The 57,671-nt window shown below is 39.5% G+C and carries 49 protein-coding genes and 1 rRNA gene (1 of these 50 running past the window's edge); 13 read left to right on the forward strand and 37 right to left on the reverse strand.

Translation table 11 applies throughout. The features are described 5' to 3' along the window. Nucleotides 1-169: 169 nt before the first annotated feature. The 6 genes from rrf to AC1D0K_RS00030 all read left to right on the forward strand — a co-directional run bounded on the left by rrf (nt 170) and on the right by AC1D0K_RS00030 (nt 8,544). Nucleotides 170-281: ribosomal RNA gene (gene rrf / locus AC1D0K_RS00005) — 5S ribosomal RNA — on the forward strand. Nucleotides 282-851: 570 nt separating this feature from the next. Next, nucleotides 852-1,544: a response regulator transcription factor gene (locus AC1D0K_RS00010; RefSeq protein ID WP_477399283.1), complete on the forward strand. Its 693-nt coding sequence runs from the start codon at nt 852-854 to the stop codon at nt 1,542-1,544. Beyond that, the gene (locus AC1D0K_RS00015; protein ID WP_477399281.1) at nt 1,541-2,905 is read left to right on the forward strand and encodes a sensor histidine kinase; all 1,365 of its coding nucleotides are present in this window, start codon (nt 1,541-1,543) and stop codon (nt 2,903-2,905) included. Before AC1D0K_RS00010 ends, AC1D0K_RS00015 begins: the two co-directional genes overlap by 4 nt. A 69-nt stretch (nt 2,906-2,974) precedes the next feature. Continuing rightward, entirely contained in the window at nt 2,975-4,270 is a 1,296-nt protein-coding gene (locus tag AC1D0K_RS00020; protein ID WP_477399279.1) for a TolC family protein, read from the forward strand. 13 nt (nt 4,271-4,283) lie between these two features. After that, nucleotides 4,284-5,381: an efflux RND transporter periplasmic adaptor subunit gene (locus AC1D0K_RS00025; RefSeq protein ID WP_477399277.1), complete on the forward strand. Its 1,098-nt coding sequence runs from the start codon at nt 4,284-4,286 to the stop codon at nt 5,379-5,381. Nucleotides 5,382-5,415: 34 nt separating this feature from the next. Next, the gene (locus tag AC1D0K_RS00030) at nt 5,416-8,544 is read left to right on the forward strand and encodes an efflux RND transporter permease subunit (protein ID WP_477443024.1); all 3,129 of its coding nucleotides are present in this window, start codon (nt 5,416-5,418) and stop codon (nt 8,542-8,544) included. Nucleotides 8,545-8,727: 183 nt separating this feature from the next. On the opposite strand, the gene AC1D0K_RS00035 is transcribed toward AC1D0K_RS00030, so the two are convergent. From AC1D0K_RS00035 to AC1D0K_RS00200, 34 genes are all read right to left on the reverse strand, one after another. Then, on the reverse strand, nt 8,728-10,299 hold the full coding sequence (locus AC1D0K_RS00035; protein ID WP_477399760.1) for a hypothetical protein: 1,572 nt from the start codon (nt 10,297-10,299) through the stop codon (nt 8,728-8,730). A gap of 14 nt (nt 10,300-10,313) precedes the next feature. Then, on the reverse strand, nt 10,314-10,868 hold the full coding sequence (locus tag AC1D0K_RS00040) for a WcaF family extracellular polysaccharide biosynthesis acetyltransferase (protein ID WP_477399758.1): 555 nt from the start codon (nt 10,866-10,868) through the stop codon (nt 10,314-10,316). Then, nucleotides 10,861-12,276, reverse strand: coding sequence for an exosortase Y (gene xrtY / locus AC1D0K_RS00045; protein ID WP_477443026.1), 1,416 nt, complete (start codon nt 12,274-12,276; stop codon nt 10,861-10,863). The genes AC1D0K_RS00040 and xrtY overlap by 8 nt, the downstream gene beginning before the upstream one ends. Then, nucleotides 12,273-13,412, reverse strand: coding sequence for an XrtY-associated glycosyltransferase XYAG1 (locus tag AC1D0K_RS00050; protein WP_477443028.1), 1,140 nt, complete (start codon nt 13,410-13,412; stop codon nt 12,273-12,275). The genes xrtY and AC1D0K_RS00050 overlap by 4 nt, the downstream gene beginning before the upstream one ends. Beyond that, nucleotides 13,409-14,821 carry an exosortase Y-associated Wzy-like protein gene (locus AC1D0K_RS00055; RefSeq protein ID WP_477398205.1) on the reverse strand — a complete coding sequence of 471 codons (1,413 nt, stop codon included), beginning with the start codon at nt 14,819-14,821 and terminating at the stop codon, nt 13,409-13,411. The genes AC1D0K_RS00050 and AC1D0K_RS00055 overlap by 4 nt, the downstream gene beginning before the upstream one ends. After that, a complete protein-coding gene (locus tag AC1D0K_RS00060; protein WP_477398207.1) occupies nt 14,811-15,971 on the reverse strand; it encodes a glycosyltransferase family 4 protein in 1,161 nt (386 codons plus the stop codon). The genes AC1D0K_RS00055 and AC1D0K_RS00060 overlap by 11 nt, the downstream gene beginning before the upstream one ends. Before the next feature lies 1 nt (nt 15,972). Next, nucleotides 15,973-16,866, reverse strand: coding sequence for an FkbM family methyltransferase (locus AC1D0K_RS00065; RefSeq protein WP_477398209.1), 894 nt, complete (start codon nt 16,864-16,866; stop codon nt 15,973-15,975). After that, the gene (locus AC1D0K_RS00070) at nt 16,853-18,133 is read right to left on the reverse strand and encodes a glycosyltransferase (RefSeq protein WP_477398211.1); all 1,281 of its coding nucleotides are present in this window, start codon (nt 18,131-18,133) and stop codon (nt 16,853-16,855) included. The genes AC1D0K_RS00065 and AC1D0K_RS00070 overlap by 14 nt, the downstream gene beginning before the upstream one ends. Then, nucleotides 18,130-19,362, reverse strand: coding sequence for a glycosyltransferase family protein (locus AC1D0K_RS00075; RefSeq protein WP_477398213.1), 1,233 nt, complete (start codon nt 19,360-19,362; stop codon nt 18,130-18,132). The genes AC1D0K_RS00070 and AC1D0K_RS00075 overlap by 4 nt, the downstream gene beginning before the upstream one ends. Further along, nucleotides 19,359-20,384 (reverse strand): glycosyltransferase family 4 protein, encoded by a 1,026-nt coding sequence (locus AC1D0K_RS00080; protein ID WP_477398215.1) that lies wholly within the window; start codon nt 20,382-20,384, stop codon nt 19,359-19,361. The genes AC1D0K_RS00075 and AC1D0K_RS00080 overlap by 4 nt, the downstream gene beginning before the upstream one ends. 25 nt (nt 20,385-20,409) lie before the next feature. Further along, nucleotides 20,410-21,366, reverse strand: a complete 957-nt coding sequence (locus AC1D0K_RS00085) for a glycosyltransferase family 2 protein (RefSeq protein WP_477398217.1) — start codon at nt 21,364-21,366, stop codon at nt 20,410-20,412. Next, a complete protein-coding gene (locus AC1D0K_RS00090) occupies nt 21,348-22,211 on the reverse strand; it encodes a hypothetical protein (RefSeq protein ID WP_477398219.1) in 864 nt (287 codons plus the stop codon). Before AC1D0K_RS00090 ends, AC1D0K_RS00085 begins: the two co-directional genes overlap by 19 nt. A gap of 57 nt (nt 22,212-22,268) precedes the next feature. After that, a complete protein-coding gene (locus AC1D0K_RS00095; protein WP_477398221.1) occupies nt 22,269-23,291 on the reverse strand; it encodes an acyltransferase family protein in 1,023 nt (340 codons plus the stop codon). After that, nucleotides 23,278-24,207, reverse strand: coding sequence for a glycosyltransferase (locus AC1D0K_RS00100; RefSeq protein WP_477398223.1), 930 nt, complete (start codon nt 24,205-24,207; stop codon nt 23,278-23,280). Before AC1D0K_RS00100 ends, AC1D0K_RS00095 begins: the two co-directional genes overlap by 14 nt. Next, entirely contained in the window at nt 24,200-24,736 is a 537-nt protein-coding gene (locus AC1D0K_RS00105; RefSeq protein WP_477398225.1) for an acyltransferase, read from the reverse strand. Before AC1D0K_RS00105 ends, AC1D0K_RS00100 begins: the two co-directional genes overlap by 8 nt. After that, nucleotides 24,730-25,848, reverse strand: a complete 1,119-nt coding sequence (locus AC1D0K_RS00110; protein WP_477398227.1) for a glycosyltransferase family 61 protein — start codon at nt 25,846-25,848, stop codon at nt 24,730-24,732. Before AC1D0K_RS00110 ends, AC1D0K_RS00105 begins: the two co-directional genes overlap by 7 nt. A 119-nt stretch (nt 25,849-25,967) precedes the next feature. Next, complete coding sequence (locus tag AC1D0K_RS00115; protein ID WP_477398229.1) at nt 25,968-26,888, reverse strand: glycosyltransferase family 2 protein; 921 nt, start codon at nt 26,886-26,888, stop codon at nt 25,968-25,970. A gap of 71 nt (nt 26,889-26,959) precedes the next feature. Continuing rightward, nucleotides 26,960-27,799, reverse strand: a complete 840-nt coding sequence (locus AC1D0K_RS00120; protein WP_477443503.1) for an alpha-1,2-fucosyltransferase — start codon at nt 27,797-27,799, stop codon at nt 26,960-26,962. A gap of 40 nt (nt 27,800-27,839) precedes the next feature. Next, nucleotides 27,840-28,772: a glycosyltransferase family 2 protein gene (locus AC1D0K_RS00125; protein ID WP_477399653.1), complete on the reverse strand. Its 933-nt coding sequence runs from the start codon at nt 28,770-28,772 to the stop codon at nt 27,840-27,842. Between the two features lie 3 nt (nt 28,773-28,775). Then, nucleotides 28,776-29,561 (reverse strand): DUF5672 family protein, encoded by a 786-nt coding sequence (locus AC1D0K_RS00130; protein ID WP_477443501.1) that lies wholly within the window; start codon nt 29,559-29,561, stop codon nt 28,776-28,778. Then, nucleotides 29,551-30,504 carry a nucleotide-diphospho-sugar transferase gene (locus AC1D0K_RS00135; RefSeq protein WP_477399649.1) on the reverse strand — a complete coding sequence of 318 codons (954 nt, stop codon included), beginning with the start codon at nt 30,502-30,504 and terminating at the stop codon, nt 29,551-29,553. Before AC1D0K_RS00135 ends, AC1D0K_RS00130 begins: the two co-directional genes overlap by 11 nt. Beyond that, entirely contained in the window at nt 30,501-31,514 is a 1,014-nt protein-coding gene (locus AC1D0K_RS00140; RefSeq protein ID WP_477399647.1) for a glycosyltransferase family 2 protein, read from the reverse strand. Before AC1D0K_RS00140 ends, AC1D0K_RS00135 begins: the two co-directional genes overlap by 4 nt. 27 nt (nt 31,515-31,541) lie before the next feature. Then, nucleotides 31,542-32,672: a glycosyltransferase family 4 protein gene (locus tag AC1D0K_RS00145; RefSeq protein WP_477443499.1), complete on the reverse strand. Its 1,131-nt coding sequence runs from the start codon at nt 32,670-32,672 to the stop codon at nt 31,542-31,544. Continuing rightward, nucleotides 32,672-33,721, reverse strand: a complete 1,050-nt coding sequence (locus tag AC1D0K_RS00150) for a glycosyltransferase family 2 protein (protein WP_477399948.1) — start codon at nt 33,719-33,721, stop codon at nt 32,672-32,674. Before AC1D0K_RS00150 ends, AC1D0K_RS00145 begins: the two co-directional genes overlap by 1 nt. After that, nucleotides 33,706-34,575 (reverse strand): alpha-1,2-fucosyltransferase, encoded by an 870-nt coding sequence (locus AC1D0K_RS00155; protein WP_477443442.1) that lies wholly within the window; start codon nt 34,573-34,575, stop codon nt 33,706-33,708. Before AC1D0K_RS00155 ends, AC1D0K_RS00150 begins: the two co-directional genes overlap by 16 nt. Then, a complete protein-coding gene (locus AC1D0K_RS00160) occupies nt 34,562-35,023 on the reverse strand; it encodes a CatB-related O-acetyltransferase (protein ID WP_477398533.1) in 462 nt (153 codons plus the stop codon). The genes AC1D0K_RS00155 and AC1D0K_RS00160 overlap by 14 nt, the downstream gene beginning before the upstream one ends. A gap of 163 nt (nt 35,024-35,186) precedes the next feature. Then, complete coding sequence (locus AC1D0K_RS00165) at nt 35,187-35,795, reverse strand: CatB-related O-acetyltransferase (protein WP_477443440.1); 609 nt, start codon at nt 35,793-35,795, stop codon at nt 35,187-35,189. A gap of 33 nt (nt 35,796-35,828) precedes the next feature. Then, entirely contained in the window at nt 35,829-37,121 is a 1,293-nt protein-coding gene (locus AC1D0K_RS00170; RefSeq protein WP_477398529.1) for an ABC transporter ATP-binding protein, read from the reverse strand. 3 nt (nt 37,122-37,124) lie between these two features. After that, entirely contained in the window at nt 37,125-37,982 is an 858-nt protein-coding gene (locus tag AC1D0K_RS00175) for an ABC transporter permease (RefSeq protein WP_477398527.1), read from the reverse strand. Between the two features lie 2 nt (nt 37,983-37,984). After that, nucleotides 37,985-39,103: a glycosyltransferase family 4 protein gene (locus AC1D0K_RS00180; protein ID WP_477398525.1), complete on the reverse strand. Its 1,119-nt coding sequence runs from the start codon at nt 39,101-39,103 to the stop codon at nt 37,985-37,987. Continuing rightward, a complete protein-coding gene (gene asnB, locus AC1D0K_RS00185; protein ID WP_477398523.1) occupies nt 39,096-40,883 on the reverse strand; it encodes an asparagine synthase (glutamine-hydrolyzing) in 1,788 nt (595 codons plus the stop codon). Before asnB ends, AC1D0K_RS00180 begins: the two co-directional genes overlap by 8 nt. Nucleotides 40,884-41,045: 162 nt before the next feature. Beyond that, the gene (locus AC1D0K_RS00190; protein ID WP_295720307.1) at nt 41,046-41,561 is read right to left on the reverse strand and encodes a UpxY family transcription antiterminator; all 516 of its coding nucleotides are present in this window, start codon (nt 41,559-41,561) and stop codon (nt 41,046-41,048) included. Between the two features lie 18 nt (nt 41,562-41,579). Then, complete coding sequence (locus tag AC1D0K_RS00195) at nt 41,580-44,003, reverse strand: GumC family protein (RefSeq protein ID WP_477443436.1); 2,424 nt, start codon at nt 44,001-44,003, stop codon at nt 41,580-41,582. Then, nucleotides 44,003-44,845: a polysaccharide biosynthesis/export family protein gene (locus tag AC1D0K_RS00200; RefSeq protein ID WP_477462971.1), complete on the reverse strand. Its 843-nt coding sequence runs from the start codon at nt 44,843-44,845 to the stop codon at nt 44,003-44,005. The genes AC1D0K_RS00195 and AC1D0K_RS00200 overlap by 1 nt, the downstream gene beginning before the upstream one ends. A 45-nt stretch (nt 44,846-44,890) precedes the next feature. Here AC1D0K_RS00200 and AC1D0K_RS00205 point away from each other — a divergent pair, with 45 nt between their 5' ends. The 6 genes from AC1D0K_RS00205 to AC1D0K_RS00230 all read left to right on the forward strand — a co-directional run bounded on the left by AC1D0K_RS00205 (nt 44,891) and on the right by AC1D0K_RS00230 (nt 52,465). Beyond that, complete coding sequence (locus tag AC1D0K_RS00205) at nt 44,891-45,628, forward strand: glycosyltransferase family 2 protein (protein ID WP_477443434.1); 738 nt, start codon at nt 44,891-44,893, stop codon at nt 45,626-45,628. A gap of 116 nt (nt 45,629-45,744) precedes the next feature. Next, a complete protein-coding gene (locus tag AC1D0K_RS00210; protein WP_295720316.1) occupies nt 45,745-45,966 on the forward strand; it encodes a DUF6965 family protein in 222 nt (73 codons plus the stop codon). 588 nt (nt 45,967-46,554) lie between these two features. Continuing rightward, the gene (locus AC1D0K_RS00215; protein WP_477462972.1) at nt 46,555-49,740 is read left to right on the forward strand and encodes a SusC/RagA family TonB-linked outer membrane protein; all 3,186 of its coding nucleotides are present in this window, start codon (nt 46,555-46,557) and stop codon (nt 49,738-49,740) included. Between the two features lie 13 nt (nt 49,741-49,753). Further along, nucleotides 49,754-51,244 (forward strand): SusD/RagB family nutrient-binding outer membrane lipoprotein, encoded by a 1,491-nt coding sequence (locus tag AC1D0K_RS00220; protein WP_477442079.1) that lies wholly within the window; start codon nt 49,754-49,756, stop codon nt 51,242-51,244. Between the two features lie 396 nt (nt 51,245-51,640). Further along, nucleotides 51,641-52,033, forward strand: a complete 393-nt coding sequence (locus AC1D0K_RS00225; RefSeq protein WP_295720321.1) for a response regulator transcription factor — start codon at nt 51,641-51,643, stop codon at nt 52,031-52,033. A 255-nt stretch (nt 52,034-52,288) separates the two neighbouring features. After that, the gene (locus AC1D0K_RS00230) at nt 52,289-52,465 is read left to right on the forward strand and encodes a hypothetical protein (RefSeq protein WP_477396465.1); all 177 of its coding nucleotides are present in this window, start codon (nt 52,289-52,291) and stop codon (nt 52,463-52,465) included. 140 nt (nt 52,466-52,605) lie between these two features. Here the strand turns inward: AC1D0K_RS00230 and AC1D0K_RS00235 are convergent, their stop codons facing one another. Beyond that, nucleotides 52,606-52,848 carry a helix-turn-helix domain-containing protein gene (locus tag AC1D0K_RS00235; RefSeq protein ID WP_477396470.1) on the reverse strand — a complete coding sequence of 81 codons (243 nt, stop codon included), beginning with the start codon at nt 52,846-52,848 and terminating at the stop codon, nt 52,606-52,608. Between the two features lie 322 nt (nt 52,849-53,170). Between AC1D0K_RS00235 and AC1D0K_RS00240 the strand changes: the two genes are divergently transcribed. After that, a complete protein-coding gene (locus AC1D0K_RS00240; RefSeq protein WP_477396463.1) occupies nt 53,171-54,034 on the forward strand; it encodes a universal stress protein in 864 nt (287 codons plus the stop codon). 14 nt (nt 54,035-54,048) lie between these two features. Here AC1D0K_RS00240 and AC1D0K_RS00245 read toward each other — a convergent pair whose 3' ends face one another. Beyond that, nucleotides 54,049-55,509, reverse strand: a complete 1,461-nt coding sequence (locus AC1D0K_RS00245) for a sensor histidine kinase (RefSeq protein WP_477442081.1) — start codon at nt 55,507-55,509, stop codon at nt 54,049-54,051. 431 nt (nt 55,510-55,940) lie between these two features. After that, nucleotides 55,941-57,671, reverse strand: partial view of an error-prone DNA polymerase gene (locus tag AC1D0K_RS00250; protein ID WP_477396459.1) — the 3' portion only. Its footprint extends 1,467 nt past the window's final position; the window shows 1,731 of its 3,198 coding nt (coding positions 1,468-3,198); its start codon lies off the right edge, out of view; its stop codon occupies nt 55,941-55,943.

The following is a 57,671-nucleotide window of genomic DNA, read 5'->3' on the forward strand; positions in this document are numbered from 1 at the left end:
GAACAAAAACTAATACTGTTGTTTTCTTTGATCAAGAACTTCTTTCAATAATATGTCATTGTTTAGCTGAGAGCTAAAGGCGTAAAGCCGAAAGCGGAGCAGCAAACAAATAATGAATTGGCAAAAAAGCTTTATGCTTTTAGCCTTGAGCTTTTAGCTCAAAAGAAATTCAGGTGCCTATATCGGCGGTGTCTACCTCTTCCCATTCCGAACAGAGAAGTCAAGCCCGCCAGAGCCGATGGTACTGCGGTAAAACGTGGGAGAGTAGGTCGGTGCCCAATCTTAAAAGCCCCAAAAGGCTGAATCGTGAAACCCTTCATCTATCTGATGAGGGGTTTTTGCGTTTACAATATCTTCCCCATCCCAAACAGGTGTTCGCTTTTCGCGAAGCACCCACATTAACCTGTACTTTCTAAAAATCAACAAGTTGAAGTCCAGTACTTTATCTGTTCGCCATATTTCCACCCAAAAATAAACCCTGCTGTAAACCAATAACTTAACTTTTCACTAAACCCCAGCCCGAACACCTGCATCCCGCTGACCCGAACACCCGGGAAAGTCAGCAAATGGAACAGGGTTTTAAATATCAATAGTTGCGCAATAAGGTGCCAAAAACGGGGGAGTTTATGGAATATTCCTATTGAATAATGCGCGGAAAAGTGAAGGTTTTTACAAGTTGCTTTTTTGCATCTTTATTTCAGAAGGTAAGGCCTTTAATTACAGTTGATTTAATCTTCGCGGGTTTGTGCCTCTTTTATAACATGATTCAAAGGTTGGCACCTTTTTTAAAATTATGCGCAAGTAGCTTAATATTTCTTTTATTTGTAACTCATTCAATTCCCTGAAAAATTATGAATCATATATGCCTCGTGGAGGATGAGGAAAAAGTGGCGGCCTTTATTTCAAAAGGATTACAGGAACATGATTTCCTGGTAACCCATGCTGGGGATGGCTTATCTGCCATTGATCTGATAAGTGCGCAATCATTTGACCTCATTATCCTCGATCTGATGCTGCCCGATATCAACGGTGTTGACCTTTGCCGGCAGATTAGGAGGGGCAACAGCCAAGTGCCGATATTAATGCTTACCGCACTTGATCGCGTAGATGATAAAGTAAACGGCTTGCAGGCCGGGGCGGATGATTACCTGGTGAAACCTTTTCATTTTAGCGAACTACTGGCCCGCATTGGCGCATTATTAAGACGATTTAAGCCCGAAAATCAAAAGGAGGAGGGCTTATTGACATTTAGCGATCTGAAGTTGAACATATTCACCAAAACTGCCGAGCGTGCCAACACCGAAATTGTGCTTACAACCAAAGAGTATCACCTGCTTGAATTATTTATGCGTAACCCAAACAAAACCTTATCACGGGATTATATTGCCGAGAAGGTGTGGGACATTCAGTTTGATACAGGTACCAATTTTATTGATGTGTACGTGAACTATCTCCGAAAAAAAATTGAAAAGGGCTCGCAGGCCAAGCTGATTCACACCGTAATAGGCATGGGTTATATTTTAAAGGAAAACAAGGCAGTATGAAAATAAAGAACCGGTTGGCCCTTAATTTTACTTTGCTTAGCTCGGCTTTGTTGCTGGTTATAATGGGGATCATGTACCTGGCTTTTGCTGATTTCTTCAGAACAGATTTTTATGGACATTTAAAAGACAGGGCAAAAGTAGCCGCCCAATTATACCTCGAAGCCGACGAAATATCCTCAGACTCGCTAAACCACGTCAGGGAGCGAATGTTGGAAAAACTGCCCGATGAAGTGATACGTGTTTATAACGCCCACAATATCGCCTCGTTTATTAAAGATAGGGAGCAATACTGGAGCATTAATACCATTGAACAGGTGCGCAACAAAAAAACTATCAGTTTTAGGGAGGGTGAAAGGCAAACCATAGGTATTTATTACCCTGATAACCAGGGTAATTTTGTTATCCTGGCATCAGCTTATGACCAGCAGGCCAAAATTCGTTTATCCGGTATCATCAGGATCATGATCATCATATTAATTGTGGTGAATTGTTTTTTGTTTTTTATAGGTCGCTGGTTTGCTGAACGGTCATTATTGCCTATAGATGGTGTTATCAGGCAAATGAAATTGATGAATGCCAGTAGCTTACATTTAAGGGTAGATGAGGGAAAGGGTAAAGATGAAATAAGCGCGTTGGCTATTAATTTTAATCGTTTATTAAGCCATTTGCAAAATTCATTTGAGCTACAACAAACTTTCGTGGCCAATGCTTCGCACGAGTTACGTACGCCTGTAACCAGTATTATAGGTGAAATTGAGGTTGCGCTGCATAAACAACGCAGCAGTGCAGAATATGAACAGCTATTAAATTCGGTATTATTTGAGGCAGAACGGTTGGGAGAAACCATTGGCAGCCTTATGGAATTGGCCCAAACCGATATGGAATATACACGCGCAATGCTTGAGCCGGTGCAGATAGATGAACAGATCTGGGAAATACAGCATCATTGGGCAATGTCGCCGGGGCATCCGCAGCTTCAGGTACAAATTGATCATCTACCAGAGGAACAGCAGGCACTGTTCATTAACGCCAACAAAACGCTATTGAAAATTGCCCTCAATAATATTATTGGCAATGCCTTTAAATTTTCGGGCAACAAGCCTGTAATCTGCCGTTTATATGCAGATGAGCGGTCTGTAGTAATTACCATAGTGGATAAAGGTATTGGTATCCCGGTTGATGACCGGGAAAAAATATTTACGCCATTTTATCGTAGTGCAAACGGGCGGGTATTTGATGGAAACGGGGTGGGGCTTTATGTTGCCTATAAAATTATACAATTATTTAATGGCACTATTACCATGAATTCTGTTATTAACCAAGGCACAACTTTTACCATCAGCTTTGTGCCTATATTCTAATCTCTTTCTAATCTCGCTTTAATGTGCCTCTAATTTGGGTGGTATAGCTTTGTCCCAAACAAATATACTATGCACCACAAATTTGTTATCGTTCTTTTTTCAATTCAACTATGGTGTATGGCTGTGGGGGGTACTGTTTTCGGACAAACCCCCAACAGCGATACATTAAGTGTGACATTGAAAGAGACGGAATCGCAGTTTTTAAAGAATAACCTTGATCTCATTATTCAGCATTATAGTATTGACCAGGCCCAGGCGCAAATAATAACTGCCCGTTTGTTCAATAATCCCGACTTTAGCTTTGCCAACGTTTTATATAACCCTAAAACCAAAAGGTTTTTTGATACAAGTCATGATGGGGGCGAATACTCTGCACAGTTATCGCAACTTATCCAAACTGCAGGCAAACGCAATAAAAGTATTCAGCTGGCACAGATAAGTGCGCAACAGGCACAATATCAATTATTTGATCTGCTCCGCACGCTTAAGTTTACCCTCAGAAATGATTTCTACAAGATCTATTTCCAGGAACAGTCTGCACGGGTATACCAGGAGGAGATAAATTCACTGGCCAAAACGCTTAAAGTTTTCCAGGAACAATATAGTAAGGGGAATATCGCCCAAAAAGAAGTACTCAGGATTCAGTCGCAGCTTTACTCATTGCAATCGGAGCTGAACGACCTGATGGATAGCATTGACGATACGCAAAGCGAGTTAAAACTGATGATCAGGGCCAAACCTTCGGCTTATATTGTTCCACAGGTTGATATTAACCTTGAAGGGAAATCAGTAGTGGCAGAAGTACCCTACCAGCATTTGATTGATTCGGCCTATGCCAACCGGTATGATCTGAAAGTAGCGCGGTCTGTTGTTGATTACAATAACATCAACCTAAAACTTCAAAAGGCAACGGCTGTACCAGATGTTACCTTTTCATTAGCTTATGATAAGCAGGGCAGTTACATCCGCGATTATTCCAGTGCTGGGATCGCTTTTTCTCTGCCATTTTTTAACCGCAACCAGGGTGGTATAAAACAAGCCCGTATAGCAGTTGATGCCAGCAAAGTGCAATTACAAAGTCAGCAAGATCAACTGGAAAGTGAACTTGCCAATGACTATAAAGGAGCCTTACGTCTTGAAAATCTGTACAATAGCTTCGACCCGAAGTTTAAGCAGGATTTTAACCACCTGATACAGGAAGTATTTAAAAATTACCAGAAGCACAACATCAGCCTGCTGGAGTTTCTTGATTTTTATGATTCTTACAAAACCAACACCCTACAGTTAAATAACCTGCAGCTTAACCGCATCAGCTCGCTCGAGCAGTTAAATTTTGCTACAGGTACTCCATTTTTTAATCAATAATTACTTAGATATCATGTATCGCCCCTATAAAATAATTGCTTTTGGTGTCATTCCAGCCGTTATATTATCCATATCAGCCTGCTCCCATCATGACGATGCCGAAACGGCAAAGGATGCCCATTTCCAGGTAACCGATAGTTTATTACACAGTTTGGTGATTGATACAGTAAAGGCCGAAAACGCGTTATCGGAAATTACGCTTACCGGCAGTATCGCGCCAGACGAAACTAAAATGGTTAAAATTTTCCCGATGGTAAGCGGTATTGCACAGGCAGTGCATGTACAATTGGGTGATGTGGTTAAAAAAGGCCAGGTGCTTACTACGATGCGCAGCGCCGAAATAGCAGGCTTTAGCCGTGATATGATCGCGGCCGGGGCCGATTTGCGTAACACCCGCCGGCAACTGGAAACCACACAGGATTTGTACAAAAGTGGCCTGGCATCTGAAAAGGACCTGGAACAGGCCAAATCTGATTACCAAAAAGCAACTGCCGAGAATAGCCGGGCAAACTCCATAATGTCTATCAACAAAAGTAACGGTAAGGGGTATGAAATACAGGCCCCGCTGGGTGGTTACATCATCGAAAAAAATGTTACGGAAAATATGATGGTAAGAGCTGATAATAATCAGAACCTGTTTACTATTGCAGATTTGTCATCTGTGTATGTGCTCATCAATATGTATGAGTCTGATATTGCCAGTGTGAAGGTTGGCGATGAAGTACAGATATCTACGCTTGCCTATCCCGATAAAGTATTTACCGGTAAAATTGATAAACTGTTTGATGTGCTTGATCCCGATAACAAGGTAATGCGTGCCAGGGTAATGATCAGGAATCCCGATAATATGTTGAAGCCCGGCATGTTTACCAATGTCAAGATCCGGGCAAAATCAGGCATGAATTTACCGGCCATCAACACCAACGCTATTGTGTTTGATAATGATAAAAACTACGTAGTTGTGGTGGATGGGCCAGCAAAGGTACATATACAACCTATTGAAATAGCCAAACGTGTAGAGGATGTAGCCTACATCAGCAAAGGATTGAAACCGGGGCAACGTATAGTAGCATCGCGGCAAGTTTACCTGTATGAGTCTTTAAAAGATTAATACGGATCCCTATCATTTTATTAAAGCAACTTAGATGAACAAGTTCATAAAAGGAGTGCTGTCTTTTGCACTTAAAAACAAGGTTTTTATATTTTTTGTTACGCTGCTGATGGCTGTTGCAGGTTATATCAGCTTCAAAACCATCGCTATAGATGCTTTTCCGGATGTAACCAATACATCGGTAACCATTATAACCCAGTGGCCCGGCCGTAGTGCCGAGGAGGTTGAGAAATTTGTAACCCGGCCAATAGAACTGGCCATGAACCCGGCAGAGAAAAAGACAAGTGTACGCTCGTCATCGCTGTTTGGTTTATCGGTAGTAAAAATCACCTTTGATGATGATGTAGATTACGCATTTGCCCGTTTGCAGATCAATAATCATATTGACGAGGCCAATTTACCCGATGGCATCACGCCGGAGATTGAGCCGCCTTATGGCCCAACAGGTGAAATTTACAGGTACACACTTACCAGCAATAAACGCTCTGTACGCGAATTAAAGACCATACAGGATTGGGTAGTAAGTCGCGAGATAAGGGCAGTACCCGGCGTGGCCGATGTAAATAGCTTTGGCGGCGAGGTGAAAACATACCAGATAACAATTAACCCGCAAAAGGCGGTGCAATATGATATAACGCCGCTGCAATTGTTTGATGCGGTATCAAAAAGCAATGTGAATGTTGGCGGTGACGTGATACAGCAAAGTGGGCAGGCCTATGTAGTTAGAGGCATTGGCTTGCTGAACAATATCAGCGAGATAAAAAATATTGTGGTTAATAACATAAAGGGTACGCCCATCTATGTAAAAACCATAGCCGAAGTAACGGAATCAGCCTTGCCCCGCTTAGGACAGGTAGGAAGGGATGTAGACCCGGATGTTGTAGAAGGTATTGTTGTTATGCGTAAAGGAGAAAACCCCAGCGTTGTGATTGCAGGCCTGAAGGATAAGATAAAGGAGCTGAACGGCAATATATTGCCCGAGGATGTAAAGATCAACACTTTTTATGACCGCGAAACGCTGGTTGATTTCGCCACCCATACCGTATTGCACAATATGGCCGAGGGGATTGTATTTGTAACGGTTATTGTACTGCTTTTCATGGCCGACTGGCGCACCACGGTAATAGTTGCCATTGTTATTCCGCTCGCGTTGTTGTTTGCTTTCATGTGCCTTAAACTAAAGGGGATGTCTGCCAATTTGTTATCCATGGGGGCCATTGATTTCGGGATCATCATAGATGGGGCCGTGGTGATGGTAGAGGGGATATTTGTGTTGCTTGATCATAAGGCAAAGGAAGTTGGAATGGAAAATTTCAACAAGCTAAGCAAGCTAGGATTGATACGCCAGGCATGTTTGGTAAATGGTAAAGGCATATTTTTTGCAAAGGCTATTATCATAACCGGGCTGTTACCTATATTCAGTTTCCAAAAAGTAGAAGGGAAAATGTTTTCGCCCCTGGCCTGGACATTGAGCTTTGCCCTTTTAGGCGCTTTGTTATTAACCTTTACCCTGGTACCTGCACTGTGCAGCATCCTGTTAAAGAAAAACGTGCGCGAACGCCATAACGTTTTTGTGGAGTTTATTACAAAGCATGCGCTTAGTTTTTATAACCTGTGTTTTAAACGCCGCAAAATAGTTTTCCCGATAGCGCTTATTGCTTTAGTGATTAGCCTGGGTTGCTTTACTTTATTGGGAACCGAGTTTTTACCAGAGCTTAATGAGGGATCTATATATGTAAGAGCTACAGGGCCTTTGAGTACATCACTTGAAGAATCTGTTAAGCTATCAAATGAGATGCGCAAGATATTCCTGAGCTTTGATGAGGTTAAACAAGTGATATCGCAAACGGGCAGGCCCAATGATGGTACGGATGCCACTGGCTTTTATAACATAGAGTTTCACGTTGATATTTATCCGCAGGGCGAATGGAAACGAAAAGAAACGAAGGAAGAATTGATAGCGCGGATGCAGGACAAACTGAAGTTTTATCCCGGAGTAGATTTGAACTTTTCGCAGCCGATATCTGATAACGTTGAAGAAGCAGTTTCGGGAGTAAAGGGATCTATAGTGGTTAAAATGTTTGGCGATAACTACCCATATATTGAGGGTAAAGAAGAACAGATATACAAAATATTAAAGGGAGTACGTGGTATTGAGGATTTGGGTATTTTACGTAACATGGGGCAGCCTGAATTACAGATTAACCTTAACCAGGATAAAATGGCCCAGTATGGTGTTACCGCCGCCGATGCTAATGCAGTGATAGAAACCGCCATTGGCGGTCGTGCAGCAACACAGATCTATGAGGGCGAAAGAAAATTTGATCTGAGGATCCGTTACCCGGAGGACTTCAGGAACAATGCCTCTGCCATTGGTGATTTGCGCGTACCAACACTTAACGGGGGCCGCGTACCCTTACGGGAGATAGCCGATATCGGGAAAATTACGGGTATCAGTATGATCTATCGCGATAAAAACAGCCGTTATGGTGCTATCAAGTTCTCTATAAGGGGCCGCGATATGGGCAGCACCATTGCCGAGGCGCAAGCTAAAGTAAACGCGCAAATTAAACTGCCTAAGGATTACCGCTTAGAATGGGCAGGTGATTTTGAGAACCAGCAAAGGGCAACCCAAAGATTATCACAGGCTGTACCCGTGAGTTTGCTTATCATCTTTTTTATCCTGTTTATCTTGTTCGGTAATTTCAGAGACTCATTGCTGGTATTGAATAATGTGCCGTTCGCCATTATGGGTGGGATACTTGCCTTGTTGATCACCGGCGTTAATTTTAACATATCCGCAGGTATCGGTTTTATCGCTTTATTTGGTATTTGTGTTCAAAATGGGGTTATCCTGATCTCGAAATTCAAATCAAACATCAAAGATCTGCGTCATCACCAGTTTACCAACTTTGCCGATGCTTTGAAAAGTGGAGTTGCCGATAGGATGCGCCCGGTTATTATGACTGCTATGATGGCGGCTATCGGTTTACTACCGGCTGCATTATCGGCAGGTATAGGATCCGAAGCATCAAAACCACTGGCCATAGTAGTTATTGGCGGACTAATTACCAATACCATATTCAACCTGTTTGTGTTCCCCATCGTGTTTTACTGGACTTACCTTAAAAGGGTAGAGAACGGCGACACCGGAAGGATTTAACAGGAACTGAAAACTATGTTAGGTGATTAATGGAGGCGGAAAGCCATTAATTGAAGAGGAGAGTTCGCCGGTATATGTTTTCTTCGGCGGCTGGCAGTAATTGATGGGAAATCGGGAGGATTTAGATCAGGACAAATAATTGCTGAGCAATTATTACGCGCTTATTTTTCCTGCATTGGGCTTTTATTTGGCCGAATACAGGACGTAATTATTGCTCAGCATATCCATATGGAAACCGGTGTAGCCGGGGAAACACTTACGTATAATGTTTGATTTTGGGCCCATATAGCTTGCCGGGAGCATGATAAAGATGGGGCCGGCATGGCCATAATGTACATAGCTATCGAAATTAATTTTGACATCAGCGTCGATAGGATCTAAAATAACATAACGGTTATGGTTAATTTCAAGACTGATATCGGGGCTAATAAATACGAAGAGCGCATTTTTTGTTTTCCGGTCTAAATCCATAATATAATTCAGCGACGGCTGATCAATGAACGGTAGTGCTACACCAGATGCCCCGTGGGCGTTTACTGTTTTATTTTGATGATAGCTGGGTACAAAATACCGGATACTTAAAAAGGCTATAAACAAGCATACCAGTCCGAAAGCTATTTTAAAAGGCGGTTTCCATCGGCTCACCAGGTAAACTACTCCGGGAGTTACCAGTAAACCAATGATCCTGAAATGCCTTGCTTCGTATGAAATATTTGCCTGCCGTAAAAAACTATAGCCAAAAAATAGTACCGATAACACGTAAAAAATACTGAGCAATAGGGTGTAGTTCTTATTAGGAACTGAACGGTTGATACTTACGATAATCACGACGCTTAATGCAGCCGCTAATAATAAAATAATCAATAACCACTGAGGGCTAAGCGACCATTCATTATTGTGAAATAATACCCCGTTTAATATATCATCTAACGAAAAACCTGCTAAAATTGGGGAAGCCAGCGGAAAGCTAAAGGTTTCCCAACTGAATAGTAACCCTGATGAATCTGATGCAGGGTTTGCGCCCTTAGATAAGTAAAAAACGTATATAGCGGCCAACGATAACGCTGATGGAATGGCAATCCAGATGCCGTTTTTAACCCAATCCATTAAATTTAATTGCTTTTGGGATAATTTGATCCAGATATACAGGCACCCGGCAGCATACATCCACAAAAAGGATGATTTGCAGAAAAAGCCTATCCAACCGGAAAGCAGCAGGAATACAGTAAACTTCCAATCTGCTTTATCAAAGCTTACACAACCATACAGAAACCATCCAATAAAGCCGAAAAGCAAGACTTCGCCACCGTTATAAAAAACATAAGGGATAAAGAATCCTTGTTGAATTGCTATTACCAATACACTAACTGCTGCCAACGTTGGCGTAAATCCTGCTTTTTTAAAAAAAACATACAATCCGCCTAATCCAAGAAGGCTAAATAAAGTAACTGTAATTGCCGATGCCTGCCCCGTATTGATGCCAAAAACGGATTTAAAAAAGTAAGGAACTAAATACTGCCCGGGCGACCACCATGATAAAAATTCCCCGTAATCTTTGCTGATATCTGCCGGACTGGGTTTGGTGGCTATATTGAACGCGCCACCAGCCTGCATTTTTTGCATCACCTGGAAACCCCAGCTGGGATCAGGGAAGAGGGCGGTAGGCGCAATAAATATCATCGTACCCATAATTAATACCATGATGCCTAAAGCCAACAGGATAATTTTATGGGGTTGTGATTTTTGTAATATCATAGTGTTAGATATATTTATAGTTCAATCTCGCGATCGCGGATCTTTATAGCCGGGTTGCCCTGGTAAACGCTGTAAGCCTGTAGGTTTTTTGTTGCTACAGAACCGCTGGTAAGCACCGAATGACTTGCTGCGGTAATACCAAGATTTACAATGGCTCCTGCACCTATCCAAACGCCATCTTCTAAAATCACCTCTTTGGTTATGAGATTGAATGATGTTTTTTTATAGTTATGGCTTCCGGTAAGCAGCACCGCACCCTGCGAAAGGCATACGTTAGCACCGATGCTAATCATAACCAGGCTATCTATCCATACATTTTCGCCTATCCAGCTTTCATCACCAATTTGCAAAAACCAGGGATATTTGATATTTACACATGGCTTAATCGTTACGTTTTTTCCAATCCTGGCGCCAAACATCCTCAGTAAAAATACTTTAAAGGCGCTGGATGGAATAATGCTTGTTTTGAAAAGTACAGCGTTTGTATAAAACCATAAAAGTCTTTTTATAGCATTGCCGCCGGGATGGAATGGATGATTATTATAGGTGGCCAGGTTGGTTTTAAGCATGTTTATTGATTGCTTTGTCGTTTTGCTTTACCCAATAATATAAGCTTATCATAATGATAATGTACAAAATGATATTGAAAATGGTATGATGATCAATTATCCGGTTTGCTTTTTTGTCCCAAAATAAAGCTAAAACTACAAAACGGATAATATTTAAAAGCTCGATTCCTATAATTCCGGCTATTAAAAAGATCATTTTTTGTTTCAGCCTTTTGGGATAAGCTATTACAAACGCCGAAAAGAAACTGATTAAGCCCAGTCCTAAACACGAATACACTAACACAATGGCGCCTTTGCCCGCCACCAATAATTCTGTGTTATTGTGTACGGATGAAAAGCCAAACCAGCTAAGTACCACGGCGCTGCTTTGTAACAGGAACATTCGCAAACCATTTATATAATTTAAATGCTCAGCTAAAAATGGATAGTAGTGGTTGCCGGGGCTGGTAATACCAAAAAACAAAATATTGAAGTAATAAAACAGCAGGAATAAGAAGAGGAATGTAAATACAAATTTAAAGGGAGAGATATTGGTTTGATTTACCCGCGCCGGTTTTTGTTGACTTTTGAGGATTTCATCAATTTTAACATCAACAATCAACCTGAACCAAAAGCCTTGTAAAAAGTGGAATATTACACCAATACGCCCCTCCAGGATGCCCAATTGAAATATCATACGGTAAATAAAATAAAGCATTGGCCTTACATATCGCGGCAGTTGCCACCACAGTTGTTTTAGCCAGGCAGTACGCTCATCTGGCGAGCCAAACAGCGATGGCTTAAGAGTTTGCGTTCGCATTTTTTGCATGCGTTCAACCTCCTCATGGGCCAACAGATCGCTATACCGGTTATGTTTGGCTATCCAGAAACTGATATTGTTTTCCTTGAGATTTTCTTCCAGGATATGGCCATCTTTCCATACTTCGGTTTTGCCGGGTACTATAAAACGATGATCCATATTTTCGTTCAGGTCTGAGTAGCCAACCCCGTACCTGATCATTTTAAGCAGATAAAAAGGATAGTAGCCACCATGTTTTATCCATCGACCTTTAAAAAAGTTTTTGCGGTTAAAATAGATGCCATCAATATCCCGGTGCTCCTCTTCTTTAAAATTGATCAGTTTTTCCTTCAATTCCGGCGTAACCACCTGGTCGGCATCCAAACAAATGATCCAGGGAGTTTTGATGTCGAAGTTTTTAAGGGCGAAATCCCATTGTTGCGGATGATTCACGAAATGGTTTTGCAAAATTACTGCGTTTGCCTTTTGAGCTATGTTGATCGTATTATCATCACTGCCCGAATCCAAAATAAAGACTGGTGCATTCAACTCTTTGATAGATGCCAGTAAACGGGGCAGGTGCTGCTCTTCGTTATAGGTGAGGATGATAAATGAATATACGGGGATCAATGCTGTTTGCTTATTTTATTGTACAAACCTATGTATTTTTCAACTAAGCTATCGGCGCCAAAATCACTGTAAATAATATCCGGGGCCTGCGCCCTGATAGTAGTAAAATCGGTTTGCCTGCCGGCTATCTGATTAATGGCTTCTGCCACAGATGCCGCGCTTGTTTTACAGAGCCAACCCAAATGGTTTTTACTTACATAATCAGCCAATCCAACTTCCTCGCTTATCAGTACAGCCGTGCCCACACTCAAGCTTTCAATAACGGCGTTGCCAAAGTTTTCATCATGTGATGGTAATATGAACAGATCATGCTGTTGTAACACCTTAAATTTATCATCGTTGATGAAACCGGCCCAGGTGATTTTATCGGCAATGCCATTAGTTACAGCTAATGACTTTAAACCAGCTATATACAATTTATTGCCATCGCCTGCAATGGTAAGGTGAAAAGGAATATTTACCATCGCGAGCGCATTAAGCAGGATATCCAATCCTTTTTTTTCTTCAATCCTGGAGAAGAAAATTAACTTAATTGGAGAGGTAATTATATTTGGTACCTGCGGACGATATACAGGAAGTTTTACAAAATTGGGTATTGTAGTGTTGCTTTTTGGTTTGATGATACAGTTTACCGCATCGCTTTCTCTTTGAGATGTTGCGTGGATGTGGCAATGCTTTAATATCGGTTTACCCAATAAATTATGGATGATTGCTTTAATACCCTGGTTTTTATTTTGAAACGAATAAGGGCTTAAGGTACCCCGGGCCGAAACTAAAACAGGCACCCCACGCATAACAGCGACAAGGCAGGAAAGGACAGAAACCAAATTCCACCACGCATGAACGTGCACCACATCATAAGCTTTGGCATTTTTCCAAACGGCATTTAATAAAGCAGGGGATAAGTGACTGTGGTCTTTAGTAATGCGTTTAAAATAGGTAACCTCAACACCATCAACCACCACCGTTTGGTTTGGGACTACATCAAGTTCGTGCGGGCCGTTGGCTGTGGTGGTATATACACTAATTTGGCAACCCGCATTTACCAGTTGCTCGCAAAGCATCGCTACAGACATAGTTGGCCCACCATAAATATAGGCTGGTTTATAGGCTGCCGAGATCTGTAATATTTTCAACCTTCTTTTAAGATATTAGATACGGTAAGTATTTTATGTACCACAAACATGCTGATGAAACTCCAGAATACGGTGTTGACGAGAAATTCAAAACTAAGGCCACGCCACATGATCTGGAAAAGGCCGCTAAAAACAAGCGCCGTTCCTAAAATATATCCGCCAAAAAGATTTTCAGCTTTGGTGGATATCAGCTGTGCAACTGCTCCGTAAATAAACATGGATAAAAAAACGCCAAGTGCTCCATCGGTAAGGTAGGCGTCAACAATAAAGGCAGGCTTTGCCGATACCGATGATGCTCTGTTTACCACACCTGCATCATAAACGCGTTCCATGATCAGGTCTTCGGTGCTTGGTTTGTCCGGCCAGAAAGCACGTGGGATAATGGCCATTCCGGATTGTTTGATCAGTTTGGTGCCGTAAAAATCAACATTTTTAGGTGTTGATTGAGTGAACTTAATAAACATATCAATCTCACTTAACCTGTACACCAGGAATCCCCAGTTGGAATCGTCTTCATCGCCGGAGTCAACACTATTCAACGCGGCATTTAATGCCAGTTCTGTCGCTTCATCGGTAGAAGCATTTTCAGACCATGCATTTTGCCTGAAGATTCTGTTATAGGTAGGCAGAAACATGAATAGAAGCAATAGGATGGGAATGAAAATACCAGCCACCAGTTTTTTATAATTAGGGTACAGAAATATTCCCAACACCAAAACACTAATAATAATGGGTTCTTTAAAACCAGAAATGAGTGCCTGGTAAAAGTTGAAAAAGTAAAAGCAAATACAAATGAGGGTATTGCCAATTTTTTTTAGCGGAATGGCAAAGGCAAGCGCCAAAGTACCGGCAATAAAACTTAAGGAGCTGAATTGATTTGCAAATTGCGATAAACCGGGAATTTTAATGAAAAGTATGGAGGCAGGGAAACTAAACACTGCAAACATCATCAGCAGGTTGGCCAGTTTATCTTGTGAAATATGGTATTTGGATTTAGCCGAATAATCCATAAAGATTAAGATACCAGTAACAAAAGCGGCGTGCCCTAAACAATAATACCGTTGGCATTGCGCCGTAAATTGAAGTCGGTCCTGGTCAATTAGGGTAGTACCTACTTTTTCAAAGTTTTGATACCCCAATACATCCAGGAAATAGAATATAGAGGTGCAGGCCATATACCCCGCAAAAATTATCTGGACCAAAAAAATTGGCCGCATGAGTTGTTCGGCAATGCTCCTGTCATTGGGGAGGGGTTTAACCCAACCGGTTAACGTCAAGAAAAATATGAGGAAGGATCCAAGCCAGGCGATTATGTACGATAATTCATAATCGCTTTTCAGTAAAGCGGCCAGCGCCCATGGAATGAACAATATTAAAAAACGCTCTAATGGAACTTGTTTACCTTGCATTGCTATTTCTTAGTATGTTTAAAATGGCATCTGCCTGATTTGTAAAACTCCATGCACCTATTTTGTTTTTAGCATTCTGGCCCAAAAACTTCAGCGTTGTTTTATTAAAAATAAGTTTGTTCAGTTTGGTACTGATGTCGGTTAAGTTTCCTGCTTCAAATATTTCGCCGGTAATGCCAGGTACCACCAAATCGGCGGCGCAACCGCATTTATCAGATACCAGCACGGGCTTTCCGGCGGCCATGGCCTCATTTACCGCAAGCCCCCATGATTCCCCCGGACCTTTTGAGGGCAGGCAAAACAAATCACAGGCCTGGTATGCTACCGGCATTAATGATTGATTATAAAAATCAATAAAGTGCACATTGTTTTTTTTGCCCGCATTGGTTTTTAATGAAACTTCTAAATTACCGTTACCAACAAATAATAAATGGGTGTTTGGCATGTTCAAAGTTAAAAAAGCATCCAGCAATAATTGGGGTGATTTTTTTTCTTCCAGCTTACCTGCAAATAATATCAATGTTTCGGCTGCGTTAATGCCTAGGCTTTGCCTTAATTTATCGGCTTCATCGGTCCTCTGCACACCAAACCGATCATTATCTATGGCGTGTGGGGCAAAACTAAGTTGCCCGGTGTTTAAACCATATTTCTCGAAGTAAGCTTTGTTATTACTCCCCACGTAAAAGGCATGAGTAATATGATGATACACCCATTTTAAAAAAGTGGACCGTAATAACGCTTTAAATCCTTCCTGAGCATCAAGCAGCGTTGAATCGCCACGGAAATAAATTGGTAATTTGTTTTTAAAATGCCGGATAACTTTTAAATGGCTATCATATGCCCAGCCATAAACCAGTATGGCATCAGCCTGCCAGGTTTTAATCTGGGTGATTAATCCGGGGTTCACTATGCCCTTAAAATGATGCGAACCCGGATCTGTTGATGTGTTTTCAACCCATTCGTATGGATAACCATCTGTTAATGGCATGTCCCAGGATATAGTTTTCCCAAAACCGGGATCGAATTTCTCCTGTGCGCTTTCTCCCCAGGTATAAAATACTTTAATATCAACCTGTTGCTTTTCATGCAATAGTTTAAAAACCGGTGCATAATATTGTATAGGATGTGTAGTTATAATGGCCAGGCGCATATCAGATGGTTTCTCCCGTTATATTAAATCCTTTGGCGGTTTTTAACCGATGATTAATAAAATCAGCATCGCGGCAGTAAATTGTATTATAACTACCGAAGGAGAGCATCAAATTTAAATTTCTGTTGAAGGGATCATACTGGTAAGGTTTAAATCCATCGGCCATCAGTAGCTGATGAATATCTTCCTCATTAAATCCATAACGGATACCACTGCCATTTAGCTCGATGATAATAGCTTTAAGCGATTCCAGCTCCAATGTATTGTGCATCCCTTTCAACACTTCGGTTTCAAAACCTTCTACGTCAATTTTTATCAACGCGGGGTTATCATTTACAGAAATGGAATCTATCGTGATCACCTTTACTGTTTCAACGTCGGTATTTTGTGTTTCATCCGGGCTGATGATATGATTGGTGGTATCCTCATTTTTTGAAAATGTTAGTACACCAGCTTCAGCCCCCGCTGCGGCATTAATCAAAGTGGCGTTATCCTGAAGTTTGTTTAAGCCGATGTTTTTATTGGTGATGGCCGCGGTATTTGCTGATGCTTCAATGGCGATGGTTTTGGCCTGGCATACTCCGGATGCCAGCAAAGTGTAAGAACCCACATTGGCGCCAATATCAAAAAAAACATCGACCGGCCTTAAAAAGTGCAGTAAAAAGGCCATATCATTAAACTCATGCAGGCCGGTATAAATATTGCCGGTGATGCCGGTTAAGCCTTTACGGGCATGAAATTTTACTCCTGACAGGTAAGGTTTTACAATAAACTGGGATGGACGAAGGCTGCATTGAATTTGCCACCATACGAACCTAATGAGCGCCTTAATAGGGTGCCTTTTACCCAAGGGGTGATTAAATATAAAGCCAAACGTTCTTTTAATTTTTTCCACTAATAACGCTATCAAAAAGTTTGCATTGGTTAAAGGCCATTTGCCTGGCCGAATATTTATTTACAACAGCGTCATTATACCTCGGCTGTTGGTGATTGCCGTTAAGCAATGCTACCAGGAATAAGTTAATATCCGAATCGCTTATGGTATCGTAATCAAAAGCATCGGTCACGCCATATTCCTTCATGATATTTATAGCTGAACTTGCCGCGTTAAAAATTGCCAATATTGGTTTTTGAGTTAGGAGATATGGATATATTTTTGAAGCGGTGTATTTAGGATCGTCAGACCCCGGAATAAAAAGCGCGTCAGCCTGTTGCAAAGTGGCCAATGTATGATAATAGCTAATCCGATCGGTAATTTCAACTACCTGGCCGCCTACACCAAACTGTTTGGCAAGTGGCATTACAGTTGGATTGCCCTTGCCATTTGGAGCATAACTTGTACCGATAAAATAAAACATGAATGATTTTAAAGCCTCATTTCCGTTTTGTAATCCAGTCTTAAGCGTTTTAAATAAAGGCGTTATTGCTTTATGCATGTCAGCGCCACCACGGCCGATATAAACTACGTTGATTGATCCTTTCTCAAGCAGCTTGTTAAATAATTTTTCATTTTTTTCGGCTATCTGCATATCAGGATCAAATGCTCCAAATGTTATGGTTGCAGAAGGTATGTTTTTTATTGCCGGATACCTGTTTTTCAAGTCGCTGATGTAATCATCAGATACACTGATCAAGCCATCTACACTTTTCATGGCTAATGGCTCAAGGTATTTGTTGAGGCGATACGAGAACCAATATTTGGGCGGCCTTTGAGCTTTAGGTTTATCCTGATAATAATCAGAAAACCACGGATCCTGCATATCTATTACATAGGGTATCCCAAAACGTTTTTTCCAGTAGGCGCCCAGGATGCAAACCGGAAACTGCGTGGTGGAAAAATAGATAAGATCATATTTTTGATCTTTTAAAAGTTTATTGACCTTTTGCTTGTAGAACCAAAGGGAACGCAGGGAAATGCTGCCCAACCCTAATTTGGAAGTAATGTGCTTTTTTAAGGCCCGTACCTTATGGGTCTTTATTTGCGCCGGTACACTTTGCAGCAACAACTCATCGGTAGCCATATCCGCGTATTTTTCATCAACCATTACTACTTCTGCATCCCAGTCATTACCGGCAAAATAGGGGAGGCTCATACGTACCCGTTGCATATCAGCCGCATTTACAGGAGGGAAATAAGGAGAAATGATGAGCAAGCGTTTCAATTTTCCTGGAGGGTTTTATCCACTATGGCTATAAATTTTTTAGATTCGGTTTCCCAATTCAACTCATTTTGACCAAGCGTGTAATTATGCTGCCGGGTTTCATCAAGGAGCTGTGGGTTTTCGGCATACTCCTTTATGCAGTTTGCCATGGATATGGCATCATTTTTTTTATATAATTTACCCACACCCGGGTATTGTTCAAGCAACATACTTTGGGCTTTGGTATCACTCGCAATTATGGCCAAACCGGATTGAATGTAGGTGAAGATCTTATTGCTTAAGGCGATGTCATTATTTAAGCAATAAGCCGTTTCCGTAGCTAAGCCAATATCAAACCGGCTGGCAAAACTTTCAATTTCTGCAGATGAAACGGGCGGATGGATATGAATTTTTACAGGTGCCTGGTTTTCAATAAATACCTTAAAGTTTCCATCGGGTAAATTACCTAACAGGTGCAGTTCCAAAGTGATATTATTCAACAACATACCATTGTTTAAAAGATGCATAGCGTTTACTACATCTTCAATTCCACGGTTGGTACCAATGGTTTGTGAGAGCCAAAATAACTTTATTGTGGGTTTAAGCGGCTTAGCTGATGTAAAAGGGATAGTGTTTTTTACAAACACATTGTTTATCACTATCGGGTTAAGATACGGATATAACCTTTTGTATTCCTGTGCTATTGAAGGACTGGCAGCCGTAAAATAATCAGTAAGCGCGAAGTATTTTTCTTCGATGTATTTATTTAACCGGCTATCTGTGCTCTCCGGATCTCCAAAACCCGAATGCATATCTTCGGCATCGTAACCAACTTTTGCGTTTGTATATTTTGCCGCCAACACGGCTGTCGGCAAAGCGCCAAGGTTATGTGCTATATAAACATCAGTCTTTATTTTTTTTGCGATAGAAAGCGCTTCTGCGTGTGTCCTGCTGACAGCATTTTCATACATGTGCCCCAATTTTGTGAAACTGGAAAGGTATTTACTGATTTTTTGCCTGATGCGGGTTTTGTAATAACTAAGTTTTGAAGAAGACGGGTTTCCTCCGCAAAAAATATACACGCCGGGGGTTTTATCAATTATTTCATGATCAAATTTTTGAGCCCATGACTGGTAAAAACAATATATAACCTTTACCTGGTAGCCAAGCATAATTAATGTTTCTACTTCCTTAACTAAACGTGGGTTAGTTGTAGGTTGGCCCGTGGTAATAAAGGTAACCCGCTTCATTTACTTACTGCCAGCTGATAAAGTTTTTCGTACTGCCGGGCCAAAACGTCGGCACTGAATTTTTCTTCGGCTATCCGCCGGCAATTTAGCCTGTTTATTTTACCTATATTATGGATGCCGCTTAGCATTTCCTGCTCGTTATTACATACATAGCCATTGATGCCATCGGTAACAACTTCCGGAATTGCACCCCTGTTGTAACCTATCACCGGTGTACCACAAGCCAAAGCTTCGGCCATTACTATTCCAAAAGGCTCGTCCCACGTTACGGGCATTAATAAGGCCTGTGCATTTCTGAGCAATTGATTTTTTTGCTGATCATCAATAGGGCCTATGTACCTGATCTGGTCATTATCTATGTACGGCTTTACTTCGGTATAAAAATATTCCTGGTGTAGTTTTTCTGCCGGTATATTGCCGGCAATTATCAGCTTGCTGTTGGTTTCAATTGCTAATTTAATAGCAATAGCTGTGCCTTTCTCTTTCTGTATCCTTCCTAAAAAAACAAACGGGGCATCAACATCAACTGTACCCTTAACCTGGTAGTCGTTTATATTAACCCCGTTATATATAGTAGTAACATGGCAATGATCATTAATCTGGCGGGCTATATAATTGCTGCAGACCGTAAAATAAAGCGAATGTTTACGTGCAATCTTCGATGCTTTTATTACCTGTGAAATTGTTGGTGGTAACTGGTATGAAACTATTTTAGGCAATTTGCTAAACATGAGCCATGCTATATTGCTCATGCGGCCAAAAGTGTGCACCAGGTCAAAGTGCTGCCCTGCAATTTTTGAAGTGAGTAAATTTATTTTCAGCATATCCTGAAGGCCATAATGTTCACTCTCGCGGTAAGGCACTAATTGGCAGCCTGCATCAGAGTTTCCATTTGCAAACAGGGTAATATCATGACCATACTGCTGCAGTTCCTGTATTAACATAAAAACAATGCGCTCTATTCCTCCGTATTGTTTTGGAGGCACAGGTATTAATGGATTCACTATGATAGCTATCTTCATGCGGTAAGTAATAGTGACATCATCATTAAATGAGTTTTTTTATACGCTTGGTTATTTTCCACCCCAGTATCGATGTTAAAAATTTGGTGTAACCGCCAGATGGAAAAGGGAAATTTGCGCCGCCATATTCAACGATCTTCTTTTCTGCATATCCAACTAATTCCTTCTCATCAGGATATACATCATATACAAAGCACTGCCAAAAGTTGGCGCAGCTATGTTTTATAAGGCCGTTATTGTAACGCTTTACAACCATTTCTGTAGACCATAGTATTGATTTATAAAGGGATGTATAGGCTGCCGATCCTTTTTTACTGGATAATCCCTTTATTCCAGAACGATAATAAAGAATGGCCGCGTTATTAAAAACTATTTTTTCTGCGGACAAAAATATGCGGGTAAAAAATTCCAGATCGTCATTTAATGATAAGCTCTCGTTCCATAACCCGGCTTTTTCTATAATGTTTTTAGGTATAATAGCCCTGCCCGGATTGGTCATTGGGTTACAGTTATACCAATAAAGCTTTATCCAATCCTCAAAAGTCATATCGGTATCTGGCAGTATATCTAATTGAAATGTACTGATATCATCATCATAAAACCTTCCCCAGGCTGATAAAACAATAACATCTTTTTTATCCCTGATCTTGTTTAATTGGTGTGAGATGAAATCGGGTTGAACATAATCATCAGCATCAAAAAAAATAATATATTCTCCGCGGGATTTGTTATAGGCTATGTTGCGCGCTTTCGCGGCTCCGCCATTGCCAACATTTATTAATGTTACACGCTCATCTTTAATGTTGTTGACCACGGCCTCAGTGCCATCATTTGAGCCGTCATTTATAACAATTATCTCGAGGTTTTTATAGGTTTGAGCACAAAAGCAACTTATTGTATCCCCAATATATCTCCCGCAATTATAAGCTGGTATACATACCGAAATTAGTGGGTTATTATCCATCAAACTACTTTTTTCCATGCATCGTTATAATACTGTTTTTTCGATAGATCAACATAATGGTGTAAAGTACCTTTGTTGTTTACAGTGGCATGTACATCCGGATTAACAAGATATTCATCTGCGGATAAAACAGTGCATGGCTTATTGGCTATTAACATAGCCGATAATGCCTGTTCTAAATAGTAGGATTTCCCTTCCGCTTCTTCTAAAACAGGGATCCAGCTTTCCAGGTTTTGCCAGTTTATGGTATTACTGTTTAAACCTATAGCGCCTACGTTTAATAATGTTGGTATTTTTGCTTTTACCAGTTGTTCCATTAATGGTGCAGAATAGCCATATGATTCTGTACAATCTACCATGTGCAATGGTTTATCCGGATTTTTTAGCCAATTAATCATAGCTACCGGGTTATCCCAAAATAACATATCTGAATCCAGCACAAGTTTCCAACCGTTGCCTGGCATAGTATGGATGTCTGTAAGCTTTTTTATGTGCGGATATTCCGTACGTTTATGCCACAGCACAGGGTATTTACTTATTGGTAATATTTTTTCAAGGTTTTGTGTTATCAATGCCTGGGTAATAACATCGGCCCCCGGAAGCTGCTTACTTATCTGATCGACAATTGTTTTATTAAAACTTCCGTCATCTACCAGTACAAACCTGAATTTTTCTGTAGCATGCTTATTTAATGATTGGATGCAGAACAGGGTTTGATAAAGGTAGTTTATACCTGTTAAAAAGTATATGGGCAAACCATCGGCATAAGAGTTTACCGGGGGTAAATCCAGTGATGCTTTTTCCATCAGCTTACTATTACGCATCATACGCCTATAGCTAAAGTAACCGCCAAGTTTTGACATTCTTTTAAATTTGGCTACAGGATGGCGGTATAATACGTTGATAATTGACTGAATCACTTAAGCGGTATGTTTTTGAGGCTTGCCATTAAAATAGATGGTAGAAATTTCCCGGCCATAGGCTATCGACGGCTTTTCTATTCGGTTATAAATTAGCCATGCCAAAAGGCTGATGAATGCATAAACGGTTAAATCGTAAATAAAATTAACAAGCGCGTTTTGCTGGATGTATTTACTATCAAACAAACCAATTATATAAACGCCAACAGGTACATGGATAAGATAAACGGAATAGGAATGCTGCCCCAGTTTACTAAACATATTTGCTGATGACTTTATGTAATGGCTTACAAAAATTAAACTAAATGTAAGGAGCGCTGCAATGGTATAATCGCTGAAATAAAACCTGTGGAACAAATTGAATAAATTGATTAATAATAAAGTTGCAAAGTAAAACCTGGAGATAGCGTTTGAACCTTTAAAAAAATAGTAAATACATATACCAAGACCGAATGCAGGCCATTGATCTAAAAAGAATAAAAGGCCTGTTTTTTGCGGTGGTAAAACTGCAGTTAATAATGATATGGCTATCAGGAAATACACCATGAAATTTTTATTGAATAATAATATAAGGCATACGCTCAGGTAAAAAAATAGCTCGCAGGTTAATGTCCAATACACCCAATTCATGGTGTTTATATTGGTAAAGGGAGTAGTAGTAAGGGTAAGTGTAGCAAGGATGCCCGTTATGTTTCGCGGAATGTAGTGAACTGCATTTGAGCCAATATATAGTTTTTGAAAACACGCCGCAAACACCACAATGACGATATTTACCCAATAGGGCGGAAATATGCGGAAAAATCGCCTGCTCAGGAAGTCTTTTACATTACCTGAATTATAGGCAGATAAGATGATGCAGTATCCGCTGATTACAAAAAACATGGGGACGCCAAGCCAGCCATACTTCACCAGGTTACGATACCAGTTATCTACATGTGGAATAGCCTGGTTAAGGTGAAAAAGAACGACAATCAACGCGGCAAAAAAGCGCATCATGTCAATCATATAATTATGTTTTTGCATTTGTTTTAATTGTTGCCAAACCATCAAATAAGCCACAGGCCCCCTGCCACTTTATATAATTGGCTGCATTTTGCCATGCCCTGTAGGTAAACCATGCCTTCGCTTTTCTGAACAGAACAGTAAACCCGCTTACTTTTTTCCAGGGGTTTATATGGTGTTTTTCCAATACCTGTATCCATGATCTGTTGGTGTTGTTTAATAACCGGGCCAGGTAATTTACCTGCATGCGCTGTTCTGGAATGATGTGGTGTAGTTGCAGTGATGGGAAATAACCAACCTGCCAGCCTGATCTTAAAATTTCGATCACCATATCATTATCTCCGCCCGAGGTCAGCTCATTACCGGTTCTGTCTGATATAACCGAATCGCTGGTTGTTATTTTATCAATGTATGAACCAAGCGCCGTTGCCCTGATGCCCATACCTGCACCAATAGGGGAACTGTTAGGGTATTCATTTTTCCAGGTGCTTATCATTGCCTCGTCGCCCAGGTCACGGAGTGCCAGGCTGCCATAAAATTCCTTTAACCATAGGGGGGGAGGCGATTCAAACAAAGGCGTTGATTTGCCGCCTATGGCACCCAATGTTTTGTTTTTGCCAAACAACGATAAGGTGTTTTTAAGATAATCCTTATCTAATACATTATCATCATCGACCATAACAATAATAGCACCCGAAGCCTGTTCAAATCCTTTTAACCTGGCATGGGTAAGTCCTGGTTTTGCTTCTCTTACTATTTTATGGTTGGGGTGCCAGTTCAGGTCGATATCAACAGCAGGCGCCGAATTATTATCGACAATAATTATTTCCCAATTTGTAAAAGGTAGTGTTTGATCTTTTAACCCGGAAATGGTTTGGCGCATGCGGCAGGCATGCGGGTTATAGGTGGGCAGTATTACCGATAGAAAATCAGTCATTACGATAACCAGTTATTTGAGCAGGTACCCCCACGGCAATTGCATAAGGAGGTAGGTTTTTAGTTACAACCGCTCCCGCGCCTACAATGCATCCATCACCAATTGTTACACCTCCTAAAATTTTTACTCCGGCACCTATCCACACATCACTTCCGATTTTAACCGGCATTAAAACATCGCCCTGCGACCGGATCAATGTGTTTTTATTAGCTATGGTATGGTTTGAGCTGACGATACAGGCATGCATAGCTATTAAAGTATTATCGCCAATTGTTATACCTCCGTGGCCATAAATAATACAGTACTCACCTAAAAAGGTGTTTTGGCCTATCGTTATTTCGCCGCCGTAGGCTTTTAAAACAGTGCCCTGCGATAACTCGCAGCGCTCATTAACAGTGATTTTACCTTTATGGCCATTTGCAAATCCTTTGGCAACATAAACCAATGGCCAGATCTTTACATTTTGCTTAATGGTTATACCGAAAGACCTCAATAAATTAACATAAATAAAAGAGATAGCTTTTAACATATAAACTTTGTAAGTACATCTGAGAAAACCTTTAGTCCTGTTTCTGCATTTTCCTTGTCTTTAAAATCAAGGTACATAACCTTGTGTTCAAGTTTGCAAATATTTGAAAGCCTGCTATAACATGGCTGAAAGAATGCGCCATTTGGAAACAACTCTAACACTTTGGTGCCCGGCGCGCATAAATAGATATTACTTAGGCCGGCACCATGAGGCGCTATAACGTGCGTTGCAGCCTGCAATTTAACAATGGTGCTATCGGCATCAATATGCGAGAGCTCAACACTTTCTATATCCGGGAAAAGTGCTAATATTTCATTTTCCCATTCAACTTCCCTGGCATAAACTTTTTTCCGGCTTATCCATATCAATTTTTTGAGACGTGTTTGCTTAGTTTTCGCAGTATCAATGCCGAATGTTTCTTTTAAAGCATCTACGGCCCAGTTGTTAAGCTGCTGGTCGCCAACAAGCCTGTTCGTGAATAATAATTGTTCACAATCATAATGGGCCATGCTATCCATCCATATAATTTTGGACCTATCTATATTAGCCTTGTCTATCCATTTAAGCTTCCAATCGGTAGATGGCCCGTTGAACAGTATGTGGTCGGCCTGGTTTAGGATGGATCTATACATTCCCGTCTTCGTTATGGATTCGAATAGGAAATGGTAAAAGCCTCCATCAGCACCTACGGTAAGAAATGATACGGTTGTACCCTTTAAATAGATTTTAGGAGGTAAATTTAGGGCATTTAGGTAAGGTGATTGTTTAAGATTGATAACCCACTCTTTTGTTGATTCATCTATAAAGCTTCTTTTTGCGGGATCATATATTAATCCTAACTGCCCTATGATGCACGCGTTTGAAACGCTGTACAAATACCTGTTGGGTGATTTAAAAATTCCGGAATACCTGAATCTTGGTTTTTTATCTATTAGCCTGTGGCTTGTTTCCTGTTGATTGTTTATTAATGGCGATGCGTAATTTATAGTTTCGCCGTGTTCGCATTTTAGTATTACCGAAAGTGCTTCGGGCTTATCTATTGACTCTCCTACGGGATCTTTATACATATCTTCAAACCTTTTTATCCTGTAAGGATTATTGGTAAAAAACATGACCGCTATTTTTTTAAGATAATTTTTCAGCAAAATTTTAATGTATTACCGCGACTTGCGAAGCTTGTGTTTTTTTTAAAAAGTATTTTTTGATCTAACCACGATGTGTTTTACCAATCTCAGGCGCCTTTTCTGAATGCATGTTTTAATTGTAATAAACGTAAACTAATCCTTAATGATGGGGTTGTGCCCCATTTAATGTATCCCCAGATTTTGGAATTGTTGTAAGGCACTTTCACATTACACAATTCGCTTAACTGGAATGCTTTTTTTGCCGCGGCAAACTGTCGATATATTATCAAATTACCAGCAGCAACCTGGGCCTGTTTTCCGGTTTCTATTCTGGTTGCGTCATCGTTAAAAATTTCAAAGTAGTTTTGCAGCAGGCTTAACCTGGTTAGCCAGCTTAAACTTTGATCTGTACTTGCGGAAGCGGGGTAGCGCAGCGAATAGGATAGTACCTCTTCGATGATATAAAACCGGGCTTTTTGTGCCGCCAGCTTTACATGAAGATCGGCATCTTCCCAAATCCTGATATCAGTGTTGAAACCACCCGTCTGCATGAATTTACTTTTTCGGTAAAGACCGTTAATGCCTCCAATTGGGTGCGAAATAGTATATGTAACCGGGTTTTCATTAATCCCGGTATTAGAATATACCCAGCTTAAAGCCAATGCTTTTGTTTTGGCATCGTACCAGTTAACGTTGCATAAAACAACATCAAACTGGTCTGTTTCCGCCATCCCGGCAGTTTTAACCAGGTAGTCGGGGTTTAAGCCATCATCAATATCGTGAAAATGAAACCATTCGCACTGTGAGCTTTGGGCAAGTGTGTTACGGGCAAACCCTGGGCCCCTGTTTTCTTCGCCTTTAATAACATGACACCCTTTCTGCTTAAGTGCCTGGTAAGTATTATCGGTACTTGCATCATCGTAAAAAAGCACCTCATCAAAAGGTCTTTTAAGCTTTGCTATGTTATCCAAAAAAGCGTCGATATAGCTTTCGGCATTGTAGCAGGGAACCAATAATGCAAACTTCATGCTTTTTTTTACTATCGAAAAAATAGAGTTTTTTGTAGAATTATAAAGACGGTTAAACTAATTTTCAATAGTTATATAGCTACCTGTATCCAGTTATCCGGGACAATATGCGCCGGGTATTCTTTTTTTATTTTAAAGCCAAGCCAGTATCTGGGGCAAATAATTTGTTTGTTTTCTTTTTGATTTAGATAGGCTGCCCACCATGAAAATGAGCTGTTTGATACAATGCAGGCATCGGCATTCATTAAAATTTGAAAGTCAATGATCATATCATTACTGGCAAATTCTGCATTTTTTATATGACCGAATGTAGCGCGCGCAAACTCCATATCATCACTAACAAAAATTATTCTGCAATTTTCATGGTCGGTTACCTGCTCAATACCTTGCAAGTAATAATTTGCAGGCAAGGTTAAGTCATTACTGCCTAAATTTTGCTGCCACCAGTCGTTTAAATTTAAATAATCGCCTCGTCTTACATGTACGGCAATAATCTTGTTATCGGTAAAAGTATCCTTATATTTTGCGCTAAATTGTTGTTTGAATTTTTCTTTTATCCTGATGTGGGAGGATATATTACCGGCTATGCTTTCAAAAAAAAGCTCCGACTGGAAGTAGCCCCGGTATATAAGTTCATTGGTTGCCTGGCTAATTATAGGATCTGAATAATTATCCACCGCCACACTTTGCAGGCTTTTGGAAATACTGCCACTCTTCAACTTGAAATAAACCCGGTTTATAAAGTTTTTTAAAGGGTTATAGCCCTCCAGGTAAAAATAATCTGCTGCTGTAAATTTTTCAATAGTATCATTTATAAAAAAGGGGGTATTTATCTTTTTCGATAATCCCCTTATAAACGCATACTGAAAAAGTTGATTCCCCAGCCTGCATTCGATAACAATACCTACCATAAATTCAATTCAGCGGAGTTTATAAATATGAATGGATTGTTTAGTGCAGCCAATTGTATAGTTTTATTCGCACGCGGTTAATAATAGCAAGCCTATCCCAGTTTAATACCGGGCCATGAGCGTCAGTACTGCAAATTAACAAATGGTCCTGGTGCCATTTCTCTTTCATTTTGGGGTCGGATGTTTTGGCATCTATATGCACGTTTGCTACCGAAAGCGCTTCTTTTATTAAACTTCTTTGATTGCCCTTTACTATACGCAGCCAAAGTTCATAGTCAAGCGAGCAATGTAGGTCTTCCCATATAGACTGATGTATTTCCGTATTCCAAAAACAAGATGGTTGCACTAAGGAAGGGAACCTGATAAAATAATCTATAAATGGAATTACTTTTGTAATGTTCCTAAACTGTTGCTTATCAATTAAATACTCAAAAGCATATCCATAAACAAAGCTTGCCCTTGTTTTGATAAATTCCTGTATAACCCTTAAAAAGGTTTTATTTAAGTAATAATCATCGCTATTTATCCAGGCGTAATATGTGCCGGATGCTAAACTAAAGCCTTGATTAATAGCGTTTCCCTGTCCTTTGTCTTTTTCGCTTTGCCAATAGCTTATCCATGGCGAATATTTTTTGATGATCTCTGCGGAGCCATCAGTGCTGCCTCCATCTATAATGATAAACTCCAGGTTAGGGTAATTTTGCAACAATACAGATCGGATGGTTTGCTCGATAAATTTATCCTGGTTATATGAGGGGGTTACAATGGTTAATTTAGGCCAGTTTATGGCCTTATCGTAAACCGCGGGATCAACTTCTTCGGTCCAGGGCCAGCCTATGTTACTATTATCAGCTTTAGGAAGATGATTTAGCAAACCAGTTTCCCTGTACTCAACACGTGGCACAGGCCAGTCAACGCCTTTTTGCTGAAATTCAGATCTGTACGTTTTCAGATCCGGAAGTTTAATATTCAATTTTTAATGCAGGTTTTGATAATTTGAAATATATTTCTCCCATACTTCCGGTTCGTGTTTTTCAAAAGCGTGGCAGCCAAAGGGCAGCTCATTGTTTAGTTTTTTTAACGATTCCTGTGGTGAGTGTTCTATAGAAAAACGAAGAGCGGTATCATCAGCCGGCAAACTAAAAAAGGGGTGGAGTAAATTGCCCCAATATTTAAAGAAACCATCTTCATTGTTTGTTCCCCAGGCAGCTATTTTTGATTTTAAAATTTTAAGCAGCCAATAACAAGTTTTGGTTTTTCGTAACGAAAACCCGCCGTTGCCAACGTTACTTATTTTATAATCTGTTTTAAATATACGGTTAGCGGCACTTAATAATTTTGAATACCCTTTCAGAAATTGAATTTCGTTTGCCTGGTTTTCATGGGGTAAATTTGGTGCGCCAATAAAATCATAGTTTTTTGTGCACCAGTAGGCAAGCTCGTCTTTAAAAACAAAAGCGTCAAGCTGATGGATTAGTATGTACTTGTAATCAAGAAAAGTTTTGTAAAACGTGGAAGATAACATCAGTTTATTATAGCCTTCTATTCCACTAAAATAATCATCATCAAACAAGGTTAGATTAAATGGGATGTGATCCCGGCAAATATCCTCGTAAGCAGTAGTATTCAATTTAAATGGGCCAATAAATATTATTGGATATTTTTTTAATACCCGGACGCATTGCTTTAATGAAACAAGCTCATTGGCATTGGGCTGCGGTTTATAAATGGGTATAATTACAGCAACTATTTTACCTGCCATTTTTTATTAAAATAAGCTTTAAAAACTTACCCGCCACTGCACGAAGCCTGTTTAAGTAGTATTTATATTCGGTGCCAATTAATATATGCCCTCTTTCATAATCATCGGCCTTTGTATTAACCTTAATATGTTGCGGGTGTTTTATTGTTGAAAGCTGATGCTGCGCCATTTGCGATTGATTGGAATTGCTATCATGTGTATGCGTAGCATGAGCTCCAAACCCAATGTTTGATATCATATTTTGCCAGGGCACAATGCAGGCGCCATTGTTTTTCCACATCCAATACATAAACTGATAATCCCAGGCATCCAGGCCGTTTATGATCATGCGCATATTGTTTTCCCAAAACTTACGCTCACGATTATTGGTAAAAGTTCGCTCTATAACATTGCGCCTGGTTTCATTAGTTTCACCATCGAGTTTAAAGCTATAATTTTTCCATGCCCTTTTCCATGTAGCCCAACCCCAAACGTGCGGATATTTTGAAAAATAGTAGGTGTTGATATTTAATGGTTTGGGCTGATAGCTTGTGCCGCAAATCATCATGATATTGGCGTTGTCCCGGTATTTATTTAGCAAAGTTTCGCAATATTCAAAAAAACTGCTGTTGGGTATGCAGTCGTCTTCCAGTATTATACCTTCGGCTACGTGCTCAAAAAACCAGGTAATGCCTGTGGCAGGAGCAAGGCCGCAGCCCATATTTTTATCGCTGAATAAAGTTTTTACTTCACACTCCCAGTCAATTTTTGAAACGATGTTCCGGGTGGTTTTACATAGTTCAACATCATGCTGGTTATTTTCTCTCGGACCATCAGCGGCAATAAATAAATATTGGGGTTTTTGCTTACGTATTTCCTCAAAAACCTTTTCTGTGGTTTGGGGGCGGTTAAAGATTAAAAAAAGTATGGGCGTACTAAACATCTGCAAACGCGATAATCTCAATTAAAGATTTCCTGATTTTTTAACATGTTAGTTAATTGACTATGATGTTTTATGATTTTTTTTCGATTATTGAAAATTGATATTAAGGAACCAAGATGAGATTGCAGCTTTAATTTTTCATCAACACTTAAAGGCTGCAACTTTATGAGTTTTTGCCTGGCTAATTTTACTGTAAACAAGACCAGGACTTTTATATTATAAATAGACCAATCATTTAATTTTTTTTGTACCGAACGCTTATCACCATCCATCAGCATAAGATAATTGTTTAGTAAAACATAAGAGTAGCTGATCCAGTACTGCATATTTAAAATGTACTTCAAGTTTTGCCTGTTTAATGGTACAAAATGATGAAAAGTTAATCGATCATTTGCCACAATTTTGTATCCACTTATGTAAAAAACAAAGCAAATTTCAACATCTTCGCCGCAAATTAATTTTGTGCCATTCCTTCCCGAAGTAATTTGCTGCCATTCTTTATTATACAGGTTAATAAACAAACTTTTTCTGCAAACACATCCTGCACCATATACCCAATGTGCTGTTGAAGCCCAGGTTTGGGGGCCATTTACGTAAGACTGTTTATGTTTTTCAATATCCGACCAAGCGGGCTGTTCGGGGTCGAATATGCCGCAACCACCTAACACACCAATTTTATTATCAGCATACATAGACTCATAAGCTATACTTACATAATCAGCACATAATCTATTATCATCATCGCAGGTAAGTATATACTCATACTTAGCAGCTTCGATTCCCATTTTATGAGCATGATTTTTACCCGGGATGGGTTGGGACAATAACCTGAAACCTGCATTTGGAACAGTGTAATTCTCCCATTCCTGAGAAGCAACCTGGAGAGTATTATCTGTTGATGCATTATCAATTACAATAATTTCCCATAAAATATTTGCAGGTACCTGCTGCATTGCCAAATGTTTCAGCGTATCAGGTAGGCGTGCAGCACTATTATAACAACAGATGATAACTGATACACCTAATTGCATTTACAAAATTTTGAAATAAATATATTTTTAAGAGACGTATAACGCATCCATATTCAATTTAAAAGATTCGTAGCTAAATAGTTCATTGTATTTTAAATAACCATTTATGCCATATTGCTTGCTTAAGTCTGGATCATTTAACAGCGTTAATATAGCATTTGCCTGCCCTTGCTTATCCATAGCGTTTAAGAGTAATCCATTAAACTGATGTTGTACAGACTCTGGAAGCCCGCCTGCATTAGAGGTTACACATGGTAATTGATTGGCCATAGCCTCAATAACAGCAATTCCATGTGTTTCTTGTAAACTTGGCTGATAATAAATACATGCGCTTTTTAAATACATGTCGGTGTCAGCTTTATAACCTTCGAAACGGATGTTATCAAGCATTTTTGTAGCATCTTTAAATTCCTTTAATAATGGTCCGTCACCAAGCCATATAAAAATAGCATTACTATACTTTGATGTTACGAGCTTAGCCACATCTAGCCAAACATGGGGGTTTTTATAATTTATAACATGCCCCATGGTTACAATATGCTGTTGATTATTGCTTTTTGTGGTTTGCGTTTTTACGTGGTTTAAATTATCGTTTAGCAGGCAATTATAAATCACATTAACAAATTTTTCTTTATTAGCTATATCCCAATTTTCACAAATGAGCTGTTTGTTTGATTGTGATACAGTTATGATCCTTTTGCGCTTACTCAAATTTGTGTTACATGTATATGATGTAAAAGGCGTATGATTTTTATTTGGAGTAGAATGCAGTATGTAATATACTTTTCCCCAGGGCAACCACAACAGATACAAATGTTTTTCTGGTTCAACCGAGCAGATAGTTACACTTGCATAGCTGTATTTGAAACTTAATAATTGTATGGCAAAAACGGACTTAAGTATTTTGAATAATTCTTTTATGTTGGTGGTGAAATTATTGCTCAAGTGGGCGTAGCCGTGTAATTGTTGTTTGATTTTAACAATAATGCCCGTTGTGTCACCTAAGTTTTTTAAATAAGGAAGTTGATCTTCGTTTTCTAACAGTAGTATAATATTTTCCTTGCCAAGGTATTTTATTAATGCTTTAAGGTGACTATTACTGCCGCCAAACTCAAATAATTTAGCAATAATAATATGTTTCTTTGCTGCTTTAAACATTATCTCCTGGCAAAGTTTAGTTTCCAAAACACCAGGCATTTCAAAGCTAACTTACAATACTCCAACGTGCTGAAACAACCTTTATAATTCTTATAAACTTTCAAAAATTGATATAGAACCTTAGGGGTATATATAGTTTGGTTTAAATAGAAGCGACGGATGGTGGAGTTTTTTTTTATCCTGATGTAGTCTTTAAATTTGTGTGCGTCAAAACATGCTTTCTCCATATTTAACCTGACAAGTTCGTCCATCCAACCAATCACATCATTTAGTTTGTTTATATTATTGAAGGTTTCATTTTGGAAAAGCAACTCGCGTGTATATTGATCATTTAAAGAGGCATTTTCCCAAATCAGGCTTAGCATATTAACCCTGCAAATGGCCGAATTTTTGTCCTGGTTCTTTTTATTGGTAATAGAGAATTGATTATTATGGTGTCTGTATGAAAGCAACACATCGGGCATGTTATTTATTTTACCAAGTGATACACACCTGGTCCATAGTTCATAGTCTTCGGCACATTCAAATTCATTTAAGTACCTGAGATTGTTATTATCAATAAAGCTTTTTTTTAGCATCACAGTAGGATGTGCCAACGGACAATATTCAAGCATTCCTATCTTTATATCATCATGACAAATAGGGAAACTCACAATAGTTTGACTGTCTATTAGTTGATAAGCAGTTCCACACAAATCAATTTTAGAGTGCTGATCCAGGTAGTTTACCTGTTTTTCGAGTCGGGTTAAGTGGCTAATGTCATCTCCATCCATACGAGCTATGTATTTGCCCCTGGATAGGTTAATACCCATATTTAAACTGGCTACCAAGCCGCTTTTGATTTTTTTCTGTATAAAGTTAATCCTTTCATCTTTGTAGTTACTGACAATTTCAATGGTTTTATCAGTAGAACAATCATCAACTATAATAAGTTCAAAAGCTGTGAGGGTTTGATTAAGTATGCTGTCAATGGCTGCGACAATATAGCTCTCGCAATTATAAACCGGCATTATTATACTAACAATCGGGGTAGTTATATTCTTATCCACGTTTCGGGTACAATATCCTTAGCCTGGTAATTTAATTCAGTGTCATTAAACCATTTTATTGGCGCAATCACAATTTTGTCGGGTTTAGTGTTGAGCCAGGCTCCCCACCAACTAAAGGTGCTGTTGGCTATAATATGATGTTTGCAGTTGTACATTAAACGAAGATCTTCAAAAGCAGAATGCTCGTCATTAATATCAACAAAGTGCGTTTTATAATTTAGTTTGAGGTTGTGTCTTGCCCAGTTTATATCATCTGAGAAAATGTAAAAAATCGGATCTGTAAGCTTGTTAGCAAGTAAATTAGCAGCGTTTTCGTAATAATCTGGCGAGCATGTGCCGTGAATTTTGTTCACGGTTTCTTCCTTTTCAAAGTCGCCCCTGCGGATATGTAAGCTTATCGCGTTATTTGATTTAATTTTATTGAGCAAAAAACAATTTGTGGTAGATGGGGGAGCTTTGGGAGTAAACTCATTTTTTATTTGCGTTTTTATATCTGCAAAATATTTCTCAGATTGCCAGTATCCGCTTAAATATGCATTAGGTAGGGGGGTAAGATATAGTGGATTAAATTCCAAACTCTTTTCTTCAACTATATGGGCCTCAGGTTTAAAAAGCTTGCTTTTTAGAAAATTAAACCTTGTTGTTTTTTTTTGCTTAAATGCCGAAATTTCGGTTGTCGACGCTATGTTTTCTATAATATTGAAATCGCACAGATTATAGCTACGTAATGACTGATTATCAAAAAAATGGATATCAAGTTTAAAATCAGTGTTGTTTTTATATGCCAGGCTTTTTGCAAAAGCATATTGAAATAACTGATTTCCTAAGCCTCCATGAATTTTAACAATTAGCATATTTATTTATAAAAGCTTCAATATCATGCAATTCAGTAAAATGTTCCTGCAGCCAATCATGTTCTTTATTCCACCATTCAAATTTCTCAAGAAAGGATATTTGATCCGGTTCAAACCGAAACTTTATAACCTGTGCCGGTACTCCAACAGCAATGGCATATGGTGGTATATCTCTTGTTACTACAGCGCCCGCGCCAATTATTGCACCATTACCAATTGTAATGTCATCCATAACAATTGCATTAACACCAATCCATACATCGTTACCAATGGTAGTTTTGCCCATTTCAATAAAATATTGTTTATCGCTGAATGTCATACCATTTTGTTTGTGAACAGAAAAAAAAGCCGGATGGGTACTTACAAATTTAGAGGATGGATGCTTCCCTAAGCAAATGGAAACTCCCTGTGCAACAGAGCAGAATTTGCCAATTTCGGTATTCATCATCGATACATTTTTCGAAAGATATGTGTAACTCCCAATAGTGCAATTGTCGATATAGCAATTCTCTCCAATTTTAACAAAAGGATTATTTGAGCCTAAATCTGGTATGCTATTACCCCGGATTTGAGCATTTGATTTATAATTAAGAAGCTGCTTTAGCCAGTTTTTAATTATCTTCTTCAAGTTTTTTTACAATTATCTTTGCTTGTTCAACATCTTTTTCCCACCACGAAGACGCCAAAATTTTGTCAATTTTTTCCTGTGGAAAGCGATATTTTAAAATCTTTGCAGGTACACCCCCAACAACTGCAAAAGGCGGTACATCTTTATTAACAAATGCATTGCCTCCAACAACACAACCAATACCAAGGGTTATACCTCTTCTTATAGTGGCGCCAGATCCTATCCAAACATCGTGTGTAATGATGCATTTTTTTTGTGTTAATACTTCATATGGCGTATCGTTAAGAAAGCTGGATGTTGAAATTAGATTAAGCGGGTGTTCGCCGTGCCCTATATTTACATTGTTGGCAATAGAATTATATCTGCCTATAATTGTCTTTGAAATTAATGTATTAAACCCAATATAAGTATAACTATCAATTGAGCTGTTTTCACAAACATATGATCCTTTTAAGATAGTTATGTTGTGTCCTTTAACAGCTTTTATATCCACATCGTCAGCATGGATGTTGTTTGATTGTTTTTTGAAGTATTGTATTCGTTTTTGCTCTTCCGTATGTTTTTTTAAAAAAGCATACAATATAACCTTCATTTTTTTTAGCTGGGATAATAACATGCTTAATTTTTATTCAATTTTCTTCCACTCGGGTGTAAGGAAAAACAACCCGGCCGATTTTGGCAGGTAGCGGCTGGTTAGTTTGCCTCCATCGATAATTTCAAAAGAAATACAATCTTCCCGATAATCATATATTTCAGTGCTCGACGTATCGCCACAATAAAGACTTAAATAATATGTGCCCGGATATAGTCGCAGGTCGTTTAATGTTATGCGGTAAAGAGCGGTATTTTCGGCTGATGCTGATACCTGAAAATGCGAATCTTCATCGATCATGTTAGCTATTTTAATGCCATCAACAGTTTTTAGTTCAATGGATGTGCGAACCTGGCTTTGATTGGGGTTTTTAAATTGCAGGTGAATATATATATGCATATCATCACCTAACGAGAATAGGCGCGTACTATCTGGCCGCCCATGCTTTTTTAGATAAACATCTACAAAACTAACTTTTTTATTACCTATTCCAGCTGTAATTGTTTCACTCAAGTTTACGTAAGCTTCAGTTAAAAGATCAGATTTTAAATAATCATCAACAATTTTACTTGTTAGGCCATTCATGGCCACCAGCCCGTTTTTTAATAAGATGGATTTATTGCAAAGTTGATTTATAGCTGCCATATTATGGCTGACAAACAAAATAGTTCTGCCTTCCCCTTTACTAACTTCCCCCATTTTTCCCAAACATTTCTTTTGAAATTCGGCATCACCAACGGCTAATACTTCATCAACAATCAATATTTCCGATTCCAGGTGAGCTGCCACAGCAAAGGCAAGGCGTACATACATGCCCGATGAATATCGTTTTACTGGCGTATCCACGTATCGCTCAACTCCAGAGAAATCTACTATCTCATCAAACTTTCGCTTTATTTCTGCTTTACGCATGCCCAGGATGGCACCGTTAAGATAAATATTTTCCCTGCCGCTTAATTCGGGGTGAAAGCCCGTACCAACTTCTAGTAAACTGGCTATTCGTCCTTTTAGTTTAACCGAACCAGTGGTAGGAGCGGTAACCCGGCTTAGTATCTTAAGCAATGTGCTTTTGCCGGCACCATTACGACCTATAACGCCAACGGCATCGCCGTGTTCTATCTCAAAATTGATATCCTTTAAGCTCCATACAATGTTACTTTCACCTTTTTTTGCACGATCGTTAACCTCGCCTATTTTTAAAAAAGGATCTTCCTTACCTCTCATCTTTGCCCAGTAACGTTCCAGGTCGCGGGATAGGGTTCCTGTGCCTATTTCTCCTATCTGGTAAGCTTTTGAAAGATTTTCTACTTTAATTACCGATGGCATATATTACACTGTATCTATAAAGGTGCGTTCAACGCGGTTAAAAATTACTATCCCAATTAAAAGTATCAGTATTGTTATCACAGTGGTGATCCCTAAGGATAGCATAGTAAAAGTACCCTGGCCAAGAAAGCCATATCTGAAAGATTCAATAATTGGCGTCATCGGGTTATATTCAACCATCCATTGGTATTTGGGGTATTTTTCCTTAACGGTAGATAAAGGATAAATTACTGTAGTTAAATACATCATTAGCTGGATACCGAAGGTAATCAGGAAGCTTAAGTCACGATATTTTGTAGTCATGGCAGATATGATCATTCCAAGCCCTAAACCTAACATCGCCATTAACATTAATAAAAAAGGGAATAATAACAGGTAGGCGTTGGGATGAACATTTGCGCCTTTAAATACATAAAACCCTATCATCAGGAAAAAAAGCACCATTTGAACACCAAAACGAATCAGGTTTGAAACTACTATGCTTAGCGGCACTATAAGCCTCGGGAAGTATACTTTGCCAAAAAGGCCGGCGTTTGCTGTAAAAACCGTAGATGTTTTTGTAAGGCAATCTGCAAAATAGTTCCATGCGGTAATTCCTGCCAAATAAAATAATGGTTTAGGTAAATGATCTGCAGGGATGTCTGCAAGGTTACCAAATACAAAAGTATAAATGATAGTAGTGAACAATGGCTGGATAAAAAACCATAAAGGGCCAAGGATGGTTTGTTTATAAAAAGAAACAAAATCGCGCCGTACCAATAATATCAGCAAATCCCGATAATGCCATATATCATCAAGCTTTAAGTCAAATAAGCTGCTATGGGGCCTTATCTCAATGTCCCATTTTTCGTCAGTAGGCATACTCATTCGTTTAATAGTAATTGTAATTTTTGCATGTAATCTATTTCGTTAAAATGCGACAGACATTGCTTTTGCAACTGCTTGCGTTTAACAGCTGTTAATGGCGATTCTAAATATTCGGTAATGCATTTACTCAGTTCACAGGTATCATCTGCATTTATTGCATGACCTAATTCGCCATTTCTTATCGCATCAATACTGCCATCGGCATTACCGCAAATAACCGGCAATCCACAGGCAAGGGCTTCAATAAATACTATACCAAAACCTTCTTTTTTGCTGGGTAGCACAAATAGGTCGGCCAATAAAAAATAGTCTGTTAGTTCAGCTTCTTCAATAAAACCTGTAAGTATTACCTGTTCTGCTACGTTATGGTGTACTATAAGTTTTTTTATTCTGTCCTCTTCTTTGGTATCGTATTTCCCTGATAGTATATATTTAATACCCGGAAAATGCTGTTTTAAGTTGCTGATAGCCTCTATTACATGCTCGTATCCTTTGTATTGTTCTGTAGAAGCAAGGCGTGTTAAGGTAAAAATAACGGGCTGATTTGTTGTTAACTTATAGCGCTCAAGAAGGTGTTTCGGCTTCTCAAAGGTTACCGGCAGCTTCATAAATGGGTCGATCGCGTTATTTAAAACCCGGCAAATATCTGCACTTACACTGTGTCGTTTTAGCATTTGCTCACGCGTAAAATTGCTTACACAAATTACCTTGTCGCAACGTTTTAAAAGATATTTTTTAACAAATGAAAGCGGCCGCCAAACCTCAATGCCATGGGCAATAAGCCAAACCTTGCATTTAGGATGAACCAATTTTATAAACAAACCAACACTTGCCAGGTTTATGTGGCTTAAAATAATAACATCGGGCATTGTTGATTTACTCACAGCCTTAAATGCAAAGTTAACGCGGTTAACTCCAAAGCCTTTAAAAGCATTTGCCTGCAGATATTGAGGCATCAGATCGGTTTGCTTATCATAAGCAGACCATAGTTCAAAATTCCCCTTGTTGGTTTTTGCCAGTTGCTGTAATGAATGCCCCAGCGTACGGGTCATTTTTTGGATGCCGCCAGTAGTGCTGAATGTTTGTAAAGTAAAAAGTATTACTTTTTTAGACATTGGCTTGTATTTGGTAAAGAGCAAAAGCTTTTGACCAATGGATTTGGTTATTTTTAAAATTTTTAATTACACTTCGCGCCATTTTGCCCCGATATAGGCTACTATCGCTTATTGGTTTGTATTGGCTCATCCATTGTTGTAATGGAAATGTAAAGCCCATTTTTGGCCGGTTCCAAACGGCTTCGGGTAGCAGGCCGTTAAAGCTATCAATCAGGATTTTTTTTGGTTGTTGGTTATTGAATCTTATTTCTGGCGAGATGCTTTCAGCCAGACTTGTAAAGTCCTCGTCTAAAAAAGGGACCCTAACTTCTAAACCATGATTCATGCTCATCACATCAGTATCTCGCAGGAGTTGATTTTGCATGTAAAGGTTTGCTTCAAACCATGATGCATGTTCCTGATCATAAGGCCCCAGATGAGGGATATCAAAACCATTAAACAGAACGTCCCTAACTTGTTTATCATCAGTATTAAGCGCCTTTGCAATATCGCCCGGCGAAAACAATCCTCTCAATAAAAGATAATCGGCTGCCGAATGGTCATTACCCAAAAATGTAAGTTTTTTATAATGATCTGGTAATAACCCTTTAATAGCCGAAAATAGGGAAGGAGGGAGTTTTCTTAAATATCCAAGATACCGTATCCGGTTAAATGAGGGATAACCACCAAAATATTCATCAGCGCCTACGCCGGATAGTACTGCTTTTAAGCCATCCTCATGTGCGTACTTGCTAATAAACCAGCTATTGATGCCATCAGTAGTTGGCATATCCATGGCGCTAATGATTTGCGGAAGGAAAGTTTCAAAATCATCCTGCTTCACTAAGTGCGAAAAATTTTCACCGCTTACCTTATCTAAAACTACGCGCTGATACGCCTGTTCATCATAACTTTTTTCGTTGAAAAATATCGAGATGGTTTTAAGCTGCTCCTTTTTTTCTTTATCTGCTAATAGCGTAATAAGGCTTGAATCTATACCACCGCTTAAAAATACACCCAATGGCGCATCTGCAATCAGCTGGCGGTTTACACCTTTTATTAAAGCATTTTTTATCAGCTGCCGGGCTTCATCAACATCGGTTATCTGATTTTTTAATACAGTTTGTTTATAAGGGCTGATCTCATGCGTTGATGATGCATGGGTCCAACATAAATAATGCCCTTTGGGTAGGCTAAATACATTTTTTAAAGTAGTATATGGCTCTGGTATATGGCCAAACGCTAAAAACCTTATAGGCCAATTGGGATCTTTTTCGCCAGATATGCCAGCCGCCGTAAAAGCTCTTATTTCTGATGCGAAACTCAGCTGGCCATCTTCGGCGAAATAATATACCGGTTTTATACCAGCCGTATCGCGTACCAGGTACGTAAGCCCCTTAATACTATCAAATAAGGCGAATGCAAACATGCCTCTCAATTTGGAGAAGGCTTCAGTTCCCCATTGCAAATAGGCGGCAATTATTACTTCTGTATCAGTAACGGAATTGAAGCTAACACCAAGCCTTAACAGCTCGTTTCTTAATTCCTGGTAATTATAAATTTCGCCGTTAAAGGTTATCCAGGCTTTTTGCTCCACATCTGCCATTGGCTGATGCCCGTTACTGCTCAAATCAATTATGGATAGCCTGCGGTGCCCAAATGCGAGATATTGTTTTTCATCATAAAAAATACCTTCGTCATCTGGTCCTCCATGTTGCAGTACTGTGCACATGGCTTTCACTTTTTCCCGGATAAGTTGGGGTTGTAACCGCTTATTAATTATTCCAACTATCCTACACATACTCTATAAATATTCACAGCTTCGCCCCGTAAACTACATTTTTAATTGTAACTTATTATTTAACAGTGGCTTATATTTATTGGTGTAGCCCTGTTTTTTTATTAATTTATGCTGATATAAAATCAGCCATCAATATTTTTTAATTAAAATAAATAATTTCAATTAAAACCTTTCAATATAGGATGCGGCAACATGGACAATTATGGAGCATCCAATACTTTCAAGCCTTAATATCAATTGCTTTTGCGACCGCTGCGATATTACTTCCCCGGTCATTCCTTTTAATGGACCTGCTTTGAGTATGATTTTTTCTCCCGCCTGCAGATCATCTTCGGTAATCTCCAATTCATATGGGCTGGCCATTAATAACTTTAACTCTGTTATCTGGCGGCTGGGCATTGATGCGGGCTTCCCCATGAAATATAAAAACCTTGATATGCCTTTTGTCATCAATATATCGGCCTGCTCATGTTGAGCAATGTTAACAAATATGTATGATTTAAGAAAAGGCTCTTCAACCCATTTTTTACGATCGCTCCATTGTTTTAATTGTCGGTGCAGTGGCAGGTAAGCTTCAACCCCTTTATTTATTAATGCCTGGTATGCTTTTTTTTCGGCACGAGGGTTTGTATAAACAGGATACCACTTTTTTGTTGTTTCACTTACCTTTAATTCCATTGTTTTAATAAGTGCATCTTATTTTTTAAACCATCGCCTTATATCCCACCATTTATTTTTATCATCATCTAAATAATAGCCAGATCCCGAGTATCCGCTATAGTCAGAGTAATAGTAATATCTTGAACCCGCATTGTCGCCGGTAAATTTGGTAGTATAGTATCTTGCATGTAAAAGATCTTCTTCAAAAGCGTTTAGTACAATTACGGTATTATCAAGATGATATTCTTGCGCTATGCGTTGAGGAACCGTAGCTGCATAAAATTTAGATTTTCCTGATCGGATCACGAAAACATTAATGTCGCTTATCCTTATTAATGGGATTGCATCAGATACCAGGCCGATTGGCGCAGTATCAATCATTATAATATCATACCTTAATTTCAATTCGGTAATCATCGCAATCATCCTGGCGCTGTGCAGTAATTCTGATGGGTTTGGAGGAACCGGACCTGAAACCATAAAATCGAGATTATCCTGTTCAGAGTGGAGAATAATTTCATCAAGCGTGCTCTGGTGGGCAAGGTAGTTGCTTAAGCCTTTGTCATTAGGTACATGAAAGGTTTTATGGAGTCTTGAGCGCCTTAAATCGGCGCCGATAAGTATAACCTTTTTATCAATGAGCGATAGGGTACTTGATAAGTTTACTGCTACAAATGATTTACCCTCGCCGGCAACCTCCGATGTTATACAAATTATTTTGCTGGCCTTTTCTGATGCAAGGAAGCTTAGATTGGTACGCACCGAACGAACCGATTCGGCAAATATGGATCTGGGCTTACTTAGGACTAAGACCTGCCTGCTGTTTTCATCAATGTGTTCTGGATATTTTCTTATAACACCCAGTATAGGTATTACTGTAAGGCTTTCAATGGTTTCCTTATCGTAGATATAAGGGTTAAGTATCCTTATTGAAATAATGAGGCCAAGGCCTATTGCCAAACCCAAAATGATGGCCGAACGGTGGATATCATGTTCGTTTGGTGATACAGCATTATAATTGGGCTGTGCAAATTCAATAACCGTGGCACCGGGTAATATGCCGGCGCGGCTTATCTGAGCTTCCAGTTTCTTTTCTGACAGAAAGGAATATACCTTATCATTTATCTCAAAATCCCGTTGTAAAGCAACAAGATCACGCTGGGCTGCCGGTAATGACATTATGGTTTGGTTAATCTGCGCTAACTGACTATCCAAATAAGCTATATTTTTTGCTATACTGTTACGTACACCTTTTATGTTATTTAAAGCGGTGAGTTTACTTTGAAGTATTTGCTGATTAATATCAAGCAGGGGCTGAGAATTAGGTGTATAAGTTTTTAATAAGGCTGCTCTTTCAGATATCTGTACATCTAACTTGTTTATTAATGCGTTTAAAGTAGGTAAATCAGTTCCGCCAGAGCTGAAATTTAGTGTAACATTATCCTTTTCTTTGGTTATTTGATCTGTTAGCTGATCAAGTGCTATCATCTGAATTTTTAACAGTGATCTTCTTGTTTCAATCTCGGCGGCTTTACTGGCCGAAGTAGCCGAGGCAGAGCCTACATCAAGTATTTTGTTTTTGTTTTTATATTTTTCTATTGAGCTTTCTGATCCTTTTACTTCACTGGATAAGAATGAGAGCTGGCTGTCAATAAAATCAATCATTTGTGATGCCGACTGTGATTTCTGGTTCCTGTCAAAAATCACATACTCTTTCATGATATTGTTAAGCACATCAGCAGCAAACTGGGGGTTAAGGTCGGTTTCTTGCAGCGAGATAATATTGGTATTCTTGCCGGTTTCGCCGGCTCTTAAACCACCCTGTACCCTGCCTATATAATCCTCCGGAATATTGAACTTGAAAAGATAAATCGTACTGTTATCAATAGCGCCGGGGTATTTTATGGTAAAACTGGTATTGCCTATGGTTACAGGTGCATTATAGCTGTAGTGGTTTTTAGTTTCTTTTTCGCCCGTTTTATAAGAGAGGCTAAAGATTTGTTTGTTAATAGGTTTGTAACTTATAATATCATGATAAAAGTTTAAGCTATCAAACTTTATAAGTTGAATGCTTAATGGCTTTGATGGATATGTTTCGGAGGTGCGTACGCGGCCGGATATAAAAAAACTTACCCGGTAGTCCATATCTTTTATAGCACTAAGTATTACATTTCTGCTTTGTAATACCGAAGTTATACTCTGTATTTTTGATGGCCCGCGTTCGGGCACTGCCATTACAGATATAAGATCTGAAACTTCTGACTTTCTTTCTTCAATTTTTAATGTGCCGGATGTTGCAAACGTTTTAGGCGTGTACCATAAATAAGTATAAGATATAATAACAGCCAAACCCACAGATGCAGCAATCCAATACCAACGACTCAACAATACTTTGCCAATCTTGAAATAGTCGATTTCCTGGTTAGGCAGTTTTCTTTGGAATTTTTCTGTTTCTTCCATTAGCGGCGGGAAAGCGATAAAACAAGTAAAGCTGTACTCAGTAAAAGCAACATTGGCTGTACAATGGATGAAGCGTTTTGTAAATTATCATTACGTATGGCGCGTTTGTTTTGAGCTATATATACAATATCGCCATTTTGAAGTACAGCCCTCGGATCGTTTATTGATTGTATGTCCCTAAGATCGACGTAGGTTACCTGGGGATTTTTTTGATCTCCACGAATTATTTTAACGTTTGATATATTAGCCTTCTCTGTAAGGCCTCCAGCCTGTCCAATCATTTCAATCAAAGTGGTTTTGTCTCTAACCAATGGGAAATTTCCCTGCCCCTTAATTTCGCCAAGTAATGTAACCCTTAGGTTGGTGATTTTTAACTCAATTATGGGATCTTTTAAAAGGTTTTTACGGTAAAGGTCTTCAATAAGTTTTGATGCCTGGGTGCGTGTAAGTCCTACAACAGCAACATGGCCAATAACAGGTAGAGCCACGGTGCCTTCTTCGTCAACCTGGTAAGTTTGTCCGGTTCCGGCGCTTCCACCACCGCCTCCGCTATTTGATGAAGGCGCTTCATCAACTACATATTTAATATTTTGCAGGTTTCGTATCTGCAGCATATCCTGTGATTTTATGCGATAGCTGCTTAAATCGTTATAGCTTTTCTGCGATACTGTATCATTATTGACAGTTTTTTGTTCAAATAAAGGTTGGTACTGCTTACCCGAGCAAGAAGATAGAATAAGAACTATTAAAAAAATAGGGAAAATTGACGTTACTATGCGCATGAGGACAAAAAACTTCTGCTTAAATATTTTTATAATTCTGCATTGATTCCAAAAATACATAATTTGCGGGTATTAACGATTCGTATTTTTTCCAATTTATAGAGTTTGAAGATTTCATTAGTTACCGTTGTTTATAATGCCCAGGATACCATAGCGCAATGTATCCAATCTGTTATCAGCCAAAAACATCCCGATATTGAGCATATTGTTATTGATGGCGGATCAACCGACAATACGGTAAGTATTATAAAAAAACATATAAAACACATCAATTTTTTTGTTTCTGAACCAGATCAAGGCATATATGATGCCATGGATAAAGGAATCAGGATAGCTACCGGCCAAATTGTAGGCACTCTTAATGCCGATGATCTCCTGGCTGATGATCAAGTTTTATCAACAGTAGCACAGGTATTTACACAACAAGATATTGATGCGGTTTACGGAAACCTGAACTATGTAAATCTCAACGGAAAAATAATCCGGAAATGGAATTCAAAGCAGTGTGTAATTAATTCCTTTAACCGGGGATTTATGCCCCCGCATCCCACGTTTTATTGCAAACGTAACTTATTTGAAAAGTTGGGCTTTTATAGCCTGGAATACGGCTCGGCGGCCGACTATGAACTGATGCTGCGGTTTATGTATCTGAACAAAATTAAATGTTTTCATATAAACAAGGTAATGGTTAATATGCTGGGCGGAGGTGTGAGTAATAGAAGTTTTAAAAGCAGGCTTAAAGCCTGGAGTTTTGATTTAAAAGCTATGCGTAAAAATAGCATTGCATTTCCTGTGCTGGCTTTAGTTCTAAAACCTTTGAGGAAAATTAATCAATATATTTAATTAGGTAATTACGTTGTTTTATACGCATTTAGCATCCCGGTACTTATTGTAACATGAAAGTTTCAATTTGCAAGTGGGTTCGCTGATTAAATGAATCGCTTTTTTAACTTTGCGGCATGACAGAGCAAGACCTGATAGCCTACTTAGAAGCAGCAACATTACCTGAAACCCTACGCCTTGATAGGGCAACCACCCAACTTGATGTTAAAGAAGCTGTAAAAAGGAATATCGAACAGATGACGTCAGATGTTAAAGATGGAAATGCGAAGCACCGGTTAACCAGGATATGGTATGCCCTTGAAAATCCATATAACGGACCAGAAATACCTCGTTTTTAATATCCCCGCTCAATTTTACCAATTTTAAATAGCATTTCTCAGTTTTAACGGACTTAGGGCTCATTGTTTTCATTTTTAAATGAAAAAACTACTGACCGCCTTTTGATTAACTATTTTGTAATAAAATGGATAGAGAGTCAAATTAAAGTCATAATAGTTAAGGTGTTTTTCTGAATTTTAATCAGCCCCTGCAAAGTTTCATTCAAATTTTCGGCGAAAATATTGATAGAGAAATCCTGGTAAAGGAGGCTTTTTAATTGATCATTTTGGCTGTATTGCTGTTAAGCTTTTGTTACTTTAATTTAAAGTAATCGGTTAGTAATTAATATTTTGACTTCTCAAGGAAAAGGGAAAATACCTCGCGTGTTTTCCCTTTTTTTTAGTTAATTAAATTAACCGTCTTTCTGTTAAGTCGAAGATTTTCGCGCGGCCGATAACGAAATAAAATATGGTTTGTTGTGTCATTTAAATAAAATAAATCGTCAGGGTTAACAAAGTATAGTCGTAGGAAATATTGCAAAATTTTATTTTGCTTTGCGCTATGTACCCGTTGTGTTTACCGGGATAACTATTAATTAATTTATTTCAATGAAAAAAGGTTTACTACTTATTTTGTGCAATTTTTTATTGGCTGCAACCCAGCTATTTGCGCAAAGCCATGCCGTTAATGGTGTGGTAACAGCTCAAGATGATGGCTTACCTCTACCGGGAGTAAGCGTAAAAGTAAAAGGAACGAACATTGGCGCCCAAACCGGTGCAGATGGCAAATACTCACTAAATGTTGCTAATAATGCAACACTTGTATTTAGCTTTATTGGGTACAGTGCCCAGGAAGTTCCTGTTGGTAACAAAAGCAATTTAAACGTAGTTCTGGTACCGGCCAGCCATGGTTTAAATGAGGTTATTGTTACCGCTTTAGGTATTTCGCGCCAGCAAAAATCATTGGGTTATGCTGCCCAGGCGGTTAAGGGTGATGATTTATCGGTAACAAAGCAATCTGACCTTAACACGGCCTTAGCCGGCAAAATTGCCGGCGTACAGGTACTTGGCGGTTCAGGAGCAAAGTTTGGCACTTCTACAATCCGTATCCGTGGTGTTAACTCCTTATCGGGCGGTAATCCCATTTATGTGGTTAATGGTGTGGTTACTGATCCAAATGCGGTAAATAATGATGATATTGAATCATTAACAGTTTTAAAGGGCCCGGCAGCTACTGCACTATACGGTCAGCGTGCATCAGAAGGCGCGGTGGTCATCTCCCTTAAAAAAGGTGTTGATAGAGGAGTTGGCGTTTCATTTAATCAGTCAACAACCTTTGAAAAAGTTTACCAGCTTCCTGAGTACCAGAATGAATATGGTGGTGGTACAAGTTTAAACTGGAAGACTTACACTTATGATCCAGGAAACTCACCCGCATCAAATGCAAATTTTAATGGAGTTAAATATTATGATTATGGTGTTGATGAAAGCTGGGGCCCTAAACTTGATGGAACCTTGTACGCACCATGGTATTTCTGGGATCCAACTAATCCTGGCTATGGTAAATTAAAACCCTTTGTGGCTCAGCCTAACAACGTTCGTGATTTTTACCGTACAGGTGTTACTGCAAATACAAATGCAGCGTTTTCAAAAGCCAGTGATAATTATAACTTCCGGGTTTCATACACTAACATTGAACGTACAGGTATTACGCCTAACAGTGATCAAAAACGCAATAACGTTGGTTTGAACGGCGAACTTAAGTTAACAAAAAGATTATCTGTAAGCGCCAATGTAAACTTTTCACAAATCAATTCAAACAATGTTCCCCAGGAAGGGTATGGAACGCAAACAGCCGGATCCTTCAGCCAGTGGTTTCACCGGGATACTGAAATTGGTCAGCTGAAAAATTACAAGAGAGCCGACGGAACGTATACATCATGGAATATTATTAGCCCTGATGATCTTTCACCTCATTACTGGGATAATCCGTACACCGAGGCTTATGTAAATACTTCTAAGTCAAACAGCAATCGTATATACGGTAATCTTACAGCATCTTACCAGTTCACTAAAGACCTTTCTCTTTCGGTTATAGCCCGCGAAGATCTTTTGAACAGGGATGATAATTCACGTGTAGGTTCAGGTACTATCAATGTGGATTCATATTCACAAAGCCAGTATACTTATAAAGAGAATAATTATGTGGCTAATTTGAACTACAGCCACGTTTTTCATGATCTATCAGTAAAAGCTGGTTTATATGCAGAAAGCCGCCAGGATCGTTACCTATACACCAGCGGAAATACTAACGGCGGTTTGGCTATACCCGGACTATATACTCTTGGTAACTCAATTGATGCGCCAACAGCACTTAGTTATAATGCTTTAACCCGTGTTAATAGTTATTATGGTTACACCTCATTTGGCTATAAAGACTTTTTATATCTTGATTTTAACGCCCGTAATGATAATTCATCTACGCTGCCTGTTAATAATAATTCTTACTGGTATGGTGGTCTTTCCGGCTCATTTGTTTTCTCGGAACTTTTACCTAAAAACGACATCCTTACGTTTGGTAAATTAAGATTATCAGCTGCAAAAATTGGTTCTGATGCTTCGCCGTACCAGGTTTATCAGACTTATAACTTATCTACAACCCCACACGGAGGAGATCCGATCCAAACTGTACCAAATACCCTTCCAAATGCTAACTTAAGGCCTACACTTTCTACCGCTTTTGAAATAGGTACAGAACTGCATTTTATAAAAGACAGGATCAGGTTTGATTTTAACTATTACACCCGCAATACCAAAGACCAGATATTGCCATTACCAGTTAACGGAACTTCAGGTTATTCGGTTGCGGTAATTAATGCAGGTGAAATTAAAAATAACGGTATAGAAATAACATTGGGCGGCACGCCGGTAAAAACAAAAGAATTTACCTGGAATGCAGATTTCAACGTTGCGTTTAACCGTAATAAAGTAGTTTCAATATTCCCTGGCATAAACAGCTTACAGGTATCACCTGATGGTGCAGGCGGTTATGGCCTTGCTGGCGGTAACCAGGCTGCAGGTGCAAAAAGCTTTGGATTTGTTGGTTCCCCAAGCTTTGGTGTTAACGGCGTATTAGGTCAGTCTTATGGTCAAATCATTGGCTCAGGCTTCACCCGTGATACTAAAGGCAACATTGTGGTTGATCAAACAGGTATGCCGATAGTAAACAATTCTGTTAATTTAGGTAGCATGCTGCCAAGCTATACCGGTGGTTTTACCAACTCATTTAATTATAAGGGGGTAGTAGTAGCTTTTTCTCTTGATTTTCAGAAAGGCGGAAAATTTGTTTCTGTTACTGAGCAAAACTTAAACGGATCTGGACTTGGAGCTGAAACAGTTGGAAACAATGCAAAAGGAAACCCAGTACGTAATGACGTAGCTAATGGTGGTGGTACACTGGTACAGGGCGTTCATGCAGATGGCACTCCTAATACTACCTACGTAAATACCCGTCAGTTATATGAGCAGGTATATAGCCAGATATGGGAAAAATACACATTTGATGCTTCTTATGTTAAATTAAGAGAAGTGAGTGTAGGTTATTCATTCTCTAAAAAAATGCTGGGAAGACTTCCATTCCAATCGGCTTATTTTGGCGTAACCGCGCAAAACCCCTGGTTAATTTATTCCAAAGTTAAAGGTGTTGATCCGTCACAACTGCAAACATCTTTTTATGAAGGTGGACAGTTGCCTAACACAAGAAATTTAGGCGTCAACCTTAAACTAACTTTCTAATAAGCTCAAAATCATGAAAAAAATATTCAATATAAGTAAATATATTATTGGGGCCGGTGTAGTTATCCTGTCCTCATGTAAAGTGGGGGGCGATGTAAACGTTAATCCCAACCAATCGCCAAATGCTCAAACGGGCTATATGCTAAGCAGCGCCATACAGTTTTTGGGTGGTGTAAACGGAGCTGGTGCCACAACTAATATCAATTCCTTTGCAGGCGAGTTATATTCGCAATACCTGTCTGAAACGTTTTACACCAATGAGTCACTGTTTTCATTAAAACAATACGATTATCAAAACTATTACACAGGACCATTACAGGATCTGAAAACGGTTATTACTGTAAATACAGACCCGGCGAAGAAAAGTCTGGAAACAACAACCAGGTACGGTTCAAATAATAACCAGATTGCTTCGGCACGTATACTTACCGCATTTATCTATCTGACAATGACTGACAGGTGGGGAGATATACCTTACACCCAGGCATTAAGCGGATCAGCTAATTTTTCACCGGTATTTGATGCTCAAAAGGACATTTATCCATCTTTAATGAAAGAACTGGATGAAGCCCAAAAGCAATTCGATGACGGGCCGGCATTAACAGGTGATATTCTATTTCATGGTAACAACAATAAATGGAAACACTGGGCAAACTCATTGCATGCTATCATGGCTTTAAGGTTGTCAAAGGTAGATCCGGCAACAGGTCGTACCGAATTTGCAAAAGCAGTTGCCGGTGGGTTGATGATATCAAACGAGGATAACGTATCCTATACTTATTTGGCAGCACAAACAAACGAAAATCCATATTTTAATAACTATCGTAATCGCTATGATTATGCGGTTAGTAGTTTGGTAGTAAATACATTGCAAGGTTTTAATGATCCCCGTTTACCGGTTTACGTTGCTCCAACAGTATCTAAAACCTACGTTGGCTTACCTTATGGCACCTATGGTGATAAACTTGGCGATTATAGCGCCGGTACCAGGGATAAACCGGGTAATGTATCATTAATAGGCCTGGCCGTATCAAATCAGGATTCTCCTACTATCTGGACTTCCTATGCCCAGGTATTATTTACGGAGGCTGAGGCTGCTCATTTAGGTTGGATTGCTGGCGGCGATGGTGCTGCCGCTGATTTTTACAACCAGGGTATAACCGCGTCTTTAACGCAGAATGGTATAAGTGCAGGTGATGCTGCAACTTACCTGGCGCAAGCTTCGATAAAGTTCTCGGCTAACACTGCTCTTGAACAAATATTACTGCAAAAATGGATCGCCGGCTTTTTAAGTAATGGCTGGGAGTCATGGGCGGAATACCGCAGAACAGGCTTGCCTAAATTGCTTGATCCTGTTCCGGGATCATTAAGCCCAGGTCAAAAAATTCCGCGCAGGCAGCAATACCCGCAAACAGAGCATGATTTAAATCTGACTAATTATAATAATGTTATTTCACGTCAAGGTCCTGATGCATTGGATACCAGGGTTTGGTGGGATAAATAAGCAAATTGATATTGCATAATAAATAAAAACGGCTGGATCAGGTAAAATTGATCCGGCCCTTTTATTTGGCAAATTAAAATTTCCTGTCGGCGGAATGAATAAAAAGAAACGATCACTTTTTGCCCTTATTGGATAAATATTCAATATCCTTCTTTTAACTTATTTAGTAGATTAATAAGCGTTGTAATGATCAAAATTGCTCATTTAAATGCTTTAATTGCCTTGTATATTACCTTGCATAATTAAAAGTTAATCTGGTTTAATTCGGAGTTATTTTTTGCCCTAATTATATACTAACCGGGCGGGCACTTCGTTTAAATTATAACTTTTATAATCTATCAACACCAATGCTATTTTACCGGTGATTCTATTGTTTATTGATAAAAAATAAAGTCTATGGAAACGATCTTGGTACAAGAGAATGATCTCGGTACTTTGGAGGCAGTCACAGAGGCCTTACAAATGGAAGGGTTTCGGGTTTACAGTTTAACCGACTGCAATGATAATGTTCTGGACATGATCAGGCGTCACCACCCAAGGCTTGTATTGCTTGACTGCTGGCTTTTTAATCATTCGGGTAAACAGGTTTGCCAGTGGATCAAGGCACATTTCCGGCGCCTGCCAGTGGTCGCTTTAAGCTGCGATGATCAAATTGATGTACATTACCGGGAACTGGGTTTTGATGACTACCTTAAAAAACCGTTTGACCTGGATCAGCTTTACTACGTAGTTAGGAAACAGTTAACATGGCATAGGCGAAAAAAGAAATACACCGAACTAACGTTATAAATACTTAAGCCAGTTAGTCGGCCTGTTTTAATGGTCATTGCCTCATTGATGATTTGTCTAATCAAAGGAAATTCCGGGGAGTATAAGATGACAATGAGTATAAAACCTGCACATGCTAATGGCAGGCTGAAAATTATCATCGCCATAAAAAAAGGAAATGAATATTTTGATCAGTCAATCGAGATCAAATAAGCGGTCACAAATCCATTCACGTTTAACCATGCACTGTTTACCAGCGCTTTAATTCTTTATACCATGTTAATCAGCAAAGATAAAAGCAAAGAAAAAGATGAAGCAAAGCCAGCAATACATCTGGCTACCGATTGGCCGCTTTGCGAAAAAGATGAACAGGCCATCGCGATAGAGCATACCAAAATACTTCAAAAGGAAGCGTTGGATAGATGGGAACGTTTAAGAAAAAAGAGACACTAATTAGATTTTACCCGTTAAAATTAAAGTGCTGCGATTCAATTGTTTTATTCGCAGGTATCAAAGAAAGCCAGTGACTATTTGACTTCAACTAAATACCCGTACGGTTTTTAATGTTTAAGGATCAGCATCGGTCGCGTGGTTTACATCACCAGGCTGTTCTTTTTATAAGCACCTGGGGTTTGTCTGGTAATTTTTTTAAAGATCCTTGAAAAATAGGATAAATTCTCGAAGCCTGTTTCGGCTACTATGTCATAAAAAGACAGGTTGGTGGCAGTAAGCAGCAATTGCGCCCGCTCTATTCGTTTGGTTTGTATATAGGTTAATGGCCGTTCTCCGGTACTTTCATAAAACAAGCGCGAAAAATAATCTGAGTTGTGGTGCAGCCGCTAAACAGGTTAACTGATTTTTTGCCCGCAAGGTTCTGCAGGTAGATAATATTTATAGGTCGCTATCCGTTATAAACCAAGTGATTAAGTGATAGAAATCATTTTTTTAAATTGATATAAACTGCATATTTGTATACGAAGCCAACTCGTTCTGAACAGGTGATTAATATAAAATAATGATTGCAGAACAGAAGCTTCAAAACCTATCCTGATCCCTGAATACGTTGCAATTGGTAATTTAAACTTACCCAGATCACTACAGTTGATGGCAGGACCCGGCTGCACTATACCAGGTGGATTTACATAAATTTTGATAATTATGAAAACGATCCTTGTTCTGACAGATTTTTCTGACAATGCTGCTCATGCAGCTCAATCCGCACTGAATCTTGCCGTTATGATCCATGCTGATGTTTTATTATTTAATGCTTATCAAACAATCCCGGTGAGTAATTATTATATCGGCGCGCCATGGGGAGGAGTGTCCCCCTCTTATTGGGAAGATCATAGCGAAAGTAACATCCAGACTTTTCAGAAACATTTGGAGCCATTGATCAACAAAGTACATCCGGAGCAATTTAAACCAGCCATTAGCACCTTATGCAGGGAAGGAAATTTAGGAGAGCTTGTAAATGAAATTGTTCAACAGAAAAACATTGGGTTGATTGTGATGGGGTCGCGATCTGACAATGCTTTTGAACACATCTTTTCGGGCAGTGATACCTATGCTGTAATTGAGCACGCCAGTTGCCCGGTTTTGATCTTAAGGGAAAAAATGGAGTTAACACAGCTTGGCAAAATAGTGTTTGCAAGCAACTTTAGCCCTGAAGATATTAAAAGCCTCCAATACCTGGTAAAACTTGGTGAACTGTTCAATACAAAGCTGGAGTTGGTGCATATCATGCCGTCAGAAAGTCTTGGAACGGCAACAAACGAAGGAGAAGTAGAGTTTATGAAGCAAGTGGCTGCACTAAACTATCCGTATATTACTTTTAAAAATGTTAAGGGGAAAGAGGTGGTTGAAAGGCTCAATCACTTATGTGAAGAGGAACAGGCAAATGCGCTTGCCATCGTCCACCACAAACATTCATTTTTTATACGGATGTTGAAACAAAGCCTTGCCCATCAGGCACTGGATAAACAAAAAATACCTCTGCTGGTATTTCCCGCTAAAATGGATTAAACATTGAGTTTTTTTTATACTATTAGGTTCCTGAATTCAATTATAAATGTAGTTCCCTCGCCAGGAATGCTTTCTGCTATGATGTTTCCTCCCATAGCCTCTACCTGGTTCTTAACCAGGAACAGGCCTATTCCGCGTGCGTCATCGTTGCCATGAAAGGTTTTATACATCCCAAAAAGTTTATTGCCATTTTGAACCATATCTATCCCCATACCATTGTCTTTAAATCTCAGGATGATCTGATCTTTTAACCTTTTAGCATTTATATCGATTTTTAACGACTTTTCGGGGTTGCGGTATTTGATGGCGTTGGTCAATAAATTAAGCAGGATACTTTCCAGGTAAGCAGGATCAAATTCAAATTCAATTTCTGGTGATACTTCAATAGAAAGCTTTGCCGCTGCAGCTTTTAATGATCCGGATAAGACTCCCGTCGTTTTTTCAATTTCTTTAGCAAGATTTAGCATTTTCAGCCTGTGTTTACCACTGGCATGTACATCAACAACCTCATTCAAATGCACAAGTGTATCCTGCAAATTAACCGCATTTATACCAAGCATCCCAATCAGGCTATCTCTTTCGGCGGTGTCTTCTTCACTCAAAATCATTTCTGTCAACATCTGTATATTACCTGCATGTGACCGCAGGTTATGTGATACTATATGTGCAAAATTTAACAAGCGGCTATTCTGGGCGCTAATGATTTCCATTGCCCGGCTTCGTTCCATTTCCATCCTCTTATGGTCTGTAATGTCTTTAATCTGGGAAACAAAGTACAGTGGCTTTCCCTGCTGATCGCGGGCCAAAGTAACGTTTAAAGAGACCCATATAATACCGCCATCAATATGAAAATAACGCTTATCCATTTGATATGCAGTGATCTTGCCATTTAATAGCTGATACATTTGTTGCAAATCAATATCCAGGTCATCCGGATGCGTGATGTCCTGGAAAGTTAGCTTTAATAAAATCAGCTCATTATAGCCCAAAATCTGGCACAACATTTTATTAACCCTAATCCATTCTCCCTTTGTAGATACAAGGGCCATCCCTATAGGCGCGTAATCAAATGCCTGGTGAAATTGTTCTTCCTGTTCTGCCAGTTTACTCACCAGGTTAACCTGCTTTGTGATATCCTCAATAGAGCCATACATGACAGTACATTTGCCGTCCTCGAAATCGGCCTTTATTCTAACCTTAACCCATTTAACGTTTCCTTTTGCAGTAGTCAGTTTTAATTCGACCACTTCAGGATTTTCTGTTTTTATGGCATCATCCATTAATCGCCTAATGGCGTCAGTATCTTCGTAAAATTCTATTGCCTTTTCAAGGCTGGGAGAAAAATCTTGGTCTACTTCATGAATGTCCCGAACAACGGCGTTCCAATAAATTTCACCTTTGGCCAGGTTCACTTCCCATATACCCAAATGAGCTATGGGTATAACTTTTTGGTAGAGTTCGAGTTTAGTTTGCATGTAAAGTAAAGATGAGCTTGCGTAAGCTACAATGGAAAAATGTATATGTTATGTATTAAAAATTAGGTGTTGTTGACTATGCAAAGGTTATGAATCTATTTAACGAAAGGTAATCAAGTCTACTTGTTAATAAAGCCTTTGCAATATTCTTTTTATTCGTAATTCTAATTTTTAACGTTTGATTTGTATCCATGCTTATAAAATAACCTTGATGCCCACATCAAGCACTCGGGTACTTCCTGTTGATCCTTCATCTTACAAAGCTAACAATTAAATAGACGAGCCTAAACTGATCTAATCATTGAATTTTAATAACATTTAATTCTTTTGTGTGGCAGCTTTCAGGTGTTTGTAATTTTAAAAATTGAATTGCCAAATGATAATTGTTTATAAAGATCAGGGCTGGCATTAATTCAATAAATAAAAACTAATTATCTAAAATTCCTGCCTTTGTAAAAGACATCTTGAGCAGACTGGTCACGTTTTTGGGGTGCGGGTGCAGTTGTTTCGTCGGATCGGGATAGGGGGACTAACGGTAGATCATCATTATCGGCGTTGGTCAGGCCGTTCAGTAATTTATTGAGGTTGAAGCAGCGGCGGACAACCACATGTACTACTTCGCCCTCCACCTGCAATTTACCTTCCACCATAAGTAAACGGGACTGCAGGATCTCCTTGCGGTATTTGTCAAAGACTTTTTCCCACACAACAAGGTTAGAAAAACCGGTTTCATCCTTTATGGTGATAAACAGTACTCCTTTGGCTGTGCCGGGGCGCTGGCGAACGGTGATCATCCCGGCAACTTTGATAGGATCGCCATTTTTCATCGTTTTTATTTCCCCGGTAGGTGTTACGCGCAGAAGGTCAAGCTGGCCCCGTACAAAACTTACGGGATGTGCTTTGAGTGATAGCCCCGTGGTAGCGAAATCATGCACAACATGCTCGGCCTGGGTCATGAATGGCAGACTGATCTGTGTTTCGAGTGCGCTTTCGGATGGCTGCCCGGTAAATAACCCAATTGGCTTATCATTGAGCGCGGGCACTTCCCACAAAGCCTCACGGCGATCTAGGCCCAAAGAACGAAAGGCATCCGCGTCGGCCAGGTTTTCGATAGCGGCTTGTGGTATACCCGCATCACTCAATTGGTGGATACTGGTATAGCCGCTACTTCGCCCGGCAACAAGGGATTGCATCTCCTCTTCATTTAATCCTTTTACCTGGCGGAAGCCTAATCGTAAGGCAAAAAATTTACCCGCTTTTTCTTCTAATATATTATCCCATTGGGAGTGGTTGATATCCACCGGTCGCACCTCTACGCCGTGATTGCGGGCATCATCCACAATCTCTGCCGGTTGATAGAACCCCATGGGCTGGCTATTGAGCAAAGCCGCCGCAAAAACATCCGGGTGATGCCATTTAAGCCAGCAGGAAATATAAACCAGGTGGGCAAACGAAGCGGCATGACTTTCCGGGAAACCGTAGCTGCCAAAACCTTCCAACTGCTTAAATATCCGTTTTGCAAATTCTTCATCGTACCCTTTAGCTACCATGCCATCTACCAGCTTTTTGCGATGCTGGCTCACCAAACCTTTAGCTTTAAAAGTCGCCATACTTCGCCGCAGCTGATCAGCCTCGGCCGGTGTAAAGCCTGCCGCCACAATAGCAATCTCCATAGCCTGTTCCTGGAAAAGCGGCACGCCCAATGTCCGGCCCAATATTCTTTTGAGTTCTTCGGATGGATATACTATGGGGTCTATGCCGTCGCGCCTGCGCAAATAAGGATGTACCATGTCGCCCTGTATCGGACCTGGCCGCACGATAGCCACCTCGATCACCAGGTCATAAAAACACCTCGGCTTTAACCGGGGCAGCATAGACATTTGTGCACGGCTCTCGATCTGGAAGACGCCAAGTGTATCGGCATGACAGATCATATCATAAACGGCCGGGTCGTCCTGTGGCACATTCTCCAGTGTAAGGTCAAGGTTGTAATGATTCTTGCACAGCACAAACGCCTTTCTTATACAGGTCAGCATTCCCAAAGCCAGTACATCCACTTTCAAAATTCCCAGCGCCTCCAGGTCATCCTTGTTCCATTCCAGTTGTGTACGGTCTTCCATGCGGGCGTTCAGAACAGGACAGATATCGGAAAGCTTGCATTG

It is taken from the genome of Mucilaginibacter sp. P1_A3 (assembly GCF_056406855.1).

What these genes read in the sequence shown, in the direction of transcription:
- AC1D0K_RS00010 (WP_477399283.1), top strand. Translation starts at nt 852, where the DNA reads ATGAATCATATATGCCTCGTGGAGGATGAGGAAAAAGTGGCGGCCTTT.
- AC1D0K_RS00015 (WP_477399281.1), top strand. Translation starts at nt 1,541, where the DNA reads ATGAAAATAAAGAACCGGTTGGCCCTTAATTTTACTTTGCTTAGCTCG.
- AC1D0K_RS00020 (WP_477399279.1), top strand. Translation starts at nt 2,975, where the DNA reads ATGCACCACAAATTTGTTATCGTTCTTTTTTCAATTCAACTATGGTGT.
- AC1D0K_RS00025 (WP_477399277.1), top strand. Translation starts at nt 4,284, where the DNA reads ATGTATCGCCCCTATAAAATAATTGCTTTTGGTGTCATTCCAGCCGTT.
- AC1D0K_RS00030 (WP_477443024.1), top strand. Translation starts at nt 5,416, where the DNA reads ATGAACAAGTTCATAAAAGGAGTGCTGTCTTTTGCACTTAAAAACAAG.
- AC1D0K_RS00035 (WP_477399760.1), bottom strand. Translation starts at nt 10,299, where the DNA reads ATGATATTACAAAAATCACAACCCCATAAAATTATCCTGTTGGCTTTA.
- AC1D0K_RS00040 (WP_477399758.1), bottom strand. Translation starts at nt 10,868, where the DNA reads ATGCTTAAAACCAACCTGGCCACCTATAATAATCATCCATTCCATCCC.
- AC1D0K_RS00055 (WP_477398205.1), bottom strand. Translation starts at nt 14,821, where the DNA reads ATGCAAGGTAAACAAGTTCCATTAGAGCGTTTTTTAATATTGTTCATT.
- AC1D0K_RS00060 (WP_477398207.1), bottom strand. Translation starts at nt 15,971, where the DNA reads ATGCGCCTGGCCATTATAACTACACATCCTATACAATATTATGCACCG.
- AC1D0K_RS00075 (WP_477398213.1), bottom strand. Translation starts at nt 19,362, where the DNA reads ATGAAGCGGGTTACCTTTATTACCACGGGCCAACCTACAACTAACCCA.
- AC1D0K_RS00080 (WP_477398215.1), bottom strand. Translation starts at nt 20,384, where the DNA reads ATGAAGATAGCTATCATAGTGAATCCATTAATACCTGTGCCTCCAAAA.
- AC1D0K_RS00085 (WP_477398217.1), bottom strand. Translation starts at nt 21,366, where the DNA reads ATGGAAAAAAGTAGTTTGATGGATAATAACCCACTAATTTCGGTATGT.
- AC1D0K_RS00090 (WP_477398219.1), bottom strand. Translation starts at nt 22,211, where the DNA reads ATGTCAAAACTTGGCGGTTACTTTAGCTATAGGCGTATGATGCGTAAT.
- AC1D0K_RS00095 (WP_477398221.1), bottom strand. Translation starts at nt 23,291, where the DNA reads ATGCAAAAACATAATTATATGATTGACATGATGCGCTTTTTTGCCGCG.
- AC1D0K_RS00100 (WP_477398223.1), bottom strand. Translation starts at nt 24,207, where the DNA reads ATGACTGATTTTCTATCGGTAATACTGCCCACCTATAACCCGCATGCC.
- AC1D0K_RS00105 (WP_477398225.1), bottom strand. Translation starts at nt 24,736, where the DNA reads ATGTTAAAAGCTATCTCTTTTATTTATGTTAATTTATTGAGGTCTTTC.
- AC1D0K_RS00110 (WP_477398227.1), bottom strand. Translation starts at nt 25,848, where the DNA reads ATGTTTTTTACCAATAATCCTTACAGGATAAAAAGGTTTGAAGATATG.
- AC1D0K_RS00115 (WP_477398229.1), bottom strand. Translation starts at nt 26,888, where the DNA reads ATGAAGTTTGCATTATTGGTTCCCTGCTACAATGCCGAAAGCTATATC.
- AC1D0K_RS00120 (WP_477443503.1), bottom strand. Translation starts at nt 27,799, where the DNA reads ATGGTAGGTATTGTTATCGAATGCAGGCTGGGGAATCAACTTTTTCAG.
- AC1D0K_RS00130 (WP_477443501.1), bottom strand. Translation starts at nt 29,561, where the DNA reads ATGGCAGGTAAAATAGTTGCTGTAATTATACCCATTTATAAACCGCAG.
- AC1D0K_RS00140 (WP_477399647.1), bottom strand. Translation starts at nt 31,514, where the DNA reads ATGCAATTAGGTGTATCAGTTATCATCTGTTGTTATAATAGTGCTGCA.
- AC1D0K_RS00145 (WP_477443499.1), bottom strand. Translation starts at nt 32,672, where the DNA reads ATGTTTAAAGCAGCAAAGAAACATATTATTATTGCTAAATTATTTGAG.
- AC1D0K_RS00155 (WP_477443442.1), bottom strand. Translation starts at nt 34,575, where the DNA reads ATGCTAATTGTTAAAATTCATGGAGGCTTAGGAAATCAGTTATTTCAA.
- AC1D0K_RS00160 (WP_477398533.1), bottom strand. Translation starts at nt 35,023, where the DNA reads ATGATGAATACCGAAATTGGCAAATTCTGCTCTGTTGCACAGGGAGTT.
- AC1D0K_RS00165 (WP_477443440.1), bottom strand. Translation starts at nt 35,795, where the DNA reads ATGAAGGTTATATTGTATGCTTTTTTAAAAAAACATACGGAAGAGCAA.
- AC1D0K_RS00170 (WP_477398529.1), bottom strand. Translation starts at nt 37,121, where the DNA reads ATGCCATCGGTAATTAAAGTAGAAAATCTTTCAAAAGCTTACCAGATA.
- AC1D0K_RS00175 (WP_477398527.1), bottom strand. Translation starts at nt 37,982, where the DNA reads ATGCCTACTGACGAAAAATGGGACATTGAGATAAGGCCCCATAGCAGC.
- AC1D0K_RS00180 (WP_477398525.1), bottom strand. Translation starts at nt 39,103, where the DNA reads ATGTCTAAAAAAGTAATACTTTTTACTTTACAAACATTCAGCACTACT.
- asnB (WP_477398523.1), bottom strand. Translation starts at nt 40,883, where the DNA reads ATGTGTAGGATAGTTGGAATAATTAATAAGCGGTTACAACCCCAACTT.
- AC1D0K_RS00190 (WP_295720307.1), bottom strand. Translation starts at nt 41,561, where the DNA reads ATGGAATTAAAGGTAAGTGAAACAACAAAAAAGTGGTATCCTGTTTAT.
- AC1D0K_RS00195 (WP_477443436.1), bottom strand. Translation starts at nt 44,003, where the DNA reads ATGGAAGAAACAGAAAAATTCCAAAGAAAACTGCCTAACCAGGAAATC.
- AC1D0K_RS00200 (WP_477462971.1), bottom strand. Translation starts at nt 44,845, where the DNA reads ATGTATTTTTGGAATCAATGCAGAATTATAAAAATATTTAAGCAGAAG.
- AC1D0K_RS00210 (WP_295720316.1), top strand. Translation starts at nt 45,745, where the DNA reads ATGACAGAGCAAGACCTGATAGCCTACTTAGAAGCAGCAACATTACCT.
- AC1D0K_RS00215 (WP_477462972.1), top strand. Translation starts at nt 46,555, where the DNA reads ATGAAAAAAGGTTTACTACTTATTTTGTGCAATTTTTTATTGGCTGCA.
- AC1D0K_RS00220 (WP_477442079.1), top strand. Translation starts at nt 49,754, where the DNA reads ATGAAAAAAATATTCAATATAAGTAAATATATTATTGGGGCCGGTGTA.
- AC1D0K_RS00225 (WP_295720321.1), top strand. Translation starts at nt 51,641, where the DNA reads ATGGAAACGATCTTGGTACAAGAGAATGATCTCGGTACTTTGGAGGCA.
- AC1D0K_RS00230 (WP_477396465.1), top strand. Translation starts at nt 52,289, where the DNA reads ATGTTAATCAGCAAAGATAAAAGCAAAGAAAAAGATGAAGCAAAGCCA.
- AC1D0K_RS00240 (WP_477396463.1), top strand. Translation starts at nt 53,171, where the DNA reads ATGAAAACGATCCTTGTTCTGACAGATTTTTCTGACAATGCTGCTCAT.
- AC1D0K_RS00245 (WP_477442081.1), bottom strand. Translation starts at nt 55,509, where the DNA reads ATGCAAACTAAACTCGAACTCTACCAAAAAGTTATACCCATAGCTCAT.